The sequence below is a fragment of the Bradyrhizobium sp. Ken64 genome (genome assembly GCF_055807555.1).
This window is the reverse complement of record NZ_JBVVPA010000036.1, coordinates 1-40,591: the sequence shown is the minus strand read 5'-3', so window position 1 is coordinate 40,591 and position 40,591 is coordinate 1. Positions and strand designations below refer to the sequence as shown.

The window sequence follows — 40,591 nt, the reverse complement described above, 5'->3', positions numbered from 1 at the left end:
CTTCGCCCCGTCATCGAATCATAGCAAAGCGGCTATGGCAAATGCCCGTTTAGACGAAAGATTCTCACCCTCTCAGGATGAGGAAGGCGTGCGCGGCAGCAGTTTCAATCGGCCCCGATGCTGATTAGCCTCAGCCTGAGGAGACCGCGAAGCGGTCGTCTCGAAGGACGAGGCGCGCGCTCAGAGCGCGCCAATGCTGATCATATCTATTCCCCAATGCGAAAAGGGGCAGAGCGTCACCGCTCTGCCCCTTCTTTATTTGTCGCATGTGGGTTCGAACTCGCCGCTTTGCTCGGTGCAACCTCTCCCGCTTGCGGGGGAGGTCGGCGCGAAGCGCCGGGTGGGGGCTCTTTCCTCTCGGGGGATCCTCGTTTGTGGAAGCACCCTCTCCCCAACCCTCCCCCGCAAGCGGGGGAGGGAGCGCACCTTCTTCTTTGCATCATCAGTGCATGAAGCCGCCGCGGTGGTTGTTGCCGCTGTTGCCACCCTGGCTCTGGTTCATCGACTGGCGGAAGTTGTTGTTGCCATTGTTGACGATCCGGTTGTTCGTGTTGAACTGCGGGCGGTCGTTGTTCTGCACCTGCAGCTTGTTCACCGGGTTGTTGCTGATCTTCACGCCGTTGTTGATGCGGATCGGGTTGTTCTGGGTCTGAACGTTGACGGGCTTCGTATCGATGGTCGTGCCGCCCTTGCCGACATTCACCGGCATGCTCACGATCTTGCCAGGATTGCCACTGGTTGTGCCGTTGGCAGTGCCATTTGGCGTCTTATTGGTCGCAGGCAGCGTCACGATCTTGCCGATGCCGCCATTGTTGTTGGTGGTGTTGGTCGGCGCGGGCAGGGTCACGATCTTGCCCGGGGTCTGCGACGGCGTGCCGTTCTGCGGGTTGGGCTGGTTGTTGCCCGCCGGCAGCTTGACGATCTGGCCGCCATTGCCGAGCTTGCCGATGCCGTTGTTGTCGCCCGACTTCTGCACGATCGGCAAGTTTCCGTTCAATTGCGCGCCGCCATTAGCCTGCTGCAGCGGCATGTATTTGGGCTGGCCGAGATTGCCGATCTTGAAAGTCGGGGCGATATTCTGCGGCGCCAGGAACTTGGTCGCCTGCATCAAGGGAATCTGCTTCGGCTGCATCTGGAGCTTCAGCGCGACCTGCGCATAGGGCGTGTTGCCGTAGCTGTCGTAGAAGTTCTTGTAGCCGAGCGGCGAGTTCGCGAGCACCGCCTTGTGCCAGGCCTGCGTGAGCAGCAGGTTGTTGAGCAGCCAGCGGACGTGATCGCACAGCGGGTCGTGCGGATACATCTGGATGAACTCCTGATAGTACTCGGGCCGAGCTTCCGACACCACGTAGTCATAGGCCTGGCGCGTCGAGCGGCTCGGCAGGTTGGAGGCCATCTGCACCACAGGCGCATTCACCGGCGCGCGGTTGGCGGCAACGGCGGTGTCGCCGAAGAAGGTGAAGTCCGACGTCAGCGACGAGCTCTCCCACGGGATCTGCGCGCCGCTGGTGGTCTGGTTCACTTCGAGGCGCACGCGCTTGAACAGCTGCTCGATCGGCACGTTGGGCTCGCGCGCGACGTTCAGGAAGGCCTGCGTATAGGGGCTGTGACCGCCGGTGCCGTCCTGCGCTTCCGCGCCCGGTGCGGTCGAGTAACCGACGATCGAACCGTTCGGGGCATCGACGATGGCCAAGCCGCGGCCGGCGTCGTTGACGTTCGGGAACGGGTTGTTGCGGCAGGCGTCGAGGATGACGATCCGCATCCGGCTCGGGATCGTCTCCAGCGTCGACATCACGTCGACCAGGCGGACGGAGTTGTTGACGAGCTCGGTCTGGCTCGAGACCTTGGCGTCGACGGGAACGAGGTAGTTCTCGCCGGCGAGCTGCACGCCGTGACCGGCGTAGTAGACCATCGCCACGGTGTTCGGACCGCGCGCCGACACTTTGGCGGAGAAGTCCTGCACCACGCGGAGCATGTCGTTCTGGGTGAGGTCGGTCGCGGCGACCACTTCGAAGCCGGCGGAGTTCAGGAACTTCGCCATGGACTCCGCGTCGTTGTCCGGATTGGCGAGCTGCGGCGCGTTCTGGTAGTTCGAATTGCCGATCACCAGCGCTACCCGCTGTTCCGGGCCTTGCAGCGCGGTGGGGGCCGGCTCGACCGGGGCGACTTGCGCGGAAACTGGGCCGCAGGCAAAGCCGAACAGGCTTCCCAGCAGGCTAGCCGTCATCAGGAAAGGTCTTAGGCGGAACATGGCGTGCTCCTTTGGCACTGATCTCGATACGAGATTGGTTGCCGCGGAGCTTGGCCGCGTTCGAGTTTGAGGTCCGTGATCCCCATCACCATGGTAGGCTGCGTGATCTGAATCACGCTTGGAACCTGCCAAGGTGGGCGCCCCATGGGAGGACAGTCCGTCACATGCTGAAATCGATCGATCCGATCCTCACGCCCGACCTGCTCTGGCTGCTGGCTTCCATGGGCCATGGCGACGACCTCGCTTTCGTCGATGCCAATCACCCCGCGGCACGCATCGCGCAGAGCACGAATTCGCAGCGCCTGATCCAGTTGCCGGGCATGAGCATGGAGACCGCGATTCGCGCCATCATGTCGGTCTACCCGCTCGACGATTTCGATCCCGATCCGGTACGCGTGATGATGCCGGTCGACGATCCCGACCGCGTCCCCGACGTGCAGCGCGCGGTGCTCGCCGAGATCGAACGCGCCGCCTGCCGGCCCGTCACGCCCGGAAAGCTCTCCCGGCCGGATTTTTACCGCGCGGCGGCGGCGGGCTTTGGCGTCGTGCAGGTCGGCGACAGCAGGGGCTATGGATGCTTCCTGATCAGGAAGGGCGTGATCAGCTAGCAGCGCACGATCGAACGATGTGAGACCGCGTCACGCGTGCGCGAATGGTCCAACTTCGCGGATCACCTTGCAGATCTGCAGGAAGCCGCTGGCATAGAATTCGGCATGTCCCCGCTTCATCGTCTCGACATGTTCGGGATGGGTGCGCCAGGCCTCGAGCGCTTGCTCCGAGGCAAAACGGAACACGGTGAGCTCCTCGCCGTCGTCGGCCTTGAACGACTTGACCGACACAAAGCCGGGAAGACGGCTGACGATGTCGTACATGCGCGCGCCGAGCCGGTCGTGTTCGTCGACAGAGGCGCCGTTACGCAATTGCAGATCGCCAATGACAATCACTTCGCCAATCATGTTTCCTTGACCCTCGGTGATGGATTTCCGTTCCCGATCTCTTCGGTTTCGCGATGGGCTTTGTTACATCGCCCCTCGAATTTGAATGGCCTGCCGGCATCCGACTGTTTATGGTCGGTCCATGTCGCGCCTTATGTGTCTATCTGTCGCTATCGTCCTATCGCTGCTGCCGGCCGTCGCGCCGGCTGCTTCGATCCAAAAGCGTCCCAAGCAAGCCTGGCATGGCTACGGCTTCCTGCCGGGCTATCGCCAGCCGCTGAGCAACAGCATCCCGCTCTACAAGCAGAAGGAAGCGATGCGGCGGATGTCGCCCAGCGACCGGCGCCATTGGTACATCGATCCAGTTCCGCAATATTACGGCTGGGACGGTGAGTGGCGCTATTTCGGCCGGCCCGGCTTCGGCGGCGGCCGCTACAATGGCGGTAGTTTTGGCCCGTGCTGGACGCGGACGCCGATCGGGGCAGTGTGGAATTGCGGATGATGGGCTGAGCATCCGTCACTGCGACGTAGCGCGCTACGCTCGCAATGACGTTGAGGAGAGAGTGTTTTTCCTTACTCCGCTCTCGTGCCCCGGCTCTGCAGCGCAGCGTCTCTTCGACGGTGCGCTGCAGAGCCGGGGCCCATGCTGCACAGGAATTCGTTGCTTGCTGGGTCCCCGCTCTGCGCAGCAACGCTAAGGGCGTTGCAGCGCGTCCGGGACACGAGACCGGGATGCATCCCCTTACGAGAAGAACGCGATCTTCTCGGCCTGGGTCATGCGGCGAATGGGCGCCATGGGATCGTTAGCGGCGGCGCGGGGCTTTTGCAGGATGCCGCTGGCGAGGATGGTGGCGCCGAGCGAGGCTTCAGGAACCGGCGAGGGTATCGGCAGTGTCGCGGCCTGAGCCGCGCCGAATGTCGCGGATGCTGCCATGACGGGCGCCGGCTGCTCCATCACTTCGGCGGCGGCTTCCGCAATGGCGTTGGTGAGGCGCGCCAGCGATTCTATCGCGATCGGCGCTTCCTCGACGGGCTCCTCCACGACCGCTGCGGCGGCGACTGGCTCCGGTGCGGCCGGCTCCGGTGCGATCGGCTCCGGTATCTCGGCTGCGATGGGCGCTGCGGCCTCCGCAACCACCGGATCCGGAACGGTCGCTTCCATCTCCACGGGCTCGATGATCTCGTCGAATTCCGGATCGGGCGCGGCCATCTCCAACGCGATGGCCTCGAGTATGGCTTCGTCCTCGGCTTCGGCGGCGGCGTCGAGCGAAAATTCGTCCGTCACCTCGGCAAAGGCGGCGGGCTCAGCGGACGGCTCTGCAAAAGCGGCGGCTTCAGGCGCGGCCCGGCTCTCCGCGAGGGTCTCCGGCTCCAGGGCGGCGTCCATCGCCTGTTCCGCAACGGACAAGGCCTCGGCGACGACGTCGGCCGCTTCCATGGTGGTTTCGGGCTCGATCGCCTCTGCGATGTCCTGCGGCGCCTCCGTAAAAGCCACGGCTACTTCGCTGGCCATCGCAGCAGGCGCGGCCTCCGCCAGCGGAGCTTCCGCAACGGGCGACGGTGCGTCCTGTACCGGAGCCGGCGAGGAGGGCGCGGCCTGCGGCGTTGCGTCAGCGTCGGTCTGGTCGATCCGGTCCTTGAGCAGATCGAATGCGGCCTTGAGGTCGGCGCGGGGGTCGATAGTCGAAACCTGCGCGCAAGCCGCCTCGATGGAGGCGAGCTGCGAATCAATCAGGTCGCAGATTCGCCCGTCCGCGCCGATCTCACGCCAGCGCCAGGAGATCTCCTTGATGATGCGCAGGCCGCGCGGGATCGGCGCGAGGCTGGCCTCGATCGCCCCGGGATCGAACGCCGCAATTGCGATCGTCTCGGCTTCGCGGATCGCGTGCCGGATCGCGACCAGCGCCTCGGGGAGGCGGTCCTCGACGACGGGCTGGCGCTGTGCCGCAAGGGTTTCTTCGATTTTCGCGACAGCATCGAGCACCATGCGGGTGTCGGCGTTGCGGTTGCGCTTGGCGTATTCGCCGAGGAACCAGCGGCCGCGCGCGGTCTCCAGGAAGGCTTCGCGGATCGCGTCGTAATCCTGCTCGTTCGGCTCGGCCGCGCGGGCAGACATAGGCGAGAGGGCGAATGCTTCGTTGGCCATGTCAATCTCGTCGCGCAAATCACCGCGCGTTACAGTAACGATCATCACGATATCGACCGAATCGCAATTGGTTTGATGGCGCCCGAATCACAAATCCCCATCGCAGCAGCTCGGAAGCGGCGATTCGCCGTGAGCCTCGCGCTGTTCTATTCGGCGGTGTTCGCGGTGTCGGGAACGCATCTGCCGTTCTTTCCGGTCTGGCTGAAGGCCATCGGCATCGACGCGGCCTGGATCGGCCTCATCAACGCGCTGCCGGCGATCACGCGCTTCACCACGCTGCCGCAGATCACGGCCTTTGCCGAAAAGCGACATGCGATTCGCGCCGGCATGATGGTGTCCGTGCTGGCGACGGCGATCGGGTTCACGGCGGTCGGCTTGCAGCAGCAGCCGCTGGCGCTGTTCCTGATCTATGCGCTGACCTGCATGATGTGGACGCCGACCATGCCGCTGACCGACGCCTATGCGCTGCGTGGCGTCGCCCGCTACGGGCTCGACTACGGGCCGGTGCGGCTGTGGGGCTCGGCAGCCTTCGCGGCCGGCTCGCTCGCCTGCGGCTATCTGGTGGACCACATTGCGGCGCGCGATCTGATCTGGGTCATCGTCGCCTGGGCCGTGGTTGCGGTCGCCGCCGGCATGCTGCTGCAGCCGCTCGACGATGTCAGGCGAAGGACGACGGTGGCGCACGCCAGCAAGGCGCTGCTGCGCGATGCCGGCTTCTGGGCCATTATCGTTTCGGCCGCGCTGATCCAGGGCAGTCACGTCGCGTACTACACGTTCTCGGCCATCAACTGGCAGGCCCACGGCCTCGGCGGGCTGACGATCGCAGGGCTCTGGACGTTAGGAGTGATCGCCGAGATCGTCGTGTTCGCGTTGTCGCCGCGCTTCTCGCTGCACCCGTCCTCGCTCATGGCGATCGGGGGCGCGAGCGCGGTCGTGCGCTGGGTCGTCACCGCGCACGATCCGCCGCTCGCGCTGCTCGCGGTCGTGCAGCTCGGCCACGGCCTGACCTTCGGGATGACGATCCTCGGCACGATGAGTCTGCTGGTGCAGCGCGTGCCGTCGCATCAGATCGCGCGGGGGCAGGGCTATTACGCCGCATGCAACGGGCTGTTAGGTGCGACCACCTCGATCGCGTCAGGCGCGATCTACGCCCGCATCGGTGACGGCCTGTATTACGTCATGGCGGCGATGGCCGGTGTGGGTGCGCTTCTGATCTGGTCGGCGCGGCACCGGCTGAAAGCTCATCCCCAGAGCGACGAGTCCGGCGGATAGACCAGGCTGTCATCGTAACGCAGGGCGTGATCGCGGTCGCGCGTCAGCAGCAGCGGGCCGTCGAGATCGACGAAGCGCGCCTGCGGCGTCACCAGCATCGCCGGCGCCATCGACAGCGAGGTTGCGACCATGCAGCCGATCATGATCTCGAAGCCGAGCGCCTGCGCGGCATCGGCCATCGCCAGCGCCTCGGTGAGGCCACCGGTCTTGTCGAGCTTGATGTTCACGGCATCGTAGCGCTCGCGGAGCGACGCCAGCGAAGAGCGGTCGTGCACGCTTTCGTCGGCGCAGACCACCAGTGGCCGCTTGATCCGGGCCAGCGCGTCGTCCTTTCCGGCCGGCAGCGGCTGCTCGACCAGGGTGACGCCGACGGCCTCGCAGGCGGCAAGATTGTGCTCCAGATTGGCCTCGGTCCAGGCCTCGTTGGCATCCACGATCAATTCGGATTCGGGAGCGGCCTTGCGTACCGCCGCGATCCGCTCCGGATCGCCGTCGCCGCCGAGCTTGATCTTGAGCAGCGGCCGGTGCGCCGCTTTGGCAGTCGCCGCCGCCATGGCCTCGGGCGTGCCCAGCGAGATCGTGTAGGCCGTGGTGCGCTCGCCCGGCGACGGGCGGTCGAGCAGGCTCCAGGCCCGCAAGCCCGCCGCCTTGGCTTCCAGATCAATCAGGGCACAATCCAGGGCATTGCGGGCCGCTCCGGGCGGCATGGCGGCTTGCAGGGCCTGGCGGGTGAGGCCGCCGGCCACGGCCTCCCGCATGGCCTGGATGGCGGCAAGGGTCGCCTCGGGTGTGTCGCCATAGCGGGGATAGGGCACGCATTCGCCGCGGCCCGTCAGGGCGTCCCGGCTGACCTCGGCCACGACGGTGACGGCCTCGGTCTTGGCGCCCCGGCTGATGGTGAAACTGCCCGCGATGGGAAAGCGCTCGATTCGCGCGGCGAGGGCAGGAACTTTGCTGGAAGTCATTTTGAACTCTGGCGAAATCTGAACCTGCTGGTTACCTCTAGCAACTAAGGTTAACCAGTTGGGGATACCTTCTCCGGGTAAGGGCGCGTGCGCAACCATCTGATTTCAACCGTTTCTCGCGCCCCGGCACGGGAGCGGACATCTTGAACGGCGATCCGAAGCTGGAACGGATTGCGAAGGGCAATGCGCTGGCACTCTGCGCCACCGGAACCTGGACCGCGAGCTTCGCGCCGGTCCTGGAGCGGATGGTGGCTGACGCCGAGAAGCTCGCCGGCACCTCGCAAAGCATCTTCATCGACGTGTCCGAGGTCGCCAAGCTCGACACCTTTGGCGCCTGGCTGATCGAGCGGCTGCGCCGCAGCCTGACGCAGGGCGCCGTCGAGGCGCAGATCGCCGGCCTCTCCGCCAATTATTCGAGCCTCGTGGACGAGGTGCGGCGGGTCAGGGCGACGCCGGTCATCGACACCAGCACGATCACCATCACCGGCATGCTGGAGCAGATCGGCCGGGCCGTGGCCGGTGTTGCCGGCACCGTCGCAGGCCTGATCGACATGCTCGGCGCGGTGCTCGCGGCGGTCGCGCGCACCCTGATTCATCCGCGCTCGTTCCGCCTGACCTCGACCGTGCATCATCTGGAGCAGGTCTGCTGGCGCGCGGTGCCGATCGTCGTGCTGATCACCTTCCTGATCGGCTGCATCATCGCCCAGCAGGGTATCTTCCACTTCCGCAGGTTCGGCGCCGACCTGTTCGTCGTCGACATGCTCGGCGTGCTGGTCCTGCGCGAGATCGGCGTGCTGCTGGTCGCGATCATGGTCGCGGGCCGCTCGGGCAGCGCCTACACCGCCGAACTCGGCTCGATGAAGATGCGCGAGGAGATCGACGCGCTGCGCACCATGGGTTTCGACCCGATCGAGGTGCTGGTGCTGCCGCGCATGCTCGCGCTGGTGCTGGCGCTGCCGATCCTGGCCTTCCTCGGCGCCATGGCCGCGCTCTATGGCGGCGGTCTCGTCGCCTGGCTCTATGGCGGCGTGCAGCCGGAGGCTTTCCTGCTGCGGTTGCGCGACGCTATCTCGATCGACCATTTCATCGTTGGAATCGTCAAGGCGCCTGTCATGGCCGCGGTGATCGGCATCGTCGCCTGCGTCGAGGGGCTCGCGGTGCAGGGCAGCGCGGAATCGCTCGGGCAGCACACGACGTCATCTGTCGTGAAAGGAATCTTTTTCGTCATCGTCATGGACGGCGTATTCGCCATCTTCTTCGCCGCGATCGGGATGTGACGATGGCAGGCGAGATCCAGAACCCCATCATCCGCGTCCGAGACATCACCGTGCAGTTCGGCGCGACGCGCGTGCTCGACGGGCTCGACCTCGACGTCAAGCGCGGCGAGATCCTTGGCTTCGTCGGTCCTTCCGGCGCGGGCAAGTCCGTGCTGACACGCACCATCATCGGCCTCGTGCCGAAGGTCGCGGGGAGCATCGAGGTGTTCGGCGTCGACCTGGATGCTTCCAATACGTCGCAGCGTCGCAACGTGGAGCGGCGCTGGGGCGTGCTGTTTCAGCAGGGCGCGCTGTTCTCCTCGCTCACGGTGCGGCAGAACATCCAGTTTCCCATGCGCGAATATCTGCGGGTGTCGCAGCGGCTGATGGACGAGATCACCATCGCCAAGCTCACCATGGTGGGTCTCAAGCCCGAAGTCGCCGATCGCTTTCCGTCGGAACTCTCGGGCGGCATGATCAAGCGCGTCGCGCTGGCGCGCGCGCTGTCGCTCGACCCAGATCTCGTCTTCCTGGACGAACCGACCTCGGGCCTGGACCCGATCGGCGCCGGCGATTTCGACGAACTGGTCAGGACCCTGCAGCGTACTTTGGGGCTGACCGTTTTCATGGTAACCCACGATCTCGATAGCCTTTACACAGCATGTGACCGCATCGCCGTTTTAGGCAACGGTAAGATCATTGCGGCGGGGTCGATCGCCGACATGCAGGCCTCGCAGCATCCCTGGCTGAGGCAATATTTCCATGGCAAGCGCGCTCGCGCGGTGATGGGCTGAGGTGCCGGAGTAGCTGATGGAAACGCGCGCAAATTATGTGCTGATCGGGTCGTTCACGCTGGCGGTGATCGCCGCCGCGATCGGCTTCGTCCTGTGGTTTCAGTCGTTGCACACCACCAAGCAGCGCAGCCCCCTGCGCGTCGTGTTCGAGGGCCCGGCCGCGGGCCTGCGCAACGGCGGCAGCGTCAATTTCAACGGTATCCGGGTGGGCGAGGTGGTCTCGGTGAAGCTGGACAACCCGCGGCGGGTTGTCGCACTCGCCATGGTCGAGAACAACGCCCCGATCCGCAAGGACACCCTGGTCGGCCTCGAATTCCAGGGCCTGACCGGCGTCGCCGCGATCTCGCTCAAGGGCGGCGAGGAGGCCGCGCCGTCGCCGCCGCTCGACGAGGACGGCATCCCCACGCTGACGGCCGATCCCAACAAGCTCCAGGACGTCACCGAGGCGATCCGCGGCACGCTCCAGAACATCAACAAGATCGTCGCCGACAATCAGGAGTCGGTGAAGAACTCGCTGAAGAATCTCGAGACTTTCACCAACTCGCTCGCCCGCAACTCCGAGAAGATCGACGGCGTGATGGCCAAGGTCGACGGCGTCATGCTCAAGGCCGACAGTCTCATGCTCGGCCTCAACACGCTCGCCGGCGGCAAGGACGGCGGCGAGCTGTTCCAGGCGGTGAAGTCGATCCGCGAACTGGCCGACGATTTCGACAAGCGCTCCGGCGCATTGATGACCGACGGCCGCCGTACGCTCGGCGACATCAGCCGCGCCGTCAACAATTTCGACCGCAACCCGACCCGCGTCCTGTTCGGCGCCAGCAACAGCGCGCCGGCGGCCGCGCCGCCACCGCCGCCCGAGCCGCCGAAACCCGCCGCGCCGGAGCGCCGGCGGCAGTAGGGGGATCGCCTCGTGCTTCTCCGGCGTCGTCCTGGCGAAAGCCAGGACCCATTACCCCAAGGAGGAGTTTGGCGAAGAGCAGTCGTTCGGTACTTCCACCGGCGGCAATCGACAGACCTCGCGGTATGGGTCCTGGCTTTCGCCAGGACGACACCGAATGTTTGTCGATCGCTTCGTTCCTAATGACACCCAAAACAAAAACGGAGGCCGCGAGGCCTCCGTTTCCTTGTTCGTCATTTGCGAGCGGGCCGCTCACCCCAACCGGCCCGCTGCGTGAGCGAGCAGCGTATACACCAGGCCCGTCTCCGAGATCAGGTGATTGCGCAGCTCCTGCGGGCCGCGGCCGTCGCGGGCGACTTCGTCGAGCAGGCGTTCGAACTCGGCGACATAGCGGTCGACCGTGGCCTTGAAGTTGCGGTCGGAGCGATACTTGCGGGCGACCTCGTCAAAGGCCTTCTGGCCGGCGGGCGTGTAGAGGCGCTTGGTGAAGGCCTTGTTCTCGCCGCGCTGGTAGCGGTCCCACATCTCAGACGCGAGGTTACGGTCCATCAGCCGGCCGATGTCGAGCGACAAGGATTCCAGCGGATTGCCGCCACCTTGCGGAACCTGCGGCTGCGGCGCCGGTGCAGCCTGGCGGCCGCGCTGGGGCTCACGTCCGGTCGGCGCACCCTGGTTGGCGTCCGTGCGGCTCAAGAGGTCCGACAGCCAGCCGTCGCGGCCCTGGTCGTTGCCGGCCGGCGCGACCGGCGGCGCTTCGGTGCGGCGCGAGGACGCGGGCATGCCGAGGTCCGGCGGCGGCAGCGTCGAGGCGCTGGCGCTCTCGCGCATGCGCGTCTCGGTGCTGCGCGCGCCGACGGCCGCCAGCATCGGCTCTTCCTGGCGCTGCACGCTGGCGCGGCCGGTCGTGGAGACGTCGAGGCCGCGGCCGTGCTGGGCCACGATGCGGTTGAGCTCGGCGAGGGCCTCGATCTGGTCGACGATCACCTTGCGCATCTGCGCAGTGCTCTCGGCGGCCTCCTGCGGCATCTCGAGCACGCCGCGGCGCAGCTCGTTGCGGGTGGCTTCGAGCTCATTGTGCATCTCGAACGCCATCTGCTTCATGCTGGAGACGAGGTTGGTGAACTTCTCGGTCGACTGCTTGAACATCGCATCCGCCTCGTCGGTGGTCTGGCGGTAGATGTCGTGCATGGCCTCGACGGTCTGGCGGTGCTCCTCTTCGGAGGCCGACCGCACCGCCTCGAACTGGCGGGTGATCGCGGCGGAACCGGCGCCGGCGGTCTCCGCGACGACGCGGGCGATGTCGCGGGCGCGCTCTTCGGCGGCCGCCAGCGATTCATCGAGCAGGCCGGTGAAGCGCGACAGGCGCTGGTCGAGATCGGCGGTGCGCAGGTCGATCGTGGTGACGAGCGATTCCAGCGCCTCCTTGCGTTCGGCGAGCGAGGCGGTGGTGTTCTTGTTGCTCTGCTCGACGACCTGCGCGGCCTCGACGAGTGCCTTGCCGTGCGCGTCGAACTGGGTCGAGAGCTCGCCGAGATCCTGGAGCGCCCGCGTGGTCTTGCTGTTGAAGACGTTGAGCTGGTCTTCCAGGTTCTGCGTCGCAGCGCCGTTGCGCGAAGTGACGTCGTTCATCGCCGAGACGAAGTCGGCGACGCGCGTCACCAGCGCCCGCTCGAGCGAGTTGAGGTTGTCGTGCGCACCGGTCAGCACCTCCTGGAGCAGGATGTTGCCTTCGCGTAGGCGCTCGAATAGGGCGACCGTGTCGGTGCGCAGGATCTTGCTGGTCTCCTGCATCTCGGTGACGGCCGCGATCGAGACCTGGCGCGACTGGTCGATCGCCGCGCGCGAGGCCTGCTCGAGGTCCTTGAGCGACTTGTTGACGGCACCCGTCGCCATCTCGCTCGCCGAGTTGATGGTTCGCGCCACCTCGGAGCCGTTGCCCATCATGGTCTGCGAGAACGCATGGCCGCGCGTCTCGATCGACTTCAGCGCGTCGGACGTGACGCGGTCGATATCGAGCGTGAGCTGGCTGGTCTTGGAGCCGATCGCGTCCACGAGCGAGCCGCGCTTGGCGTCGATCATGTTGGCGAGACGGTCGGACTGCTGCTGCACGTAGGTGACGATCTCGTCGGTCTTGCCGGTCATGGCCTGGCCGAAGCTGCTGCTGGCGGCAAGCACCGAGCGCTCGACGTCCGCCGAACTCGACTTGACCCGCGAGCTCGCCTCGTTGGAGGCGTTGATCAAGGCGTTCTGGGCGTTGAGCGCGCTGGTCTGGATGTCGTTGGTCGCGTTCGCGGTGGCCGTGCTCAGCGTACGCTCGATCTCGCTCGAGATTGTGCGGATCTGGCTTGCGGCATCCGCCGAGGTCGAGACCAGCGAGGTCTGTGCCTCACGCGCGCTGTTGAGGATGGTCGAGGCGGTGTCGGCGCCGACCGAGGTCAGCGTGCGCTCGATGTCCGTGGTCAGCGACTTGATCTGGCCTGCTGCGTCCGTCGAGGCGGAGATCAGCGTGCCCTGGGCCTCGCGTACGCCGCTGGTGAGCGCTTCGATGGTGGCGCCGCCGGCGGTCGCCAGCGCGCGCTGCATCTCGGCCGCCAGCGAACGAACCTGGCCGGTCTGTTCGGCGGAGACCGCCAGCAGGGTGCTCTGGGCATCGCGGGCGCTGGTCGTGATCGTCTCGGCGGTCGACTGGCCGACCTGCGAGAGCGACCGATGCACTTCGGCGGCGAGGGACTTCACCTGGCTCGCCGCATCCGAGGACGCGTTGACGAGCGTGCTCTGGGCTTCGCGGGCGCCGGTCATGATGGTCTCGGCCGTCGCGGTGCCGGCCATCGAGAGCGAGCGCTGCACGTCGGAGGACAGCGCCTTGATCTGGTTGGCGGTCTCGCTCGAGGCCGCGATCAGCGCGCTCTGCGCATCGCGGGCGCCGGCGGTGATCGATTCCGCCGTGGCGGAGCCGGCCATCGACAGCGAGCGCTGCACGTCGGCGGTGAGGGTCTTGACGTGGTTGGCCGCATCCGAGGACGCCGTGACGAGCGTGGTCTGCACCTCGCGGGCACCGGCCAGGATCGAGGCGGCGGTCGCCGACCCTGCCGACGACAGCGTGCGTTCGACGTCGGCCGCGAGCCCCTTGATCTGGTTGGAGGCATCGCCCGACGCGGCGACCAGCGTGGACTGCGCTTCGCGGGCGCTGGTCAGGATCGAGTTCGCGGCACCGGTGCCGACGGCGGTCAGCGCGCGCTCGACCTCGGCGGAGGTCATCTTGAGCTGGGCGTTGACGTCGGAGGAAACCGTCATCAGGGACTGCTGCGCGGTGCGCGCACCGGTCTGGATGGTCTCGCTGGTGTTGACCACGAGGTTGGTGAGCGAGCGCTCGGCGTCCTCGACATGCGAGCGGATCGCGGTGGAGATCATCTCGGCGCGGGACATCATGTCCTCGCTGGCCTGGCGTCCGCTGCTCTCGATGCGGCCGGCGACGGCCTCGACGCGCGAGCCGAGCAGGTCCTCGAACTGCGCCACGCGCACGTCGATGTCGCTGGCGACCGAGCCGACCTTGGTCTCGATGGCCTGCTGGATGTCCTGGAAGCGCGCCGTGACCGTGTCGGTCAGGTGCATGCTGCGGCCGTCGATGATCTCGGTGACGCCGGTGATGCGGCGGTCGACTGCCTCGATCGCCTGCGCGGTGCCGTCCGTGAGCGTCGAGGTCAGGAGCGTGAGGCGGGTATCGATCGACTGCACGGCCTGCGAGGCGCCGTTCGTCACCGCGGTGGTCAGGTAGGTGAGACGCGTGTCGATGGATTCGAGCGCCTGCGACGCGCCGCCGGTGAGGGTGGTCGTCAGATGCGTAAGGCGCGTGTCGATCGTCTGGATGGTCTGCGATGCGCCATCGGTCAGCGAGCTCGTGAGGTGGTTGAGGCGGGAGTCGATCGACTGGATCGCCTGCGCGGCACCGTCGGTCAGCGACGAGGCGAGTGTGTTGAGCCGTCCGTCGATGGTCTCGGTGACCGACTTCGCGCGGGTATCGAACGACTGTTCGAGCGCGGCGACGCGGCCGACGAGCTGCTCGTCGAAGGTCTTGATGTGACCATCGATCGTCGAGTCGAGGCTGGAGATCTTGCCGTTCAGCGAGGTGTCGAGGTTGCTGACGCGCTCGCCGATCGTGGTCTCGAACTGTACCAGGCGCTGGTCGAGCACCGCCGTGATGGCGCCGCCGTTAGAGGTGAAGCGGGTGTCGAAATTGTCGACATAGGTCTTCAGCGACTCATGGATATCCTGGGTGCGCTGGCCCATCCGATCGACGATCTCGCCGCCGAAGGTCTTCACGGTGCGGTCGAACTCGGAGATGTGGCGGGTGATCAATGCGCCCAGCGTGCCGGAGTCGCGGGCGAACTTCTCGACCAGCTCGGTGCCCTGGTTCTTCACCAGCTCATCGAAGGCGCTCATCTGGAGCGACAGCGAGTCGTGCGCGGTCTCGGTCTGGCTGACGACCTTGGCGACCAGGGTGTTGACGGTGGCGTCGAGCGCTTCGCTCGCCTTGTCGCCGGAGGTCATGATCTGGCCGGCGAGGCGGTTGCCGGCGTCGTCGATCTTGGCGGAGAGGTCGTTGGAGCGCAGCTCGAGCTCGAGCAGCAGCGAGTCGGACGAATTCTTCAGGCTGTCGTGCACCTGCTCGGTACGCTCGGAGATGCCGTCGACGATCGCGGCGGAGCGCTGCTCGAACTCGCCGGTGATGCGGTCGATGCGCTCGTTCAGCATTTCGTGGACGCGGTCGGCGAGGTCGACGAACTCGTCGTGAACGTGGCCGGTCTTGAAATTGAGGCTGGTGGTCAGCCGCTCGCTGGCGTCGAGCACGGCGCGCGTGGTCTCGTTGCTGGCCTCCTCGAGCCGGTCGAGCAGGTCGCCGCCGCGCTCGCCGAGCGCGAGGATCATGTTGTCGCCGGCGTTGCTGAGCGCACCGGTGATGTGGGCGCCGCGCTCTTCGAGCGCGCCGGTGATGGACTTGGCGACCTCGTCGACGCGCGAGGCAATCGCGTCCGAAATCAGCGCGATATCATGGCGCAAATCGATCTGCACGCCGGAGATGGCGCTGCGGACCTGCTCGGCCTGGCCGACCAGATTGTCGCGCTGATGTGCGATGTCCTGGAGCAGGGCGCGGATGCGCACTTCGTTGTCGGAATAGGCGCGTTCGAGCGCCGCGACTTCGTTGGCGACCAGCGTCTCGAGCTCGCCGGCGCGCGCGATGGCGCGCTCGATGCCGTCGCCCATCGCCGCAACCTCGCGGCGTATGGCCTGGCCGACGGTGACCATCGAATCCGAAGCCGAGCCTTCCGGCTCGGAGAAGCGGATCGCAACCTGGGCCATCGCCTGCGCGACCGAGCTCATTTGCTGGCCGCGCCAGACGAGGCTCGCCAGGAAGAAGAACAGCATGATCGGCGCGAAGAACATCGTGACCAGGCCGGCAATGGCCAACACGCCGCCGCTCTGGCCCATCGCCGCCTGGATCGAAGGCAGGAAGCCGACCGTCAGCGCGGCGCAGGCCGCCAGCCAGATGACCGTGAAGATTGTCGCGCCGGTATAGATGTTGCGGGTCGGGCGTCCCGTCTGCAACGTCTGCAAGAGCTGGCCGATGGTCGCACGGTCGTCATTGGCGGCGCGGCGCGAGGAGCGCGGCTCCTCGATCTGGTCGAACATCGCGCGTTCGTTCGCGGCAGGGCGCGCGTCGAAGCTCGGTTCGTCGAATATCGGGGGAGCCGGTGGCGCGACCGGGGGCGACGTTTCGCTGCGCATCGAGGCGTTGCGGCTGGTGTCCGCGGCCGTGTCGCTGATGTTCAGGGCTTCCTGGATTGCAGAAAGCGCATCTTCTGTGGGGTCTTTGACCTTTTTCGGAGTGTTTGCCATGTTCAGTCCGAGCCCTCGTTACTTGTACGCGTCCCCCCGCGAGCTCTGCGCGCTACGCAAGCCCACAGTCCGGATCATGCCGCTTGCGCGGATCTCCGAGCCATCCCCACCCGGACGGCTTGTCCGCCAATTTCTCCAACATCCTATTGGCAGAGCGTCGCGAATGAAATGCCCGCGATTAAGACATTCTTAATCATCGTTAACAGGATCGCGCCGTAAGGCCTTAGCAATAAATGCAATTCTCCACCGGACTCGCCGGATTGCGGCAACTTTTCGTCAATAAACAGGCAGATTTGCGCAAAACGGCCGGAACATTTCGTTAACCATTTCCGTGCTTGGGTAGAGGGAACTTGACCGCCGGACCGGCGGCCATCGCGCGATGCCGGGGCCTGCGCCATGATGCCTGAACTGCAACGGATGGACTGGATGCCCTCGCCCCCGCTTGCACCCATCGACAGCCCGCTCGACCTCGATCATCTCTCCCGCATGACGCTCGGCGATTCCGAGCTGAAACAGGAAGTGCTGGCGATGTTTGCCGAGCAGGCGGTGCGCTTGATGGCGGCAATGGCGGCGCTGCCGGCCGAGGCTGGTGCGCTCGCCCACAAGCTCAAGGGGTCGGCACGCGGGATCGGCGCCTTTGCGGTGGCGGATGCCGCCGCCAGCCTGGAGACCGCGATCCAGACCGGACAGGGCCGGCCTCACGCCTTCGCCGCGCTGAAAGAGGCGGTGACCGAGGCGCGCGCCGCCATCGAGGCGATCCTGAACCCTTAGGCCGACAAGGCCAGAACCGTGCTCTAGTCTTTTGTTTTGACGGGTTTTCTTCCCGCGAAACGGCATTCACGACTTATCAAAACGCTATGGCGCCGGGCTGAGCGACCCGTTATAGGACAGCCCGGACCCTCCTTCATTCCCTAGATCGCGGCAGCACGAGCACACATGGCCAAAATTCACTTTGTCGATCACAAGGGCGAAACCCGTACGGTGGACGTCGAGAACGGCGCGACTGTGATGGAAGCCGCCATCCGCAACAGCATTCCCGGCATCGAGGCCGAATGCGGCGGCGCCTGCGCCTGCGCCACGTGCCACGTCTATGTGGATGAAGCGTGGCGCGAGAAGGTGGGCAGCCCGACGCCGATGGAAGAGGACATGCTCGACTTCGGCTTCGACGTGCGCCCGAACTCGCGCCTGTCCTGCCAGATCAAGGTCTCCGACGATCTCGACGGACTCGTGGTGGCCACGCCGGAACGGCAGGCCTAACTCACTTATCTATCATGTGCTCGGCGGCGCGACCTCAATGCCGCGCTTGTGCCAGGGTCTGAGCTTCTCGAGCACTTCTGAGGTCAGCGGTGCCGGCCGTCGCGTCGCCTCGTCGAGCATGACGCCGACTGACGTCGCAGACGCAATGCACTTCCCGTTCGAAAACACGACCTGCTCGAACGTCACCGATGTCCGCCCGAGCTTCACCACGCCGAGGCCGAGCTCGATCGTATTCGGCCAGTGCAACTCGGCGCGAAAATGCATGTCGAGCCGCACCATGATCCAGGCAAGTCCCGGCGGCGTCAGGCCGTATTCCGGAAGCTTCATCAGCGTGACACGGCCGGTCTCGAAATAGGTGGCGTAGACCGCGTTGTTGACGTGCTGGTTGGGGTCGAGATCGCCGAAGCGGACATTGTCGCTGAGGCGAAAAGGATAGTCCTCCAGGCGCGGCGTCGTATCGAGGCGGCTTGGTGCGTTCACCGATTGATCTCCGTCATAGCGTTGCTGGTTACAGCCCAGTTATCCTGACCCGGCAAGTGGGTGCGGCTGCGGGGCGCTCCCGCTTTTATGCCTTCCCTGATCCATCCCCGTTGGCTAGACAGGCAGGGTCACCTCGGCCCACAGGGCGCCGTCCCACCGAACGACGATAAAGAGACGACATGAGCGACGCGATCAAAACGGATGTGCTGATTATTGGCGCCGGCCCCTGCGGTCTGTTCGCCGCTTTCGAGCTAGGCCTTCTCGACATGAAGACGCATTTCGTCGACATCCTCGACAAGGTCGGCGGCCAGTGCGCAGAGCTCTATCCGGAAAAGCCGATCTACGACATTCCCGGCATTCCGCAGGTTTCGGGGCAGGGCCTCACCGACGCGCTGACGGAGCAGATCAAGCCGTTCCATCCGACCTTCCATCTCGGCGAGATGATCGAGACCGTCGAGAAAATCGGCGATCCCCTGTTCCGCTGCACCACGGACGCCGGGAAGGTGTTCGAGTGCAAGGTGCTGGTGATCGCTGCCGGCGGCGGCTCGTTCCAGCCCAAGCGTCCGCCGGTGCCGGGGATCGAAGCCTATGAAGGAAGCTCGGTGCATTACGCCGTGCGCAAGATGGAAACGTTCCGCGACAAGAACGTGTTGATCGTGGGCGGCGGCGATTCCGCACTCGACTGGACGCTCAATCTGCATCCGATCGCCAAGCGTATCACGCTCTTGCATCGTCGCGACGATTTTCGCGCCGCCCCCCACAGCGTCGAGCAGATGCGCGCCCTGGTCGCGGCCGGCAAGATGGATCTGCGCCTCGGCCAGGTCACCGCGCTGTCAGGCAGCGAGGGCAAGCTGAGCGGCGCGACCGTCAAGGGCAACGACAACAGCGTGAGCGAAATTACCTGCGACACCATGCTGCCGTTCTTCGGCCTGACCATGAAGCTCGGTCCCGTCGCGAACTGGGGCATCGCGCTGGAGAACAATCTGGTGCCGGTCGAGACATCCGCGTTCGAGACCAACGTGCCGGGCATCTTCGCGATCGGCGACATCAACACCTATCCCGGCAAGATCAAGCTGATCCTGTGCGGCTTCCACGAGGGCGCGCTGATGTCGCAAAAAGCCCATCGCTATGTCTATCCGGAGAAGCGGCTCGTGTTCCAGTACACGACCTCGTCCTCCAGCCTGCAAAAGAAGCTCGGCGTCAACTGACGGCGGGGGCCAATGCCCCATGTTTCTGGTGCTGGAACAGTTCGCGAAATCGCCGTAGTCTGCGGCCATTGCAGTTGGCGGCTTAGCAAGGCGATTGGCTCAGCAAGGTGATGATAATGCGGACTCTCTTTTCCAGCTTTCGGCTGTTCTCGCTCCTCGCGCTCGCGATGTCGCTCGGTGCGGTGAGCCCGGTTGTGGCGCAAGTGCAGCAGCCGACCGCCGCAGGCCTCTGGCAGAAGGTCGAAGACGGCAAGACGGTGGGTTGGTTCCTCTTCATCGACCACAACGGCATCTTCGAAGGCGTCATCGCAAAAACCTTTCCGCGGCCCGGCGACGACCCGAACGAGATCTGCGCGAAATGCACGGACGATCGCAAGAACGCGCCGGTGCTCGGGCTTTCCTTCATCCGCGACATGAAGCGCGACGGCTTGAAGTATGACGGCGGCAACGTGGTCAATCCGCGTGACGGCAACATCTGGAAGGCCAAGATGACGGTCAGCCCGGATGGGCAGACGCTGACGATGCGCGGTTTCCTCGGCATCTCCCTGTTCGGCAAGGACGAGACCTGGACGCGTCTTCCCGACGCCAACATCGCGCAGGTCGATCCCGCGATCGTCGCGAAATATCTCCCGGCGCAAGCGACCGCCGCGACCAAGCCAGTGCCCGCCCCTGCGGCGAAGAAAGGCGGCGCGATGATGGCGCCGGCGCCGAAGCAGTAGGGTCTACGTCGCGCGCTGTGCCGCCCGAACTTCCGTAGCGCCACACACCGCCGTCATTGCTCGCGAAGGCGGGGAATCCAGTACGCCGCGGCCTCTCCGTGTTCTTGCGCGGTGTCCGTGGCCCCCGTGCGCAATCGCGCAGCGGCCGGCTGAGACAGCGGAGATCTTGGCGCGCGAGTAGCGGTCATACCCGTCGAAAGACGAACGCGTGCCGGACGCGCGCCAGTAGTTCCCCGGAATGCGCTGTGGCGCCAGATTTGCATAGCTATCCGCAAAGCTGTTGGGGGAATGAGTCGCTGTCCTTGACGCCCTTCGCCGAGTCGCGGAAGGCGAACGGCAGCTATCACCCCGCGGCGATGATCTCGATCCGCGGAGACGACATGAGACGTGCAATATCGTGTGCCGCCATGCTGCAGGTCCTGACGGTGCTGCTGACGGTTCCGACGCTGGCACGCGACGACGGGCGCTACGCAAACTCGCCGCTCAAGCCCTGGTTCGAAAGCCTGCACAGCGAATACGGCCAATGCTGCTCGGATGCCGACGGCTACGTGGTCGCCGATGTCGACTGGGAATCCGATAAGGGCCGTTATCGCGTGCATCTCGACGGCGAGTGGGTTGTCGTGCCCGACGGCGCCGTCATCACCGAGCCGAACAAGATCGGCCGCACCATGGTGTGGAAGCACTATATCGACGGCCATCCCCGCGTGCGCTGCTTCATGCCGGGCAGCATGACGTAGATTGAAGCGTCATCCCGGGCGATGCGCAGCGTCGAAACGGGACTCGCACCAATGCATCCGCGCGGCGCGGCAGTGTCCGCGCGCAGCGGTCAGGTCACGGGCGCCGGATTGAACAGCGTCAAATCGTTGTGGATGCCCCAGCGATCCGACCAGGGCTGCGTGCGGCCGGAGGCGACATCGAGGATCAGGCGGAACAGGTCCCAGCCGGTCTCCTCGATGGTCTTCTCGCCGGTGGCGATGCCGCCGGCATCGAAATCGATCAGGTCCTTCCAGCGTCGGGCCAGCTCGGTCCGGGTAGCGACCTTGATCACGGGCGCAGCCGCAAGGCCGTAGGGCGTGCCGCGGCCGGTGGTGAACACCTGCAGCGTCATGCCGGAGGCGAGCTGGAGCGTGCCGCAGATGAAGTCGGATGCCGGCGTCGCCGCAAACAGCATGCCCTTCTGCGTCGCCTTCTCGCCGGGCGAGAGCACGCCGGTGATCGCGGACGAGCCGGACTTGACGATCGAGCCGAGCGACTTCTCGACGATGTTCGCAAGCCCGCCCTTCTTGTTGCCCGGCGTGGTGTTGGCGCTGCGGTCCGCGCCGCCGCGGGCCAGATAGGAATCATACCAGGCCATCTCGCGGACCAAAGCGCGGCCGACGTCCTCGTTGATGGCGCGTCGCGTGAGCAGCTGGATCGCGTCGCGCACTTCGGTGACTTCCGAGAACATTACGGTGGCGCCGGCGCGCACCAGCAGGTCGGCGGCGAAGCCGACGGCGGGATTGGCAGTGACGCCGGAGAAGGCGTCGCTGCCGCCGCATTGCAGGCCGATGACGAGATCGGCGGCCGGGCAGGTCTCGCGGGTGCGCGTGTTGAGGATCTTCAGGCGGGCTTCGGCCTGGGTCATGATCGCCTCGACGATGGCGCCAAAACCGTCGAAGGCTTCGTCCTGCATGCGCACGATGGCGTTGCTGACGCCTTCCGGCACCAGACGCTCGGGCGCGAGCTTTTCGCATCCCAAGCTGATGACCAGGATCTCGCCGCCGAAATTCGGGTTCTGCGCGATGTTTTGCAGCGTGCGGATCGGAATCACGGCATCAGGCGCGTTGATGGCGACGCCACAGCCATACGCATGCGTCAGCGGCACGACGTCGTCGACATTCGGATATTTCGGCAGCAGCTCGGCGCGGATGCGCTTCACCGCGTATTCCATCGTGCCCTTGACGCATTGCACGGAGGAGGAGATGCCGAGGATGTTCCTGGTGCCGACCGAGCCGTCGGAATTGCGAAAGCCTTCGAACGTGAAACCTTCGAGCGGCGGCAGCGGCGCGGGAACGGCGGTCGAGATTTCGAGCTTGTCGAGGGCAGGGGCCTCCGGCATGCGGATGCGCGCTTCGTCCACCCATTCGCCGGCCAGGATCGGCGCGAGCGCATGACCGATCACCTCGCCGTAGCGGATGATCGGGGCGTCCTGCGGGATGTCGACCAGCGCCGTCTTGTGGCCTTGTGGCACGAAGGCGCGCAGCGTCAGCCCGCTGGCGAAACGGGAGCCGGCGGGAAGCCCGAAATCATTGACAACGATCGCGACGTTGTCGCGCTCGTTGAGCTTGATGTAGCGGGGCTGCTCTTTCGCTGCGACTGACTGGTCCATGGACGGACTCCGAAGTGTAGGGTGGGTTAGCGCAGCGTAACCCACCACCGTCTGCATCCGTCGAACCACAAGAGGTGGGTTACGCTGCGCTAACCCACCCTACGACACCTACGATCCATCAACCGGGATAGGTATAGGCGGTCTTCACCGTGGTGTAGAACTCGCGGGCATAGGAGCCCTGCTCGCGGGCGCCGTAGCTCGAGCCCTTCCGGCCGCCGAACGGCACGTGATAGTCGACGCCGGCCGTCGGCAGATTGACCATCACCATGCCGGACTCGCTGTTGCGCTTGTAGTGCGAGGCGTATTTCAGGCTGGTGGTGCAGATGCCGGAGGCGAGGCCGAACTCGGTGTCGTTGGAGATCGCGAGCGCCTCCTCGTAGTTCTTGGCGCGAATGACGGTCGCCACCGGGCCGAAGATTTCTTCGCGCGCGATCCGCATGTTGTTGTTGGCTTCGGTGAACAGCGCCGGCTGCAGGTAGTGGCCGGGCGTTTCGCGCTTGAGCAGCTCGCCGCCCCAGGCGAGCTTGGCACCCTCATCCTGACCGATCTTGATGTAGCGCAGGTCCTGGTCGAGCTGGCTCTGGTCGACCACCGGGCCGATATGCACGCCGGCCTTGAGCGCGTCGTCCACCGTCAGGCCTTTCAGGCGCTCGGTCACCGCCGCAACGAAACGGTCGTGAATACCTTCGGTGACGATCAGGCGCGAGGACGCGGTGCAGCGCTGGCCGGTGGAGAAATAGGCGCCGTTGACGGCGACTTCGACGGCGGTCTTGAGATCGGCGTCGTCGAGCACGACCAGCGGGTTCTTGCCGCCCATCTCGAGCTGAAATTTCTTCATGTTGCTCGAGGTCACGCAGGCCTGCGCGATCTTGCGGCCGGTCTGCACCGAGCCGGTGAAGGTGATCGCGGCGACGTCGGGATGCTCGATCAGGGTCTGGCCGACCACGGAGCCCGAGCCGACAACGAGGTTGAACACGCCGGCCGGGATGCCGGAGCGAGTGATGATCTCGGACAGCGCATGTGCCGAACCCGGCACCAGCTCGGCGGGCTTGAACACCACGGTGTTGCCGTAGCAGAGCGCCGGCGCGATCTTCCAGGCGGGGATCGCGATCGGGAAATTCCAGGGCGTGATCATGCCGACGACGCCCATCGGCTCACGGGTGAGCTCGACGTCGATGCCGGGACGAACTGAAGCACCCTTTTCGCCGATCATGCGCAGCGCCTCGCCGGCGAAGAACGCAAAAATCTGGCCGGCGCGGGCGACCTCGCCGATGCCCTCGGGGAGGGTCTTGCCTTCTTCGCGGGCGAGCAGGCGGCCGAGCTCTTCCTTGCGGGCGATGATCTCGAGCGAAATCTTGTTCAGCGCGTCATAACGCGCCTGCGGCGTCGACTGCGCCCAGGCGGGAAAAGCGGCCTTGGCGGCTGCGATCGCCTTCTCGGTCTGCGCCTTGTCGGCCTTGGCGTATTCGCCGACGAGATCATTGGTGTTGGAGGGGTTGATGTTCTTGGTGACGCCGGAGCCGTCGACCCATTCGCCGCCGATGAAGTTCTTCAGGATCGCAGTCATAGCTTCCTCCAGAGTTTTTAACGAACCAGGCAGGGACGCTTGTCGTCGAAGGTCCAGCCGGGGATCAGGTCCTGCATGGCAATAGCGTCATCGCGGGCGCCGAGTCCATGCTGCTTGTAAAGGTCATGCGCGGCGTCGATGGCGGCCCTGTCGATTTCGATACCCAGGCCCGGCCTATCCGGCACGGCGATCTTGCCGGCCCTGATCTGGAGCGGCTCCTTCGTCAGGGCCTGGCCGTCCTGCCAGATCCAGTGTGTGTCGATCGCGGTGACCTTGCCGGGGGCGGCGGCGCCGACATGGGTGAACATGGCGAGCGAGATGTCGAAATGGTTGTTGGAGTGCGAACCCCAGGTCAGGCCGTTGTCGCGGCAGGTCTGAGCCACGCGCACCGAGCCTTGCATGGTCCAGAAATGGGGATCGGCCAGCGGAATGTCCACCGCGCCGAGGCGCAGCGCGTGGGACAATTGCCGCCAATCGGTCGCGATCATGTTGGTCGCGGTCGGCAGGCCCGTTGCACGGCGGAACTCGGCCATGATCTCACGGCCGGAGAAGCCGCCTTCGGCACCGCAGGGGTCCTCGGCATAGGCGAGGATGCCGTGCATGTCCTTGCAGAGGGTGACGGCCTCGTCGAGCGACCATGCGCCGTTCGGGTCCAGGGTCACGCGCGCATCCGGAAAGCGCTCGGCGATCGCGGTGACGGCCTCGATCTCCTGCTCGCCGCGCAGCACGCCGCCCTTGAGCTTGAAATCGGCGAAGCCGTAATGGTCGTGGGTGGCTTCCGCGAGCCGCACCACGGTTTCCGGCGTCATGGCCTGCTGATGGCGGAGGTTGAACCACTCGGGCTTGCCGGTCTCGCCGGTGACGTAGTCGAGCTTGCTTTTGCTGATGTCGCCGACGAAGAAGAGATAGCCCAGTGTCTCGACGCTGTTGCGCTGCTGACCCTCGCCGAGCAGGGCTGCGACCGGCAGGTTGAGATGTTGACCGAGCAGGTCGAGCAGGGCCGACTCCACGGCCGTGACGGCGTGGATCATGACGCGGAGATCGAAAGTCTGCTTGCCGCGGCCGGCGGCATCGCGATCGGCGAAGGCGGTCCTGATATCGGCGAGGATGTTGTTCATCGCGCCGACGGTCTTGCCGATCACGAGATCACGGGCGTCCTGCAGCGTCTGCCAGATCTTCTGTCCGCCAGGGACCTCGCCGACGCCGGTGTGGCCGGCACTGTCGGTGAGGATGACAATATTGCGGGTGAAGAACGGCGCGTGCGCGCCGCTCAGATTGAGGAGCATGCTGTCACGGCCTGCGACCGGGATCACCTGCATCGCGGTGACGACCGGTGCGCCGGTGATCTCGGTCTTGGCCATCGCAGGCTCCTCCCTGTGTCGCTGTTATTCTGCAGCCTGTTGTGACGATCGGATGGCGGGCAGATTCTTCACCAGCGCCGCGACCTCCGCGATCTCCTGCTCGGTGAGATCGGTCAACGGCGGGCGGACGGGGCCGGAATCGCGGCCGATCACCTTCATGCCGGCCTTGATGATCGAGACCGCATAGCCCTTCTTGCGGTTGCGGATCGCGATCAGCGGCAGGATGAAGTCCTTCAGGCCGGCGTGGATCTGCGCGTGGTCGCGCTTGCGCACGGCGGCGTAGAAGTTGGTGGCGAATTCCGGAACGAAGTTGAACACGGCCGAGGAGTAGGTGGTCACGCCCATGTCGAGGTAGGGCAGCGCGAAGGTCTCCGCGGTCGGCAAGCCCCCGATATAGGTCAGGCGGTCGCCGAGCTTGGTGTAGACGCGGGTCATCAGCTCGATGTCGCCGATGCCGTCCTTGTAGCCGACGAGGTTCGGGCAGCGCTCGGCGAGGCGGGCGAGCGTATCGGGCTGGAGGATGGCGTTGTCGCGGTTGTAGACGATGACGCCGATCTTCACGGAGGCGCAGATCGCTTCCACGTGGGCAGCAAGGCCGTCCTGCTCGGCATGGGTGAGATAGGGCGGCAGCAGCAACAGGCCGTCGGCGCCGGCCTTCTCCGCGCCGATCGCGATCTCGCGCGCGGTGGCGGTGCCGTATCCGGTGCCGGCGAGCACGGGAACGCGGCCCTTGGTCTCGTCGACGGCGATCTTGACGACCTGCGGAACCTCGGCCGCCGTCAGCGAGAAGAACTCGCCGGTGCCGCCGGCGGCGAACAGGCCTGCGACGTCATAGCCGCACAGCCAGTCCATATTGGCGCGGTAGGTCGCCTCGTCGAAGGAGTAATCCGCCTTGAACGGCGTGACGGGGAAAGACAGGAGGCCGGATCCGATCTTCTGGGCCATTTCCTGCGGGGTCATCTTGCTCATGGGCGCTGCTCCCTGGTCTCGTGTTGTGGAGGACGCAAAGGCTGCGCGTCCATGCGCCGTGGTTTAGGAGACCGTTCGATGCGGGTCCAAGCCAAAGCCTATATCGACCTATGCGAAATCAGCATCAATCTTCCATCACCTCCGCCGAGGACAATTCGCTCGCGATTTTGACGAGCGCCGACAGCAGCGGGTTCTCGTCGTCGCGGCGCCAGACCATGAACAGCTCGACCGGGACGCGGGTGCGCAGCTTCAGCGGCCGCAGGCGGACATCCGCGATCTTCAGGCTCGCTGCCGCCGCCGGCACGATGGCGAGGCCGAGGCCGGCGCGCACCATGGCGAGGATCGAGTGGATCTGGCTCAGGTGCTGGACATAGCGCGGCAGGATGTCGGCGCGGGTGAACAGCGCCACCAGCACGTCGTGAAAGTAGCGGCTCTCATAGGGCGAATACATCACGAAGGGCTGGTTGTCGAAATCCTTGATCGTGACGCTCTCGGCATTCGCCAGCGGATGCTTTTTCGGGATCGCGGCGAGCAGGGGCTCGGCGACGACGCGGCGGCTGGCGATTTCGGGGCGCGCGATCGGCGGCCTGAGCAGGCCGGCATCGATCTGGCCCGATGTCAGCGCCTCGAACTGGTCGCCCGACACCATCTCCTTCAGTGAGAAGTCCACCTCGGGCAGCTTGGCGCGGCAGGCGGCGACGAGCTCGGGGAGGAAGCCGTAGGCGGCGGCCGCGGTGAAGCCGATCTTCAGCGAGCCGGACTTGCCGAGCGCGATACGGCGGGCGACCTGCGAGGCGCTTTCCGCAAGCTTCAGGATGCGCCGGGCTTCCGGCAGGAAGCTGCGCCCGGCAGGCGTCAGGCGTACCGAGCGGCTGGTACGCTCCAGCAGCGGCGCATCGATGATGTGCTCGAGCACCTGGATCTGCCGGGACAGCGGCGGCTGGGTCATGTTCAGCCGCGCGGCGGCGCGGCCGAAATGCAATTCCTCCGCCACGGTGACGAAACAGCGGAGCTGGTTGAGGTCGAACATCGATACATGCCTTAGATGGATAAGGCGTTTCCCCGGCGCTTCTAGCATCGATTACTCCCAAAACAAAGACGGCGGCCGTGAAGCCGCCGTTAAGTTGCCTGGTCAAGCTCCCATGGGAGCCCTCAGGAGGAACGTTTGAGCACCACGCGCTCGATCTTGCCCACGACCACGAGATAGGCGAATGCGGCCACCAGCGCGTTGGCGCCGACGAATATCAGCGCGCCGTTGAACGAGCCGGTCGCGGCCAGGATGTAGCCAATCACGATCGGGGTGCTGATCGAGGAGAGATTGCCGAAGGTATTGAACAGGCCGCCCGAGACACCGCCGGCTTCCTTCGGCGAGGTGTCGGAGACGACAGCCCAGCCGAGCGCGCCGATGCCCTTGCCGAAGAAGGCGAGCGCCATGAAGCCGACCACCAGAGCCTGGCCGTCGACATAGTTGCAGGCGATGATCGACATCGACAGCAGCATGCCGCCGACGATCGGGACCTTGCGTGCCATGGTCAACGAGCCGGTCTTGCGCAGGATCGCGTCGGAGATGACGCCGCCCAGCACGCCGCCGATGAAGCCGCACAGCGCCGGCAGCGTCGCGACGAATCCGGCTTGCAGGATCGACAGGCCGCGCTCCTTGACGAGGTAGACCGGAAACCAGGTCAGGAAGAAATAGGTCAGCGTGTTGATGCAGTACTGGCCGAGATAGACGCCGAGCATCATGCGGTTGGAGAGCAGCTGGCGGATGTGGTCCCATCCGGAGCCGGCCTCGGCCGCGCGCTCTTCCTTGGGCGCGTCGAGATCGACCAGCGCGCCGCCGTCCTTGATGTAGTCGAACTCGGCCTCGTTGATGCCGGGATGCTCCTTCGGGCCATAGATCGTCTTGATCCAGACCAGGCCCATGATGATTCCGAGCGCGCCCATCACGAAGAACACGTAGCGCCAGCCGTAATCATGCGCGATCCAGCCCATCAACGGGGCGAAAATCACTGTTGCGAAATACTGTCCGGAATTGAAGAAGGCGGACGCGGTGCCGCGCTCGTTGCTCGGAAACCAGGCCGCCACGATGCGAGCATTGGCGGGGAACGACGGCGCTTCGGCGATACCGACGAGGAAGCGCAGGCCGAACAGCACGGTGATCGCGGTGCCGGCGCTGAAGAATCCGACCCAGCCCTGCATCGTCGTGAACAGCGACCAGACGATGATGCTGAAGGCATAGACGAGGCGGGAGCCGTAGCGGTCGAGCAGCCAGCCGCCCGGCACCTGCGCGATCACGTAGGACCATCCGAAAGCCGAGAAGATGTAGCCCATCGCGACGGGATCGAGGTGCAGCTCCTTGGAGAGCGCGGGGCCCGCGATCGACAGCGTGGCGCGGTCGGCATAATTGACGGTCGTGACCAGGAACAACATGGTCACGATGAACAGCCTGACGCGAGACCTTCTCACGTCCGCTGCGGACATCACTGCGCTCATGACGCGCCTCCTTAGAACTCGAAACGTTTCCCCACCGCGACTCCTAGAGGTGCGCGCGGCAAAGTGTCCAAGTTCAAGGCAGTATCGATCGATGCCGCTTTTGGATTGATGGAACGGCAGTGGGAGGAACGATTGAGGTGATGGCGAACCCGATTGCACCACGCACGCCGTTGTCATTTCCCGCGAAGGCGGGAAATCCAGTACGCCGTGACGTCTCGATTCAATCACGTCTGTCACGGAGTACTGGATCGCCCGCCTGCGCGGGCGATGACTGCGTGCGGGTAGAGGCTGCGCGCGTCTACTGTTGCGCGCCCGGCAGCAGCGGTGCGAGCAGCCCGCGTGTCACCCCCGGCGGTGCCGCATCCAGCCCCAGCACGGCGCTTGCGGCCGGCAGCGCCGCGTCCGCCATCGCGGCGTGGCCTTCGGCGCTCGGATGCACGGCGCCGCCATAGACGGCGGAGAGGACGCCCCAGGTCGCGTCGTGGATGTCGGTCGGCTGGCTCGCCGCCGGCAAGCCTTGCGGATAGGTCATCGCGGCGAAATAGCTGTCATTGGCGTCGCGGATCCAGCGCGCGCGCGGCAAATAGGCGCGGAATTCGGAGGCGCCGCGGCCGCACAGCATCGGCTGGCTCGCCGCGCTCACGATGTCAGGATTGAAGCTCTGGCCGTTCTCGGCAAAGCAGGTGCGGTCGAATTCGGGATCGTTGCCCGAATGCGCGCAGAAGCCGTGATCGGCGAACGCCGCCTGATGCGAATCCACGAAGGTCATGCGGTCGGCCTCGGGATCGCGGCACAGCGCGCCGCGCGTGCAGGTGGCGAGCCCCTTCAGTTGCGGCAGGAATTCGGTGTCGACGAAGGTCGAGACGCGGGCGAGGCGCTGCGGATCGGCGTTGAAGGCGGGATGGATGTCGAAGCCGGCGCGGCCGCCGCGGCAGGGCACGCCGCCATCGGCGAGCGCCGGGTTGGCGTAGGAGACGTAGACCACATGCGAGAGGTCGCCGCCGACCAGCGGCTTCAGCGCCTCGCGCAGCTTGACGAAGTTCTGCGGCAGCTCGCGCGCCAGCGCATCGCGGGAATCATCGACGCTCGCCATCACGCCGGAGCGGCGGAATATCGCGCGCTCGGTTGAGGTCTCGACGATCACGTCGGCGACGAGGCCCGAGAAATAGACGTCGTTGGCGCCGACCGAGAGCAGCACGAGGTCGAGCGTGCGCTCGGGTTGGCGCTTCCTGGCGGCGGTGAGCGCCTCGCGCAGCTCGGCGACTTGCGCGTTCACGCTGGTGTTGCAGACGCCGGTCTTGCCGGGCGGGCATTCGCGGGCGCGCTGCGAGCCGAGCAGCCCGTCGCTAATGCTGGCGCCGGTGCAGGCGAGCGGCAAAAAGGTCACCGCGACGTGGGTGTAGCGTACCGCGAGCGCCAGCGCGGTGCGCGCCTGGTAGCTGTAGAGCGATCGGTGGCAAGGCGAGTTGAACCAGAGCGCGCTGTAGCGCTGCCAGTTGGCAAGCGTATCCGGCGCTTCGCAGGCGCGGCCGCCCTTGAAGCCGGCGCGGCTCGGCCGGTAATACTGCGCACCGGCGGTGCCCAGATAGGAGCGGAAGCAAAAACCTTCGTCCGACAGTGCCAGCGGCCGGTCCGGATTGCCTTCGCCCGAGGCGATGCTGTCTCCGAGGCCAGCGACGAAGATGTCGCGGACCTGGATCTCGGTCTGGACCCGCTGGGTCGGATCGGAGCCGGAGGAGACGTCGACGCTGGCGACCGTCTGCTTGCCGTAGCGGACCCGCAGATTGACCGGCTCGGCGCAGTCGAATGTGGATTGTTGCGGCCCATCGCCGTCGTCGAACGACCAGGCGCAGGTGGCGCCGACCGGCACCGCGCCGGCGAGGCGCACGGTGACGGGATGGTCGAGGGGGGTGAGGTAATTTTCCTTCGTGTTGTCGCGGGTGCAGGGCTGGTTGACCCGGCCCTGGAGGTCGATGCAGAGCCGGTTGACCATGTTGCGGGCCCAGCCGCGACCCTCGCTCTGGAGCTCCAGCGATTGCTCGGCGGCGAGGATGCTGCGGTTACGCGCGTTCTCGACATGGAGCAGGAAGTCGCGCTCTTCGCGGAACAGCCGGAAGCGGTTGCGTACCTCCCAGCTGATCTGCATGGCGCCCGCGTCCTGCGCGGCCGCCTGCTCCGGCGGCAGGGCGGTGAGGAGCCCGGCGAGCAGCAGGGCACCGGCGAGCAAACGGCGAAGGGATACAGGGATCATGGCCCGCGTCTTCAACGGCAAAGTTGAGGCGGAAATAAGAGAGCTGCTCTCCGCCTGCAACATTGGTCTGACGGTTTTGCCGGCCGCCGTCTAGCGGACTATCGTTGGAGCATGATCCTCTCGGAAATCCGCTTTGCGCTTTTCCGGATCATGCTCAGCGTTTGCTGGCCTGCCGCAGCGACCGCTCGCGCTCCATCGCGGCCACCTGCTTGGGCAGGTTGGCCTGCGCGCAGGCCTCCGCCAGCCGTCGGCGCTCCTGCCAGGGCTCCACCACATTCATCCAGAGCTCGCGTGTGCCCATGATGGAGATGGCAAGACCGAACGGGATGACGAAATAGAGGATGCGGAAGACGAGGAGCGTGGCCAGAAGCTGTTCGCGGCCGAATTCGGGCAGCGCCACCAGCATGGCGGCGTCGAACACGCCGAGTGAGCCGGGGGCGTGGCTGGCGAAGCCGAGCAAAGTCGCCAAAATGAACACCACGGAGAGCGACAGGAAGTCGATCTGCGGAGTGGCCGGCACCAGAAGGTACATCGCCAGCGCACAGAATCCGAGATCGACGACGCCGATCAGGATCTGCACCAGCGTCAGCGGCGCTGACGGCAGTACCACCTTCCAGCCCTTTTGGCCGAGCTCGCGGCGCTTCTCGCCCATGCACAGCCAGACCAGATAGGCGCCGATCGAGGCGAGGCCGCCGATCGCAATCAGCCGGTTGATCGACGATGGCAGCTGATCCATGTAGGAGGCGGCATCCGGATGGATCGTCATTCCGATCGAGAGCACGAAGATGTTACCGAGCCAGAAGGTCAGGCCCGACAGGAAGCAGATTTTTGCGACGTCGATCGCATTCAGCCCGTAATCCGAATAGATCCGGAAGCGGATCGCGCCGCCGGTGAAGACGGTGGCGCCGATATTGTGGCCGATCGAATAGGACGTGAAGCTGGAGAGCGCTGCGATGCGATAGGGCACGTGCTTCTTGCCGATCGTTCGCAGTGCAAAAAAGTCGTAGAAGGTCAGCGTACAGAACGCGAAGCATACGCAGATCGCCGCGAGCCCGATATTACCGCGGGGGATCTCGGTCAATGCGGTCAGGATGACCCCGGTGTCGATGCCCTTCAGGGTCCGCACCAGCGTGGTGATCGCGAACGCAATGATGAAGACGCTCGCCGCAACGCCGAGTCGCCGCCAGCCGATCCATCTCTTGAAGCCGCGCTTCAGCGCGGTCAGCAGTCCGTGCATTCATCCTCCCGGCGGGGGGCAAGACCGACCAGGCCAGACATTGGCCGGTCGGATGCGATCAGTGCCCGATGTGGGCTTGGATCGCTAGGCATGATGTAGCTCATTTAAGGCAAAAACAGTAACTTGTGCAGCCCTTGACAAGGATAGGTTCTGGCTTGGACCAACCACTTTGTCATACGCGGTTCACATCGGACGCGCGTTAAGCATATGAGTCGTGGACCGGTCGCGTCCGTCCGTGACATGATTTCAGGTCCTGCACGGTCGGCATTGTTCCAGCGCAAGGGATGCGGGCTTTTTTGGAACGACGATGCCGTGCGCTGGTTAGTGCCCCATCAGCAATCGAACATGGCGGAATAACCGGCTTCTCCTGCAAGCCGGTGCCTCCGTGTTCCCACAACCCGAGAGGATCGGACCGATGGGATTGTTCACAAAAGACATCAAAACCATGAACGACCTGTTCGTGCATCAGCTCCAGGACATCTATTACGCCGAGCAGCAGCTCACCAAGGCTCTGCCGAAAATGGCGGATAAGGCGACCGATCCGCAGCTGAAGCAGGGCTTTTTGACGCACCTCGAAGAAACCAGGGAGCACGTCAAGCGCCTTGAGGAAGTGTTCAAGATGCACGGTGCGCAGGTAAAGGCGGTCGATTGCCCCGCGATCGACGGCATCATCGAGGAAGCCGACGAGACCGCCGGCGAAGTCGCCGACAAGGCGGTGCTCGACGCCGCGCTGATCAACGCGGCACAGGCGGCGGAGCATTACGAGATCGTCCGCTACGGCAGCCTGATCGCCTGGGCCAAGCAACTCGGCCGCAACGACTGCGCCAGCGTGCTCGCCAAGACGCTCGAGGAGGAGAAGGCCACCGACAAAAAGCTGACCACGATCGCCGAGAGCAAGGTGAACCTGCGCGCGGCCAGCTAGGGCGAGGCGTAGCCAGGATCAGGATAGAGCGTCGCGCGGTCATCCGCGCGACGCTCGAACATGAGGCCATCCGTCCCGCATCCATCATTCGATCCTTGTCGCAACATGGCGGCGAGCGGGAAGCGTATATCGTTCGCATGGGGCTGCAACCGAGATGGCAGCATGCGAGTCAGCACCGTCAGATACGAAGCCTTCGAAGCCGGCGTGCCGCATTCCGGCTCCCGCCTTGCGACGTCACTCACCCTTGCCGCGATGAGCCTCGGCTATGGCGTGGTGCAGCTTGACGTCACCATCGTCAACACCGCGCTCGACGCGATGGGCAGGACGCTCGGCGGCGGCGTCGCCGAGCTGCAATGGGTTGTCAGCGCCTACACCATTGCGTTTGCCGCCTTCATCCTGACGGCCGGCGCGCTCGGCGACCGCATCGGCGCCAAGCGCGTCTTCATGGCGGGGTTCACCATCTTCACCGTCGCCTCGCTCGCCTGCGCATTGTCACCCAATGCGGCCGTCCTCATCGCAGCGCGGCTGGTCCAGGGGCTGGCGGCGGCGATCCTGGTGCCGAATTCTCTTGCCCTGCTCAATCATGCCTATCCGGACGACCGCGAGCGCGGCCGCGCCGTCGCGATCTGGGCCGCCGGTGCGAGCCTCGCGCTCACCGCGGGCCCCTTCGTCGGCGGCGCGCTGATCACACTGGTCGGCTGGCGCGCGATCTTTCTCGTCAACCTTCCGATCGGCCTCATCGGCCTTTGGCTGAGCTGGCGCTATGCGACCGAGACCACGCGCGCGCCCTCACGCGAGATCGATCTGCCCGGCCAGCTCGCGGCGATTGGTGCGCTGGGGGCGCTCGCCGGCGCGATCATCGAGGGGGGCGCGCTTGGCTGGCAGCATCCGGCTGTGCTCGCGGCGTTCGCTTCAGCCGCTCTCCTGGCGGTGCTCTTCGTCTGGCGCGAGAGCCGTGCGGCGCAGCCGATGTTGCCGCTGTCGCTGTTCGGCCATCGACTGTTCGCGCTGACCGCGCTCGTCGGTCTGCTCGTCAACATCGCGATCTACGGCCTGATCTTCGTGCTCAGCCTGTATTTCCAGAGGATCAATGGCCTGTCGGCGTGGTGGACCGGTCTCGCATTCGTGCCAATGATGGGGGTGGTGCTTCCGGTCAATCTGCTGGCGCCGCGCCTCGCCGAGCGTATCGGCCCGTGCCCGACCATCGTCGTCGGTGCCTGCATCTCGGCGCTCGGGTGTCTCGGCCTGCTGTGGATCGAGGCCGGCACGAGCTATGGGGCGATCTTTGCGCAGATGATCGCGATCAGCAGCGGACTTGGGCTGCTGGTGCCGCCGCTGACCTCGACCTTGTTGGGCAGCGTCGAGAAGGCACGCTCCGGCATCGCGGCGGGCGTCCTGAACGCGACGCGGCAGACGGGCAGCGTGCTCGGCGTTGCGCTGTTCGGTTCGCTGGTGGCCTCGAAAGGCGCGTTCATGACCGGCCTGCACCTGTCGCTGGTCGTGTCGGCGGCCGTGCTGCTGCTCGCCGCCGCCGTGATCGGCCTCGGCGCGCCTTCGCGCGGATGAACAATCCGAGCGATTGAACACAGCTTCCGTTCACCATCCCCGAAACAGGCACGTAGCCGGTTACCGACTGTCCATCTCTGTCGGTTCCAGTGCGGGTCGATAGGGGCCCGCAATGTATCAAGTTCTCTACTGTCTCACCGAGGAGCACGAATGGCGGCTCGTCACGCTTGGCGGCGCGGTGTGCCTGCTCGCGAGCGCGGCGGCGATCAGCCTGTTTCACCGGGCGCGCGCGACGCACGGCCTTGGGCGCCTGGTCTGGATCGCCCTGGACGCCGTCGTCAGCGGATGCGGCGTCTGGGCGACGCATTTCATCGCGATGCTCGCCTACGGGCCGGGGGGCGCCGGCGCCTACAACATCCCGGTGACGATCCTTTCGCTGATCTTCGCGATCTCCCTAACCTTCGTGGGCCTGAGTCTGGCGGCATCCTCTGCGCGCGCGCCGTGGATCGTGCTCGGCGGCGCCATCGTCGGCACCGCGGTCGCGACGATGCATTATACCGGCATGGCGGCGCTGGAGATGCCGGCACGCGTCGATTGGATCGGGAGCACGGTTGCCGCCTCGGTGCTGTTCGGAATCGTATTCGCGGCGCTCGCGCTGTTCGTCGCTGCGCGGCGCGACGACCTCTTCCACGCGCTGACCGCAAGCGCCCTGCTGACGGTCGCCATCGTCGCACATCATTTCACAGCAATGGGCGCGGTCGTGTTGACGCCGGATCCGACGCTCGCGATCAGCGGGTTGTCGATCCCGGCGGACTCATTGTCCTTCTTTACCGCAGGTGCTGCGGTCGCGATCATCGCGATTGCGCTGGTGGCCGCGCTGCTCGACCGCCGCGCCAAGGGCGAATTGGGCCGCCAGCAGATTGTGCTGGACACGGCGCTCGAGAACATGTCGCAGGGACTGTGCATGTTCGACGCGGAAGGCAAGATCATCCTGTTCAACGGGCGTTATGCCGCGATGCTCGGCCGCACCGACATCCTGCTCACCGGCCGGCTGCTGGTCGACGTCCTGCGGGAGGAGCAGGCCAAGGGGCAGTGGCAGGGCGATGCCGGCGAATTCTTCGCCCGCCTCGTCGCCGACGCGCGCGAGAGCCGCACCACGACCGACGTCGTGACCAGGTTCGGCCGCTCCATCCGGGTTGTGAACCAGCCGATGCATGGTGGCGGCTGGGTCGCGACCTTCGAGGACATCACCGAATGGCTGGAGGCCCAGGCCAAGATCTCGCACATGGCCCGCCATGACGCGCTGACCAGCCTGCCGAACCGCGTGCTGTTCCACGAGCAGCTCGTGCAGGGACTGCGCCGGACCGGATCGGGCGACCAGCTCGCGGTGCTTTGTCTCGATCTCGACCACTTCAAGGACATCAACGACTCGCTCGGCCACCCCATCGGCGATGCGCTGCTCAAGGAGGTCGGGCGCAGGCTGAAGGCCACCGTCGGCGAGAGCGACACCGTGGCGCGGCTCGGTGGCGACGAGTTCGCCGTGGTCCAGATCGGACGTTCCGAGGAAACCGCGGCACGATCCCTTGCCGGCCGCCTGGTCGAGGTGATCTCGGCGCCTTACGAGATCGACGACCATCAGATCATCATCGGTGTCTCTATCGGCATCTCGCTGTCGCCGCAGGACGGCGACAATCCCGATGAACTGCTGAAGAACGCCGACCTCGCACTGTACCGCGCCAAGGCGGACGGCCGCGGCACCTATCGCTTCTTCGAGACCGGCATGGATGCTCGCGCACAAGCACGGCGTCTGCTGGAGATGGGCATGCGCGCGGCGCTGCAACGTGACGAGTTCCAGCCGTACTACCAGCCGATCCGCGACGTCGCCAGCGGTCGCGTCGTCGCGTTCGAGGCGCTGCTGCGCTGGAATCATCCGCAGCGCGGCCTGATCGCGCCCCTCAGCTTCATTCCATTGGCCGAGGAGACCGGGCTCATCATCCAGCTCGGCGATTTCGTGCTACGCTCCGCCTGCACCGACGCCGCCACCTGGCCTGACGATGTCGACGTCGCGGTCAACCTGTCGCCCGTGCAGTTCAGGAACCCAAATCTGATCGCATCCGTGACCGAGGCATTGGCGTTGTCGGGCCTCGACGCGCGCCGCCTCGAGCTCGAGATCACCGAATCCGTCCTGCTGCAGAACAGCGAGGCGACGCTGGCCACGCTGCATGACCTCCGCGCCATGGGCGTGCGCATCTCGCTCGACGATTTCGGCACCGGCTATTCGTCCCTGAGTTATCTGCGCAGCTTCCCGTTCGACAAGATCAAGATCGACCGCTCCTTCGTGTCGGAACTCGCGACGCGCGAAGATTCCATGGCGATCATCCGTGCCGTGACTGGCCTCGGCCGCAGCCTCGGCATCGTCACCACGGCAGAGGGGGTCGAGAACGACGGGCAACTTGAGCTGCTCCGGCGCGAAGGCTGCACCCAGGCGCAGGGCTATCTGTTCAGTAAGCCGCGGCCGGCTTCCGATGTCGCCATCATGCTGGATCGGCCGCAGTTGCGCGCGATCGCCTGAGGCTAGCCGCGGCGCAGTGCGAAATGCCCGCCGCAGAACGCCATCACGGCACCGAGGCCCAGCGCGGCAATTCCGGCCAGCACGCCCGAGACCGTCGGGACCGGGCTCGGCGCCGAGGCCACCTGGCCCGCACCCGCAAGCAGCAGCACGCCGACCGCGATCAGGAATTGCCGCATCCGTTGCGGGATCTGGCCCGAGACGGCGCTCTGCATCAATGTCGCCGTGAAATAGCCGCCGGAGAAGCCGACGGAGGCGATCAGCCACCAGGCGATCGCCGCGCCCGCCGGTATGAACTCGTGCGTGTCCGAGTGCCAGAGGCCGCCGAGGTCGAGCCCGTAGCGCGCGCCCAGCATGTGCACGGCAAGCGCGAGCAGCACGCCGGAGATCACGGCGGCGCCGAGAATCAGGCGGCGCGGAAAAAAAATCGTCTCAGCCATGTCCCGCTTGTAGGATGGGGCAGGGCGCTCACGCAAGCGGATCGCTGATGGGATCGCCCGGATTGGATCGATTGTGAAGACAGAGGATTCGGGAGCTGAGCCGGCTGCGGGCGCGAGCTATGCCTACAAGGCGTCGCTGATCGGCTCGGCGCATCGCTTCGAGCTGACGGAGGAGGGGCTGTCCTGGCACATCGGCGGCCGTTCGGGCCTGTGGCGTTACGACGAGATCAGTGCAATCCGGCTGTCGTTCCGCCCCGTCTCGATGCAGCAGCACCGCTTTCGCGCCGATATCAGCCACACTGGCGGCAGCCGCGTCGCGATCCTGTCGACGAGCTGGCAGACCGCGGCCCTGATGGCGCCGCAGGACAATGGCTTTCGCAATTTCATCGTCGCATTGCACGCGCGCATGGCGCAGGCCGGCAGCCGCGCCGAATTGACCGCGGGCCTTGGCCGCAGGACCTACGCGACAATGCTGGCTTTTCTTGCGGTGCTTGCAGTGGCGATGACTGCGCTCCTGATCCGCGCGCTTGCGATCGGCGAATTCGCCGGCGCGCTGTTCATCATCGGCTTTGCCGCGCTGTTCGCCTGGCAGATCGGCGGCTTCGTGCGGCGTAACCAGCCGCGGAGCTACAGCTTCGATCGCCTACCGAGAGCGTTGTTGCCCTAAATGGCCTTGCTGCCCTGGACAGCGCGCTACTCCGTCGAGTCGAAATCCTCTTCCTTGGTGCCGAGTAGCGACACGAGCGTGCGCAGGCCGGAATCGAGCTGCTCGAACGAAGGCGGGGCGAGCGCGAGCCGCACTGCGTTCGGTGCGTGGCCATGGGCGATCGCGAAGGTCGAGGACGGTGTCAGCGCGATGCCGCGCCGGGCTGCCGCGGCGACGAAGGTCTGCGAGCGCCAGTGTGCCGGCAGCGTGAGCCAGAGGTGATAGGAGCGCGGATCGGCGGAGAGCTGGTAGCCGGCGAGCAGCCTTGCCGCGGTCTGCTGGCGGCGCGCGGCGTCGATGCGTTTCAGCCGCGTCAGCTCGGCCACGGTGCCGTCTGCCATCAGCCGCTGTCCAGATGCGAGCGCATGGCCGGAGGCGATCCAGCCGCCGGTGCGGACCGCGCTCATCACGCTCTCGCGCAATCGCGGCGGCGCGACCAGGATGCCGAGCGCCAGGCCAGGCGCGACCTTCTTGGACAGGCTGTCGATCACGATGCAGCGGTCGGGGTCGAGTGCGGCCAGCGGCGTGTCGTCGGCCAGGAAGCCGTAGACGGCATCCTCGATGATGGTGAGGTCGAGCTTCTCGGCGACGCGCATGATGTCGGCGCGCCGCGTCGCGTTCATGGTGACGCCGAGCGGGTTCTGGATGATGGGCTGGAGATACAACGCCGACAGATGCGCTTCGCGATGCGCCTTCTGGATGGCGTCTGGGCGCGCGCCAAATTCGTCGATCGGAATCGGGACCAGCGTCACGCCGAGCCGCGCGGCGATGCTCTTGACGTAAGGATAGGTCAGCGCCTCGACGCCGCAGCGGCCACCGGTGGGAACGAGGGCCGCGAGAGCTGCCGCGAGCGACTGCTTGCCGTTGGCGGTGAAGACGATCTGCTCGGCCTGCGGCGCGAAATCCTTGCGCGCGAGATAGGCGGCGGCGGCATTGCGCGCGCTCTTGGTGCCGGTGCTGGTGGAGACGCGCAGCGCGGATTCGAGCGCGTCGACGCGCTCGAGGCCCGCAAGGCTCTTGGCAATCATCGCCCATTGCTGCGGCAGCAGCGGGTAATTGACCTCGAAATCGATCCGCGCGTCGCGCGGCTCGCTCAGCGCCTCGACCTCGCGCCTGATGGCGCCGGAGATGAAGGTGCCACGGCCGACCTCGCCGACGACGAGGCCACGGCGGAGCAACTCCGTATAAACCCGGCTCGCGGTCGAGACCGCGATGCCACGGTCATAGGCAAAATTGCGCTGCGGCGGCAGCCGGTCGCCGGGCCTTAACGTGCCGTTAGAGATATCGAGAGCAATGGCATCGGCAAGCTTCACGTATTCGAACTTGGACATTATTGCACCGAGAGCAATGTTTCACTTGCTCCGAGTAGTGTACTGGAGCATTTAAGTTCCATCAAGCTTCACGATTGAGCCGAGGAGAGCGAGAGCAATCCGAGGCAAATGAGGTGCATGCGCTCGGGCGCTTGCACCAACGGCATCCGTTTCGCCGCGTGGACAACAGGCCGGAGAAGGACAATGACCACGATCTCGCAGACCGCCGGGCGGAGTTTACGCTCATCCTCGTCAGACGGATTTTTCCGCAAGCTGGCCAACGGCGCCTATGCGCTGTTCGACAGCCTGGAGCGCCGCTCCGCCGTCAAGACGCTGAACGACCTCGATGACCGCGCCTTGCGCGACATCGGGATCACGCGCAGCCAGATCGAGGATGCGGTCTACGGTCAGGCCAAAGCAGAACTGACGCGCTACCTGTAAAGCGCTTCGCTCTTGTCCTGGACGCGCTGCAGCGTTTTTACGCTGCTGCGCAGAGCCGGACCCAGAGGGCCGCGCACTCGCTGTCGCATGGGCCCCGGCTCTGCAGCGCACCGCTAAGAGGCGCTGCGCTGCGTCCGGGGCGCGAAACCGTTGTTGAATAACTGACATGGGCTCGCATCCTCGCGGCGCATTTCGCCCGAGCTTTGCTTCGTCGTCTCACCCTCAATTGAAAGAGGGCGCAGGGAAGACCGGGCGCCGGCTGGCACCCGCGGTCCACTGTGCGAAGTTGCAATAAAAAATCTGCACAGCGGCATACAGGTGAAGCCAAAACATCCGGCCTTCCCTGCGCAGTGGCTTTACGGCTTATGTCGTGATCTC

The 40,591-nt window shown here is 65.6% G+C and carries 33 protein-coding genes; 16 read left to right on the top strand and 17 right to left on the bottom strand.

Going from position 1 to position 40,591, the window contains the following annotated elements; translation table 11 throughout:
• Positions 1-442: 442 nt before the first annotated feature.
• The gene (locus AC0L2F_RS33285) at positions 443-2,248 is read right to left on the bottom strand and encodes a caspase family protein (RefSeq protein ID WP_473251264.1); all 1,806 of its coding nucleotides are present in this window, start codon (positions 2,246-2,248) and stop codon (positions 443-445) included.
• Between the two features lie 164 nt (positions 2,249-2,412).
• On the opposite strand from AC0L2F_RS33285, the gene AC0L2F_RS33280 reads away from it, so the two are divergent.
• Positions 2,413-2,856: an RbsD/FucU family protein gene (locus tag AC0L2F_RS33280; protein ID WP_473251263.1), complete on the top strand. Its 444-nt coding sequence runs from the start codon at positions 2,413-2,415 to the stop codon at positions 2,854-2,856.
• A 30-nt stretch (positions 2,857-2,886) separates the two neighbouring features.
• Here AC0L2F_RS33280 and AC0L2F_RS33275 read toward each other — a convergent pair whose 3' ends face one another.
• On the bottom strand, positions 2,887-3,204 hold the full coding sequence (locus AC0L2F_RS33275) for an antibiotic biosynthesis monooxygenase family protein (protein WP_473251262.1): 318 nt from the start codon (positions 3,202-3,204) through the stop codon (positions 2,887-2,889).
• Between the two features lie 121 nt (positions 3,205-3,325).
• Here AC0L2F_RS33275 and AC0L2F_RS33270 point away from each other — a divergent pair, with 121 nt between their 5' ends.
• Entirely contained in the window at positions 3,326-3,685 is a 360-nt protein-coding gene (locus AC0L2F_RS33270; RefSeq protein WP_007612410.1) for a hypothetical protein, read from the top strand.
• A gap of 240 nt (positions 3,686-3,925) precedes the next feature.
• Here AC0L2F_RS33270 and AC0L2F_RS33265 read toward each other — a convergent pair whose 3' ends face one another.
• A complete protein-coding gene (locus AC0L2F_RS33265; protein ID WP_473251261.1) occupies positions 3,926-5,329 on the bottom strand; it encodes a hypothetical protein in 1,404 nt (467 codons plus the stop codon).
• Positions 5,330-5,404: 75 nt separating this feature from the next.
• Here AC0L2F_RS33265 and AC0L2F_RS33260 point away from each other — a divergent pair, with 75 nt between their 5' ends.
• The gene (locus AC0L2F_RS33260; RefSeq protein WP_473251260.1) at positions 5,405-6,601 is read left to right on the top strand and encodes an MFS transporter; all 1,197 of its coding nucleotides are present in this window, start codon (positions 5,405-5,407) and stop codon (positions 6,599-6,601) included.
• On the opposite strand, the gene dgcA is transcribed toward AC0L2F_RS33260, so the two are convergent.
• Positions 6,571-7,566 carry an N-acetyl-D-Glu racemase DgcA gene (dgcA, locus tag AC0L2F_RS33255; protein WP_473251259.1) on the bottom strand — a complete coding sequence of 332 codons (996 nt, stop codon included), beginning with the start codon at positions 7,564-7,566 and terminating at the stop codon, positions 6,571-6,573. The two genes, AC0L2F_RS33260 and dgcA, sit on opposite strands and share 31 nt — an antisense overlap.
• Positions 7,567-7,709: 143 nt before the next feature.
• Between dgcA and AC0L2F_RS33250 the strand changes: the two genes are divergently transcribed.
• Genes AC0L2F_RS33250 through AC0L2F_RS33240 form a run of 3 tightly spaced genes read left to right on the top strand, consistent with a single transcriptional unit; the run spans position 7,710 to position 10,514 of the window.
• Positions 7,710-8,843, top strand: coding sequence for an MlaE family ABC transporter permease (locus AC0L2F_RS33250; protein ID WP_063995686.1), 1,134 nt, complete (start codon positions 7,710-7,712; stop codon positions 8,841-8,843).
• A gap of 2 nt (positions 8,844-8,845) precedes the next feature.
• Positions 8,846-9,616 (top strand): ABC transporter ATP-binding protein, encoded by a 771-nt coding sequence (locus tag AC0L2F_RS33245; protein WP_007612400.1) that lies wholly within the window; start codon positions 8,846-8,848, stop codon positions 9,614-9,616.
• A 16-nt stretch (positions 9,617-9,632) separates the two neighbouring features.
• Complete coding sequence (locus AC0L2F_RS33240) at positions 9,633-10,514, top strand: MlaD family protein (RefSeq protein ID WP_473251258.1); 882 nt, start codon at positions 9,633-9,635, stop codon at positions 10,512-10,514.
• A 252-nt stretch (positions 10,515-10,766) separates the two neighbouring features.
• Here the strand turns inward: AC0L2F_RS33240 and AC0L2F_RS33235 are convergent, their stop codons facing one another.
• Together AC0L2F_RS33235 and AC0L2F_RS33230 are read right to left on the bottom strand one after the other, a co-directional pair.
• Positions 10,767-16,409, bottom strand: a complete 5,643-nt coding sequence (locus tag AC0L2F_RS33235; protein WP_473251257.1) for an apolipoprotein A-IV repeat region-like domain-containing protein — start codon at positions 16,407-16,409, stop codon at positions 10,767-10,769.
• 143 nt (positions 16,410-16,552) lie between these two features.
• Positions 16,553-16,807 carry a hypothetical protein gene (locus tag AC0L2F_RS33230; RefSeq protein WP_157234094.1) on the bottom strand — a complete coding sequence of 85 codons (255 nt, stop codon included), beginning with the start codon at positions 16,805-16,807 and terminating at the stop codon, positions 16,553-16,555.
• Between AC0L2F_RS33230 and AC0L2F_RS33225 the strand changes: the two genes are divergently transcribed.
• Positions 16,806-17,180 (top strand): Hpt domain-containing protein, encoded by a 375-nt coding sequence (locus AC0L2F_RS33225; RefSeq protein WP_088931159.1) that lies wholly within the window; start codon positions 16,806-16,808, stop codon positions 17,178-17,180. The genes AC0L2F_RS33230 and AC0L2F_RS33225 overlap by 2 nt on opposite strands.
• Positions 17,181-17,345: 165 nt before the next feature.
• A complete protein-coding gene (locus AC0L2F_RS33220; protein WP_007602043.1) occupies positions 17,346-17,666 on the top strand; it encodes a 2Fe-2S iron-sulfur cluster-binding protein in 321 nt (106 codons plus the stop codon).
• Between the two features lie 12 nt (positions 17,667-17,678).
• On the opposite strand, the gene AC0L2F_RS33215 is transcribed toward AC0L2F_RS33220, so the two are convergent.
• The gene (locus tag AC0L2F_RS33215) at positions 17,679-18,146 is read right to left on the bottom strand and encodes an acyl-CoA thioesterase (RefSeq protein WP_473251256.1); all 468 of its coding nucleotides are present in this window, start codon (positions 18,144-18,146) and stop codon (positions 17,679-17,681) included.
• A gap of 179 nt (positions 18,147-18,325) precedes the next feature.
• Here AC0L2F_RS33215 and AC0L2F_RS33210 point away from each other — a divergent pair, with 179 nt between their 5' ends.
• From AC0L2F_RS33210 to AC0L2F_RS33200, 3 genes are all read left to right on the top strand, one after another.
• Positions 18,326-19,354, top strand: coding sequence for an NAD(P)/FAD-dependent oxidoreductase (locus AC0L2F_RS33210; protein WP_473251255.1), 1,029 nt, complete (start codon positions 18,326-18,328; stop codon positions 19,352-19,354).
• Positions 19,355-19,470: 116 nt separating this feature from the next.
• On the top strand, positions 19,471-20,073 hold the full coding sequence (locus AC0L2F_RS33205; RefSeq protein WP_007612388.1) for a DUF2147 domain-containing protein: 603 nt from the start codon (positions 19,471-19,473) through the stop codon (positions 20,071-20,073).
• 380 nt (positions 20,074-20,453) lie between these two features.
• Positions 20,454-20,810: a hypothetical protein gene (locus AC0L2F_RS33200; protein WP_035975119.1), complete on the top strand. Its 357-nt coding sequence runs from the start codon at positions 20,454-20,456 to the stop codon at positions 20,808-20,810.
• 89 nt (positions 20,811-20,899) lie between these two features.
• Here AC0L2F_RS33200 and garD read toward each other — a convergent pair whose 3' ends face one another.
• The 8 genes from garD to AC0L2F_RS33160 all read right to left on the bottom strand — a co-directional run bounded on the left by garD (position 20,900) and on the right by AC0L2F_RS33160 (position 32,319).
• A complete protein-coding gene (garD, locus tag AC0L2F_RS33195) occupies positions 20,900-22,441 on the bottom strand; it encodes a galactarate dehydratase (protein ID WP_473251254.1) in 1,542 nt (513 codons plus the stop codon).
• Positions 22,442-22,559: 118 nt separating this feature from the next.
• Positions 22,560-24,008 carry an aldehyde dehydrogenase family protein gene (locus AC0L2F_RS33190; RefSeq protein WP_473251253.1) on the bottom strand — a complete coding sequence of 483 codons (1,449 nt, stop codon included), beginning with the start codon at positions 24,006-24,008 and terminating at the stop codon, positions 22,560-22,562.
• A 17-nt stretch (positions 24,009-24,025) separates the two neighbouring features.
• Complete coding sequence (gene gudD / locus AC0L2F_RS33185) at positions 24,026-25,369, bottom strand: glucarate dehydratase (RefSeq protein ID WP_473251252.1); 1,344 nt, start codon at positions 25,367-25,369, stop codon at positions 24,026-24,028.
• Positions 25,370-25,393: 24 nt separating this feature from the next.
• Positions 25,394-26,338 carry a 5-dehydro-4-deoxyglucarate dehydratase gene (gene kdgD, locus AC0L2F_RS33180; protein ID WP_007612378.1) on the bottom strand — a complete coding sequence of 315 codons (945 nt, stop codon included), beginning with the start codon at positions 26,336-26,338 and terminating at the stop codon, positions 25,394-25,396.
• Between the two features lie 124 nt (positions 26,339-26,462).
• On the bottom strand, positions 26,463-27,368 hold the full coding sequence (locus AC0L2F_RS33175) for a LysR family transcriptional regulator (protein ID WP_007602059.1): 906 nt from the start codon (positions 27,366-27,368) through the stop codon (positions 26,463-26,465).
• A gap of 122 nt (positions 27,369-27,490) precedes the next feature.
• Positions 27,491-28,831 (bottom strand): MFS transporter, encoded by a 1,341-nt coding sequence (locus tag AC0L2F_RS33170; protein WP_473251251.1) that lies wholly within the window; start codon positions 28,829-28,831, stop codon positions 27,491-27,493.
• A gap of 298 nt (positions 28,832-29,129) precedes the next feature.
• On the bottom strand, positions 29,130-31,082 hold the full coding sequence (locus AC0L2F_RS33165) for an SGNH/GDSL hydrolase family protein (protein WP_473251250.1): 1,953 nt from the start codon (positions 31,080-31,082) through the stop codon (positions 29,130-29,132).
• A gap of 154 nt (positions 31,083-31,236) precedes the next feature.
• On the bottom strand, positions 31,237-32,319 hold the full coding sequence (locus tag AC0L2F_RS33160) for a lysylphosphatidylglycerol synthase transmembrane domain-containing protein (RefSeq protein WP_007612366.1): 1,083 nt from the start codon (positions 32,317-32,319) through the stop codon (positions 31,237-31,239).
• A gap of 415 nt (positions 32,320-32,734) precedes the next feature.
• Between AC0L2F_RS33160 and AC0L2F_RS33155 the strand changes: the two genes are divergently transcribed.
• From AC0L2F_RS33155 to AC0L2F_RS33145, 3 genes are all read left to right on the top strand, one after another.
• Positions 32,735-33,241: a YciE/YciF ferroxidase family protein gene (locus AC0L2F_RS33155; RefSeq protein ID WP_007612365.1), complete on the top strand. Its 507-nt coding sequence runs from the start codon at positions 32,735-32,737 to the stop codon at positions 33,239-33,241.
• Positions 33,242-33,403: 162 nt separating this feature from the next.
• Positions 33,404-34,807, top strand: a complete 1,404-nt coding sequence (locus AC0L2F_RS33150) for an MFS transporter (protein ID WP_473251249.1) — start codon at positions 33,404-33,406, stop codon at positions 34,805-34,807.
• A gap of 112 nt (positions 34,808-34,919) precedes the next feature.
• Entirely contained in the window at positions 34,920-37,319 is a 2,400-nt protein-coding gene (locus AC0L2F_RS33145; RefSeq protein ID WP_473251248.1) for a bifunctional diguanylate cyclase/phosphodiesterase, read from the top strand.
• A gap of 2 nt (positions 37,320-37,321) precedes the next feature.
• On the opposite strand, the gene AC0L2F_RS33140 is transcribed toward AC0L2F_RS33145, so the two are convergent.
• On the bottom strand, positions 37,322-37,756 hold the full coding sequence (locus AC0L2F_RS33140) for a hypothetical protein (RefSeq protein ID WP_007612361.1): 435 nt from the start codon (positions 37,754-37,756) through the stop codon (positions 37,322-37,324).
• Between the two features lie 73 nt (positions 37,757-37,829).
• On the opposite strand from AC0L2F_RS33140, the gene AC0L2F_RS33135 reads away from it, so the two are divergent.
• The gene (locus AC0L2F_RS33135; protein ID WP_007612360.1) at positions 37,830-38,423 is read left to right on the top strand and encodes a hypothetical protein; all 594 of its coding nucleotides are present in this window, start codon (positions 37,830-37,832) and stop codon (positions 38,421-38,423) included.
• 26 nt (positions 38,424-38,449) lie between these two features.
• Here the strand turns inward: AC0L2F_RS33135 and AC0L2F_RS33130 are convergent, their stop codons facing one another.
• Positions 38,450-39,793 (bottom strand): aminotransferase-like domain-containing protein, encoded by a 1,344-nt coding sequence (locus tag AC0L2F_RS33130; protein WP_007612359.1) that lies wholly within the window; start codon positions 39,791-39,793, stop codon positions 38,450-38,452.
• 183 nt (positions 39,794-39,976) lie between these two features.
• On the opposite strand from AC0L2F_RS33130, the gene AC0L2F_RS33125 reads away from it, so the two are divergent.
• A complete protein-coding gene (locus AC0L2F_RS33125) occupies positions 39,977-40,213 on the top strand; it encodes a DUF1127 domain-containing protein (protein WP_007612358.1) in 237 nt (78 codons plus the stop codon).
• Positions 40,214-40,591 lie beyond the last annotated feature (378 nt).

Bases quoted from the DNA above. Each gene is read 5' to 3' on its own strand.
- dgcA (WP_473251259.1), bottom strand. From the start codon at position 7,566: ATGACTTCCAGCAAAGTTCCTGCCCTCGCCGCGCGAATCGAGCGCTTT.
- AC0L2F_RS33190 (WP_473251253.1), bottom strand. From the start codon at position 24,008: ATGACTGCGATCCTGAAGAACTTCATCGGCGGCGAATGGGTCGACGGC.
- AC0L2F_RS33230 (WP_157234094.1), bottom strand. From the start codon at position 16,807: ATGGCGCAGGCCCCGGCATCGCGCGATGGCCGCCGGTCCGGCGGTCAA.
- AC0L2F_RS33125 (WP_007612358.1), top strand. From the start codon at position 39,977: ATGACCACGATCTCGCAGACCGCCGGGCGGAGTTTACGCTCATCCTCG.
- AC0L2F_RS33170 (WP_473251251.1), bottom strand. From the start codon at position 28,831: ATGAGCGCAGTGATGTCCGCAGCGGACGTGAGAAGGTCTCGCGTCAGG.
- AC0L2F_RS33210 (WP_473251255.1), top strand. From the start codon at position 18,326: ATGAGCGACGCGATCAAAACGGATGTGCTGATTATTGGCGCCGGCCCC.
- gudD (WP_473251252.1), bottom strand. From the start codon at position 25,369: ATGGCCAAGACCGAGATCACCGGCGCACCGGTCGTCACCGCGATGCAG.
- AC0L2F_RS33145 (WP_473251248.1), top strand. From the start codon at position 34,920: ATGTATCAAGTTCTCTACTGTCTCACCGAGGAGCACGAATGGCGGCTC.
- AC0L2F_RS33220 (WP_007602043.1), top strand. From the start codon at position 17,346: ATGGCCAAAATTCACTTTGTCGATCACAAGGGCGAAACCCGTACGGTG.
- AC0L2F_RS33235 (WP_473251257.1), bottom strand. From the start codon at position 16,409: ATGGCAAACACTCCGAAAAAGGTCAAAGACCCCACAGAAGATGCGCTT.
- AC0L2F_RS33200 (WP_035975119.1), top strand. From the start codon at position 20,454: ATGAGACGTGCAATATCGTGTGCCGCCATGCTGCAGGTCCTGACGGTG.
- AC0L2F_RS33160 (WP_007612366.1), bottom strand. From the start codon at position 32,319: ATGCACGGACTGCTGACCGCGCTGAAGCGCGGCTTCAAGAGATGGATC.
- AC0L2F_RS33130 (WP_007612359.1), bottom strand. From the start codon at position 39,793: ATGTCCAAGTTCGAATACGTGAAGCTTGCCGATGCCATTGCTCTCGAT.
- AC0L2F_RS33175 (WP_007602059.1), bottom strand. From the start codon at position 27,368: ATGTTCGACCTCAACCAGCTCCGCTGTTTCGTCACCGTGGCGGAGGAA.
- AC0L2F_RS33240 (WP_473251258.1), top strand. From the start codon at position 9,633: ATGGAAACGCGCGCAAATTATGTGCTGATCGGGTCGTTCACGCTGGCG.
- AC0L2F_RS33265 (WP_473251261.1), bottom strand. From the start codon at position 5,329: ATGGCCAACGAAGCATTCGCCCTCTCGCCTATGTCTGCCCGCGCGGCC.
- AC0L2F_RS33165 (WP_473251250.1), bottom strand. From the start codon at position 31,082: ATGATCCCTGTATCCCTTCGCCGTTTGCTCGCCGGTGCCCTGCTGCTC.
- kdgD (WP_007612378.1), bottom strand. From the start codon at position 26,338: ATGAGCAAGATGACCCCGCAGGAAATGGCCCAGAAGATCGGATCCGGC.
- garD (WP_473251254.1), bottom strand. From the start codon at position 22,441: ATGGACCAGTCAGTCGCAGCGAAAGAGCAGCCCCGCTACATCAAGCTC.
- AC0L2F_RS33280 (WP_473251263.1), top strand. From the start codon at position 2,413: ATGCTGAAATCGATCGATCCGATCCTCACGCCCGACCTGCTCTGGCTG.
- AC0L2F_RS33275 (WP_473251262.1), bottom strand. From the start codon at position 3,204: ATGATTGGCGAAGTGATTGTCATTGGCGATCTGCAATTGCGTAACGGC.
- AC0L2F_RS33205 (WP_007612388.1), top strand. From the start codon at position 19,471: ATGCGGACTCTCTTTTCCAGCTTTCGGCTGTTCTCGCTCCTCGCGCTC.
- AC0L2F_RS33140 (WP_007612361.1), bottom strand. From the start codon at position 37,756: ATGGCTGAGACGATTTTTTTTCCGCGCCGCCTGATTCTCGGCGCCGCC.
- AC0L2F_RS33260 (WP_473251260.1), top strand. From the start codon at position 5,405: ATGGCGCCCGAATCACAAATCCCCATCGCAGCAGCTCGGAAGCGGCGA.
- AC0L2F_RS33155 (WP_007612365.1), top strand. From the start codon at position 32,735: ATGGGATTGTTCACAAAAGACATCAAAACCATGAACGACCTGTTCGTG.
- AC0L2F_RS33285 (WP_473251264.1), bottom strand. From the start codon at position 2,248: ATGTTCCGCCTAAGACCTTTCCTGATGACGGCTAGCCTGCTGGGAAGC.
- AC0L2F_RS33245 (WP_007612400.1), top strand. From the start codon at position 8,846: ATGGCAGGCGAGATCCAGAACCCCATCATCCGCGTCCGAGACATCACC.
- AC0L2F_RS33150 (WP_473251249.1), top strand. From the start codon at position 33,404: ATGCGAGTCAGCACCGTCAGATACGAAGCCTTCGAAGCCGGCGTGCCG.
- AC0L2F_RS33270 (WP_007612410.1), top strand. From the start codon at position 3,326: ATGTCGCGCCTTATGTGTCTATCTGTCGCTATCGTCCTATCGCTGCTG.
- AC0L2F_RS33225 (WP_088931159.1), top strand. From the start codon at position 16,806: ATGATGCCTGAACTGCAACGGATGGACTGGATGCCCTCGCCCCCGCTT.